General features: G+C 65.7%; 45 protein-coding genes, 2 tRNA genes and 2 pseudogenes (1 of these 49 cut by a window edge). 19 read left to right on the forward strand and 30 right to left on the reverse strand.

Translation table 11 applies throughout. The annotated features are described in order from the left end of the window. Positions 1 to 3,530, forward strand: the 3' end of a protein-coding gene (locus ACZI8W_RS22995; protein WP_463370832.1) for a fatty acid synthase subunit beta domain-containing protein. 5,752 nt of this gene lie to the left of the window's left edge; only the last 3,530 of its 9,282 coding nucleotides appear in the window; its start codon lies beyond the left edge, outside the window; its stop codon occupies positions 3,528 to 3,530. 15 nt (positions 3,531 to 3,545) lie between these two features. Next, the gene (gene acpS, locus ACZI8W_RS23000) at positions 3,546 to 3,971 is read left to right on the forward strand and encodes a holo-ACP synthase AcpS (RefSeq protein WP_463370833.1); all 426 of its coding nucleotides are present in this window, start codon (positions 3,546 to 3,548) and stop codon (positions 3,969 to 3,971) included. 20 nt (positions 3,972 to 3,991) lie between these two features. On the opposite strand, the gene ACZI8W_RS23005 is transcribed toward acpS, so the two are convergent. Both ACZI8W_RS23005 and ACZI8W_RS23010 read right to left on the reverse strand, forming a co-directional pair. After that, a complete protein-coding gene (locus ACZI8W_RS23005) occupies positions 3,992 to 4,792 on the reverse strand; it encodes a TetR family transcriptional regulator (protein ID WP_463370834.1) in 801 nt (266 codons plus the stop codon). A 56-nt stretch (positions 4,793 to 4,848) separates the two neighbouring features. After that, positions 4,849 to 5,499, reverse strand: a complete 651-nt coding sequence (locus ACZI8W_RS23010) for a GNAT family N-acetyltransferase (protein WP_463370835.1) — start codon at positions 5,497 to 5,499, stop codon at positions 4,849 to 4,851. Between the two features lie 94 nt (positions 5,500 to 5,593). On the opposite strand from ACZI8W_RS23010, the gene ACZI8W_RS23015 reads away from it, so the two are divergent. After that, positions 5,594 to 6,445 (forward strand): TetR/AcrR family transcriptional regulator, encoded by an 852-nt coding sequence (locus tag ACZI8W_RS23015; RefSeq protein ID WP_463370836.1) that lies wholly within the window; start codon positions 5,594 to 5,596, stop codon positions 6,443 to 6,445. Between the two features lie 95 nt (positions 6,446 to 6,540). On the opposite strand, the gene ACZI8W_RS23020 is transcribed toward ACZI8W_RS23015, so the two are convergent. Beyond that, entirely contained in the window at positions 6,541 to 7,341 is an 801-nt protein-coding gene (locus ACZI8W_RS23020; RefSeq protein ID WP_463370837.1) for an ABC transporter permease, read from the reverse strand. Further along, positions 7,338 to 8,285: an ATP-binding cassette domain-containing protein gene (locus ACZI8W_RS23025; RefSeq protein ID WP_463370838.1), complete on the reverse strand. Its 948-nt coding sequence runs from the start codon at positions 8,283 to 8,285 to the stop codon at positions 7,338 to 7,340. Before ACZI8W_RS23025 ends, ACZI8W_RS23020 begins: the two co-directional genes overlap by 4 nt. A gap of 87 nt (positions 8,286 to 8,372) precedes the next feature. On the opposite strand from ACZI8W_RS23025, the gene ACZI8W_RS23030 reads away from it, so the two are divergent. Together ACZI8W_RS23030 and ACZI8W_RS23035 are read left to right on the forward strand one after the other, a co-directional pair. Continuing rightward, the gene (locus ACZI8W_RS23030) at positions 8,373 to 9,131 is read left to right on the forward strand and encodes a TetR/AcrR family transcriptional regulator (protein WP_463370839.1); all 759 of its coding nucleotides are present in this window, start codon (positions 8,373 to 8,375) and stop codon (positions 9,129 to 9,131) included. Further along, positions 9,128 to 10,504: pseudogene (locus ACZI8W_RS23035) on the forward strand (M20/M25/M40 family metallo-hydrolase). Before ACZI8W_RS23030 ends, ACZI8W_RS23035 begins: the two are co-directional and overlap by 4 nt. Position 10,505: 1 nt before the next feature. On the opposite strand, the gene bcp reads toward ACZI8W_RS23035, so the two are convergent. Next, complete coding sequence (gene bcp, locus ACZI8W_RS23040) at positions 10,506 to 10,979, reverse strand: thioredoxin-dependent thiol peroxidase (protein ID WP_463370840.1); 474 nt, start codon at positions 10,977 to 10,979, stop codon at positions 10,506 to 10,508. Between the two features lie 73 nt (positions 10,980 to 11,052). Between bcp and ACZI8W_RS23045 the strand changes: the two genes are divergently transcribed. Together ACZI8W_RS23045 and ACZI8W_RS23050 are read left to right on the forward strand one after the other, a co-directional pair. Continuing rightward, positions 11,053 to 11,277 carry a DUF3618 domain-containing protein gene (locus tag ACZI8W_RS23045; RefSeq protein ID WP_463370841.1) on the forward strand — a complete coding sequence of 75 codons (225 nt, stop codon included), beginning with the start codon at positions 11,053 to 11,055 and terminating at the stop codon, positions 11,275 to 11,277. A 145-nt stretch (positions 11,278 to 11,422) separates the two neighbouring features. Then, positions 11,423 to 12,190: a L,D-transpeptidase gene (locus ACZI8W_RS23050; RefSeq protein WP_463370842.1), complete on the forward strand. Its 768-nt coding sequence runs from the start codon at positions 11,423 to 11,425 to the stop codon at positions 12,188 to 12,190. 78 nt (positions 12,191 to 12,268) lie between these two features. On the opposite strand, the gene ACZI8W_RS23055 is transcribed toward ACZI8W_RS23050, so the two are convergent. Continuing rightward, positions 12,269 to 12,341 (reverse strand) — tRNA-Lys (locus ACZI8W_RS23055). Between the two features lie 338 nt (positions 12,342 to 12,679). Here ACZI8W_RS23055 and ACZI8W_RS23060 point away from each other — a divergent pair. From ACZI8W_RS23060 to ACZI8W_RS23085, 6 genes are all read left to right on the forward strand, one after another. Then, on the forward strand, positions 12,680 to 13,816 hold the full coding sequence (locus ACZI8W_RS23060; RefSeq protein WP_463370879.1) for a L,D-transpeptidase: 1,137 nt from the start codon (positions 12,680 to 12,682) through the stop codon (positions 13,814 to 13,816). A 36-nt stretch (positions 13,817 to 13,852) separates the two neighbouring features. Then, positions 13,853 to 14,974, forward strand: a complete 1,122-nt coding sequence (locus tag ACZI8W_RS23065; protein WP_463370880.1) for an alpha/beta fold hydrolase — start codon at positions 13,853 to 13,855, stop codon at positions 14,972 to 14,974. A 76-nt stretch (positions 14,975 to 15,050) separates the two neighbouring features. Beyond that, positions 15,051 to 15,692: a TetR/AcrR family transcriptional regulator gene (locus tag ACZI8W_RS23070; protein WP_463370843.1), complete on the forward strand. Its 642-nt coding sequence runs from the start codon at positions 15,051 to 15,053 to the stop codon at positions 15,690 to 15,692. Next, positions 15,689 to 16,462 carry an SDR family NAD(P)-dependent oxidoreductase gene (locus ACZI8W_RS23075; RefSeq protein ID WP_463370844.1) on the forward strand — a complete coding sequence of 258 codons (774 nt, stop codon included), beginning with the start codon at positions 15,689 to 15,691 and terminating at the stop codon, positions 16,460 to 16,462. Before ACZI8W_RS23070 ends, ACZI8W_RS23075 begins: the two co-directional genes overlap by 4 nt. Continuing rightward, a complete protein-coding gene (locus ACZI8W_RS23080; RefSeq protein WP_463370845.1) occupies positions 16,459 to 17,337 on the forward strand; it encodes an ABC transporter ATP-binding protein in 879 nt (292 codons plus the stop codon). Before ACZI8W_RS23075 ends, ACZI8W_RS23080 begins: the two co-directional genes overlap by 4 nt. Positions 17,338 to 17,368: 31 nt before the next feature. Beyond that, positions 17,369 to 18,094 (forward strand): ABC transporter permease, encoded by a 726-nt coding sequence (locus ACZI8W_RS23085; RefSeq protein WP_463370846.1) that lies wholly within the window; start codon positions 17,369 to 17,371, stop codon positions 18,092 to 18,094. Here ACZI8W_RS23085 and ACZI8W_RS23090 read toward each other — a convergent pair. Further along, the gene (locus tag ACZI8W_RS23090; protein ID WP_463370847.1) at positions 18,073 to 19,725 is read right to left on the reverse strand and encodes a beta-N-acetylhexosaminidase; all 1,653 of its coding nucleotides are present in this window, start codon (positions 19,723 to 19,725) and stop codon (positions 18,073 to 18,075) included. The two genes, ACZI8W_RS23085 and ACZI8W_RS23090, sit on opposite strands and share 22 nt — an antisense overlap. A gap of 461 nt (positions 19,726 to 20,186) precedes the next feature. Between ACZI8W_RS23090 and ACZI8W_RS23095 the strand changes: the two are divergent. Next, positions 20,187 to 20,333 (forward strand): annotated as a pseudogene (locus ACZI8W_RS23095) (zinc ribbon domain-containing protein); the annotation flags it as partial. A 63-nt stretch (positions 20,334 to 20,396) separates the two neighbouring features. Here the strand turns inward: ACZI8W_RS23095 and ACZI8W_RS23100 are convergent. Both ACZI8W_RS23100 and orn read right to left on the reverse strand, forming a co-directional pair. Next, positions 20,397 to 20,472 (reverse strand) — tRNA-His (locus ACZI8W_RS23100). 85 nt (positions 20,473 to 20,557) lie between these two features. After that, entirely contained in the window at positions 20,558 to 21,157 is a 600-nt protein-coding gene (gene orn / locus ACZI8W_RS23105) for an oligoribonuclease (protein WP_463370848.1), read from the reverse strand. 85 nt (positions 21,158 to 21,242) lie between these two features. Between orn and ACZI8W_RS23110 the strand changes: the two genes are divergently transcribed. Next, positions 21,243 to 22,811: a helicase HerA-like domain-containing protein gene (locus tag ACZI8W_RS23110; RefSeq protein WP_463370849.1), complete on the forward strand. Its 1,569-nt coding sequence runs from the start codon at positions 21,243 to 21,245 to the stop codon at positions 22,809 to 22,811. Between the two features lie 3 nt (positions 22,812 to 22,814). Here ACZI8W_RS23110 and ACZI8W_RS23115 read toward each other — a convergent pair whose 3' ends face one another. Together ACZI8W_RS23115 and cmrA are read right to left on the reverse strand one after the other, a co-directional pair. Beyond that, complete coding sequence (locus tag ACZI8W_RS23115) at positions 22,815 to 24,275, reverse strand: flavin-containing monooxygenase (protein WP_463370850.1); 1,461 nt, start codon at positions 24,273 to 24,275, stop codon at positions 22,815 to 22,817. Positions 24,276 to 24,516: 241 nt separating this feature from the next. Continuing rightward, positions 24,517 to 25,317: a mycolate reductase gene (cmrA, locus tag ACZI8W_RS23120; RefSeq protein ID WP_463370851.1), complete on the reverse strand. Its 801-nt coding sequence runs from the start codon at positions 25,315 to 25,317 to the stop codon at positions 24,517 to 24,519. A 175-nt stretch (positions 25,318 to 25,492) separates the two neighbouring features. Between cmrA and ACZI8W_RS23125 the strand changes: the two genes are divergently transcribed. Continuing rightward, the gene (locus tag ACZI8W_RS23125; protein ID WP_463370852.1) at positions 25,493 to 26,824 is read left to right on the forward strand and encodes an MFS transporter; all 1,332 of its coding nucleotides are present in this window, start codon (positions 25,493 to 25,495) and stop codon (positions 26,822 to 26,824) included. Here the strand turns inward: ACZI8W_RS23125 and ACZI8W_RS23130 are convergent. The 5 genes from ACZI8W_RS23130 to ACZI8W_RS23150 form a co-directional block, all read right to left on the reverse strand. Next, complete coding sequence (locus ACZI8W_RS23130; protein WP_463370853.1) at positions 26,810 to 27,691, reverse strand: SGNH/GDSL hydrolase family protein; 882 nt, start codon at positions 27,689 to 27,691, stop codon at positions 26,810 to 26,812. The genes ACZI8W_RS23125 and ACZI8W_RS23130 overlap by 15 nt on opposite strands. A 66-nt stretch (positions 27,692 to 27,757) precedes the next feature. Next, complete coding sequence (locus tag ACZI8W_RS23135) at positions 27,758 to 28,579, reverse strand: acyl-CoA thioesterase (protein ID WP_463370854.1); 822 nt, start codon at positions 28,577 to 28,579, stop codon at positions 27,758 to 27,760. A gap of 70 nt (positions 28,580 to 28,649) precedes the next feature. Continuing rightward, entirely contained in the window at positions 28,650 to 29,090 is a 441-nt protein-coding gene (locus ACZI8W_RS23140) for a hypothetical protein (protein WP_463370855.1), read from the reverse strand. A gap of 13 nt (positions 29,091 to 29,103) precedes the next feature. Then, complete coding sequence (locus ACZI8W_RS23145) at positions 29,104 to 29,958, reverse strand: alpha/beta fold hydrolase (protein ID WP_463370856.1); 855 nt, start codon at positions 29,956 to 29,958, stop codon at positions 29,104 to 29,106. A gap of 22 nt (positions 29,959 to 29,980) precedes the next feature. Then, a complete protein-coding gene (locus ACZI8W_RS23150) occupies positions 29,981 to 30,619 on the reverse strand; it encodes a TetR family transcriptional regulator (protein WP_463370857.1) in 639 nt (212 codons plus the stop codon). Positions 30,620 to 30,784: 165 nt separating this feature from the next. Between ACZI8W_RS23150 and ACZI8W_RS23155 the strand changes: the two genes are divergently transcribed. The 3 genes from ACZI8W_RS23155 to ACZI8W_RS23165 are packed head-to-tail and all read left to right on the forward strand — an operon-like array spanning position 30,785 to position 33,333. Beyond that, on the forward strand, positions 30,785 to 31,891 hold the full coding sequence (locus tag ACZI8W_RS23155; RefSeq protein ID WP_463370858.1) for a ferredoxin reductase: 1,107 nt from the start codon (positions 30,785 to 30,787) through the stop codon (positions 31,889 to 31,891). A gap of 39 nt (positions 31,892 to 31,930) precedes the next feature. Then, complete coding sequence (locus ACZI8W_RS23160) at positions 31,931 to 33,115, forward strand: fatty acid desaturase family protein (RefSeq protein WP_463370859.1); 1,185 nt, start codon at positions 31,931 to 31,933, stop codon at positions 33,113 to 33,115. A gap of 11 nt (positions 33,116 to 33,126) precedes the next feature. Beyond that, positions 33,127 to 33,333 carry a hypothetical protein gene (locus ACZI8W_RS23165; RefSeq protein ID WP_463370860.1) on the forward strand — a complete coding sequence of 69 codons (207 nt, stop codon included), beginning with the start codon at positions 33,127 to 33,129 and terminating at the stop codon, positions 33,331 to 33,333. A 78-nt stretch (positions 33,334 to 33,411) separates the two neighbouring features. Here the strand turns inward: ACZI8W_RS23165 and gdhA are convergent, their stop codons facing one another. The 14 genes from gdhA to ACZI8W_RS23235 all read right to left on the reverse strand — a co-directional run bounded on the left by gdhA (position 33,412) and on the right by ACZI8W_RS23235 (position 42,325). Then, positions 33,412 to 34,755, reverse strand: coding sequence for an NADP-specific glutamate dehydrogenase (gdhA, locus tag ACZI8W_RS23170; RefSeq protein WP_463370881.1), 1,344 nt, complete (start codon positions 34,753 to 34,755; stop codon positions 33,412 to 33,414). A 926-nt stretch (positions 34,756 to 35,681) separates the two neighbouring features. Then, positions 35,682 to 36,578, reverse strand: coding sequence for a major capsid protein (locus ACZI8W_RS23175; RefSeq protein ID WP_463370861.1), 897 nt, complete (start codon positions 36,576 to 36,578; stop codon positions 35,682 to 35,684). A 27-nt stretch (positions 36,579 to 36,605) separates the two neighbouring features. Beyond that, entirely contained in the window at positions 36,606 to 36,983 is a 378-nt protein-coding gene (locus ACZI8W_RS23180) for a capsid cement protein (RefSeq protein ID WP_463370862.1), read from the reverse strand. Continuing rightward, the gene (locus ACZI8W_RS23185) at positions 36,980 to 37,387 is read right to left on the reverse strand and encodes a helix-turn-helix domain-containing protein (RefSeq protein ID WP_463370863.1); all 408 of its coding nucleotides are present in this window, start codon (positions 37,385 to 37,387) and stop codon (positions 36,980 to 36,982) included. Before ACZI8W_RS23185 ends, ACZI8W_RS23180 begins: the two co-directional genes overlap by 4 nt. Positions 37,388 to 37,389: 2 nt before the next feature. Further along, positions 37,390 to 37,683: a hypothetical protein gene (locus tag ACZI8W_RS23190; protein WP_463370864.1), complete on the reverse strand. Its 294-nt coding sequence runs from the start codon at positions 37,681 to 37,683 to the stop codon at positions 37,390 to 37,392. Next, positions 37,683 to 37,856, reverse strand: a complete 174-nt coding sequence (locus tag ACZI8W_RS23195; RefSeq protein ID WP_463370865.1) for a hypothetical protein — start codon at positions 37,854 to 37,856, stop codon at positions 37,683 to 37,685. The genes ACZI8W_RS23190 and ACZI8W_RS23195 overlap by 1 nt, the downstream gene beginning before the upstream one ends. Continuing rightward, entirely contained in the window at positions 37,853 to 38,203 is a 351-nt protein-coding gene (locus ACZI8W_RS23200; protein WP_463370866.1) for a hypothetical protein, read from the reverse strand. Before ACZI8W_RS23200 ends, ACZI8W_RS23195 begins: the two co-directional genes overlap by 4 nt. Further along, on the reverse strand, positions 38,190 to 38,405 hold the full coding sequence (locus tag ACZI8W_RS23205) for a hypothetical protein (protein ID WP_463370867.1): 216 nt from the start codon (positions 38,403 to 38,405) through the stop codon (positions 38,190 to 38,192). The genes ACZI8W_RS23200 and ACZI8W_RS23205 overlap by 14 nt, the downstream gene beginning before the upstream one ends. Beyond that, positions 38,402 to 38,728 carry a hypothetical protein gene (locus ACZI8W_RS23210; RefSeq protein ID WP_463370868.1) on the reverse strand — a complete coding sequence of 109 codons (327 nt, stop codon included), beginning with the start codon at positions 38,726 to 38,728 and terminating at the stop codon, positions 38,402 to 38,404. Before ACZI8W_RS23210 ends, ACZI8W_RS23205 begins: the two co-directional genes overlap by 4 nt. Positions 38,729 to 38,956: 228 nt before the next feature. Then, positions 38,957 to 39,967 (reverse strand): AAA family ATPase, encoded by a 1,011-nt coding sequence (locus ACZI8W_RS23215; protein ID WP_463370869.1) that lies wholly within the window; start codon positions 39,965 to 39,967, stop codon positions 38,957 to 38,959. Next, positions 39,964 to 40,695, reverse strand: coding sequence for a bifunctional DNA primase/polymerase (locus ACZI8W_RS23220; protein ID WP_463370870.1), 732 nt, complete (start codon positions 40,693 to 40,695; stop codon positions 39,964 to 39,966). Before ACZI8W_RS23220 ends, ACZI8W_RS23215 begins: the two co-directional genes overlap by 4 nt. Positions 40,696 to 40,773: 78 nt before the next feature. Then, entirely contained in the window at positions 40,774 to 41,643 is an 870-nt protein-coding gene (locus ACZI8W_RS23225) for a tyrosine-type recombinase/integrase (RefSeq protein WP_463370871.1), read from the reverse strand. Beyond that, on the reverse strand, positions 41,640 to 42,107 hold the full coding sequence (locus ACZI8W_RS23230) for a hypothetical protein (protein WP_463370872.1): 468 nt from the start codon (positions 42,105 to 42,107) through the stop codon (positions 41,640 to 41,642). Before ACZI8W_RS23230 ends, ACZI8W_RS23225 begins: the two co-directional genes overlap by 4 nt. Next, complete coding sequence (locus ACZI8W_RS23235; protein WP_463370873.1) at positions 42,104 to 42,325, reverse strand: helix-turn-helix transcriptional regulator; 222 nt, start codon at positions 42,323 to 42,325, stop codon at positions 42,104 to 42,106. The genes ACZI8W_RS23230 and ACZI8W_RS23235 overlap by 4 nt, the downstream gene beginning before the upstream one ends. Positions 42,326 to 42,417 lie beyond the last annotated feature (92 nt).

Here is a 42,417-nt window from a genome sequence, read left to right on the forward strand (position 1 = left end):
GGACCCAGCACGTGACCGCCGAGGTAGCCCTCGGCAGCCGCGACGGATCGTCCATCCGCGGTGGCGATCTGGGTGCTCTGTCGCAGGGCGCGCTCGCCGACACCGCCGCGGTCGACACCCTGATCGACGCCGCGGTGCAGGCGGTCGGCTCACGTCGTGGAATCACCGTGTCGATGCCGTCGGCCGGTGGTGGCGGGGGCGCGACCGTCGACGCCGCTGCTCTCGGTGAGTTCACCGAGCAGATCACCGGTCGCGACGGTGTGCTCGCCAGCGCTGCTCGACTGGTGCTCGAGCAGCTGGGCCTGCACGAGCAGGTGTCCGGTCTCGCGGACAAGGCCGACGACGAGCTCGTCGACCTGGTCTCGGCGGAGCTCGGCTCCGATTGGCCGCGCCTCGTCGCCCCGGCATTCGATGCACGCAAGGCTGTCCTGATCGACGATCGTTGGGCGACTGCCCGCGAGGATTTGGCCCGGTTGTGGCTGGACGAGCCGATCGAGGTCGAACGGTTCACCGGTGCCGGCCGCACTGTCGCCGCGCACGCCGCGTTCTGGCAGCGCAAGGCCGTCGACGCCGGCCGCGCACTGCTCGCCGAGACGTACGGACGTATCGTGGCCGCCGCCGAGAACACCGGCGACGCCGAGTATGCGGGCGAGGTCGCGGTGGTCACAGGTGCCAGCAAGGGCGGTATCGGTGCCGCGGTCGCAGGCAAGCTGCTCGCGGGCGGCGCGACGGTGATCGTCACCACGTCGCGTCTCGATTCGAAGCGCCTCGGGTTCTACAAGGACCTGTACGCGAGCCATGCCCGCGCCGGTGCGGCCCTGTGGGTGGTGCCCGCGAATATGGCGTCGTACTCCGACGTCGATGCCCTGATCGAGTGGCTCGGCACCGAGACCGTGGAGAACGCGGGCGGCGCCAAGAAGCTCATCAAGGATGCGCTGACCCCGACGCTGCTGTTCCCGTTCGCCGCACCCCGCGTGGCAGGCTCGCTCGCCGACGCCGGTGCGCGCGCCGAGATGGAGATGCGCGTTCTGCTGTGGTCGGTCGAGCGGCTGATCGCCGGGCTGTCCGGCATCGGCGCCGACAGCGACGTCGACACCCACCTGCACGTGGTGCTTCCGGGTTCGCCGAATCGCGGCATGTTCGGTGGCGACGGTGCATACGGCGAGGCGAAGGCCGCGCTCGACGCGATCGTCACCCGCTGGAGCGCCGAGCGCACGTGGGCTGAGCGCGTCACCCTCGCGCACGCGCTGATCGGCTGGGTGCGCGGTACGGGCCTGATGGGCGGCAACGATCCGCTGGTCGAGGCCGTCGAGGCCGCCGGTGTCCGTACATGGTCGACGCAGGAGGTGGCCACCGAGTTGCTGAAGCTGGTCAGTGTGGAGGCCAAGCGCCTGGCCGCCGACACGCCACTCGTCGCCGACCTGACCGGTGGGCTCGCCGACGCAGGACTCGATCTGCCGGCACTCGCGAAGCAGGCTCAGGACGCGGCGGAGGCCGTGGACGAGCAGGACGAGGACGATTCCGCCACCATCGCGGCGCTGCCCGCGGCACCGCGCCTCGACGCCACCCCGGCGCCGGAGTGGGGCCAGGTCACCGCGGATCCGGCCGACCTCGTGGTCATCGTCGGTGCCGGCGAGCTCGGCCCGTACGGTTCGTCACGTACCCGCTTCGAGATGGAGGTCGACGAGGAACTGTCGGCCGCCGGGGTGCTCGAACTGGCCTGGGTCACGGGTCTGATCGAGTGGGAGAACGAGCCGAAGCCGGGCTTCTACGACGCCGAGACCGGTGAACTGGTTCCCGAATCGGAGATCGCCGACCGCTACCACGACGAGGTGGTCGAGCGTTGCGGTATCCGCCGCTACGCCGACGACGGAGCGATGGTCGACAACACGGCTCCGCTGATGACCTCGGTGTTCCTCGATAAGGATCTGTCCTTCGTCGTCGGGTCCGAGGCGGAGGCCCGCGCGTTCGTGGACTCCGATCCGGAGAACACGGTCGCGGCGGTCGACGCAGAGTCCGGAGACTGGACGGTCACCCGCAAGGCGGGCACCGAGATTCGCGTACCCCGCAAGGCGAAGCTGACCCGTACGGTCGGGGGCCAGATCCCGACCGGGTTCGACGTCACCCGCTGGGGCATCCCCGCCGACATGGCGGATGCGGTGGACCGGGTCGGTCTGTGGAACATCGTGTCCACGGTCGATGCGTTCCTCACCGGTGGTTTCACGCCGTCCGAGCTGCTGCGCTGGGTGCACCCGTCGCTGGTGGCGAACACGCAGGGCACCGGCATGGGCGGCATGAGCTCGATGAGGTCGCTGTACATCGACACGCTGCTCGGCGAGAACCGCGCGAACGACATCCTGCAGGAAGCCCTGCCGAACGTCATCGCCGCGCACGTCGTCCAGTCGTATGTCGGTGGCTACGGTGCGATGGTGCACCCGGTTGCGGCGTGCGCCACGGCTGCGGTGTCGGTCGAAGAGGGCGTCGACAAGATCAAGCTGGGCAAAGCCGAGCTGGTCGTCGCCGGCGGCTTCGACGATCTCGGAATCGAGGGCATCGTCGGGTTCGGCGACATGTCGGCCACCGCGAAGTCCGACGAGATGACCGCCAAGGGAATCGACGATCGGCGCTTCTCGCGGGCCAACGATCGCCGACGCGGCGGGTTCGTCGAATCGGCCGGCGGCGGCACCATCCTGCTGGCGCGCGGTGACCTCGCCCTGGAGATGGGGCTTCCGGTTCTCGGTGTCGTGGCGTACGCCGGATCGTTCGCGGACGGTGTCCACACCTCGATCCCGGCTCCGGGCATCGGTGCGCTGGGTGCGGGTCGCGGTGGACGCGAATCCGGCCTGGCGAAGGAACTGCGCAAGCTCGGTGTCACGGCCGACGACATCGCGGTGGTGTCCAAGCACGACACCTCGACCGCGGCGAACGACCCGAACGAGTCGGAACTGCACGAGCGTCTGGCCGGGTCGCTGGGTCGCAGCGAGGGCAACCCGCTGTTCGTGGTGTCGCAGAAGTCGCTGACCGGGCACGCCAAGGGCGGTGCGGCCGCTTTCCAGCTGGTCGGTCTGTGCCAGGTGCTCAGCCAGGGTGTCATCCCGCCGAACCGCAGCCTCGACTGCGTCGACGAGAAGATGGCCGAGTACGAGCACCTCGTGTGGGCGCGCACGCCGATCCGTTTCGGCGAGCAGTACGCCCTCAAGGCGGGCCTGCTGACCAGCCTCGGTTTCGGTCACGTGTCCGGTTTGATCGCGGTGGTGCATCCGCAGGCGTTCGTCGAGGCTCTGCCGGCGGACCGTCGCGTGGCGTACGTCGAGCAAGCGTCGGCACGCACTGTCGCCGGTAAGCGGCGTCTCGCGTCGGCGATGACCGGCGGTGCGGCACTGTACGAGCGTCCGGCGGATCGCCGCTTCGGTGGGGACGCGGTTCCGGCCGCGGCCGCGCGGCAGCTGGAAGCGGATGTGCTGCTCAGCGACGGGGCGCGCCTCGGCGACGGCGACGTGTACAGCTCGGGTCTGCCCGGCTGCAAATAGGTAGGCAACAGCAGAATGGGAGTTGCGGGTATCGGGTTCGACCTCGTGTCGGTACCGGAGTTCGCTGAGCAGTTGCGCCGGCCGGGCACGACGATGCTGGCGAACTTCACCCCGGGTGAGCGGCGCGACGCGAATACCCGCAGCTCCGATCCTGCCCGGCATTTCGCCGCCCGGTGGGCAGCCAAGGAAGCCGTGATCAAGGCGTGGTCGGCGTCGTTGTTCGGGAGTCCTCCGGTGCTACCGGAGGCGATCCACCAGCAGATCGAGGTGGTGTCCGACGTGTGGGGCCGGCCGAGCATCCGGCTGCATCGTGACGTTGCCGAACATCTCGGCCGCCGGCCTATCCATGTGTCGCTGACGCACGACGGCGACATGGCCGGTGCGTTCGTGGTGCTGGAAGATGCCGCCGCGGAGTTCTCGTCCGGGGAGGACGACAGGTAGCGGTGGGGAGCTACACGAGATCAGGCCGAGGGAGCAGATGCTTCCTCGGCCTGGTTCGTTTCGGCACCGCCGGGGTCGGATGAGGCGGCACGTGCTCGTTCGGTGTCCTCGCGCCTCTTCTGACGTTTCGCCTGAGCTCGCGAGTCCTGTTCGGCAACCTGCAGATACGCGACCATGATCCGCTTGAGTTCGGCGACGGCATCGGCGTGGGTCTGATCGTCCTGCACCGAGAAGTTCAGCATCGAGTACACGATGTGCACGAGCACCTCGGCCATCAGTTTGCGGCGCGCCCGCGGGGTGTCCGGGGTGAGTGGCGCCAGCATCCGCGCCACTTGCTCGGCGAACTCTTTCTCGTGGATGGCCCCGGTGGCGCGCGTGGACGGGGTGGATTGCATCGCCAGCCATACTTCGCGCCGGGACGGATCGGTGGTCCACAGACCTGCCATGTGGTCGACGAAACTGTTCAGGAATCGCAGCCAGTCGACCGACGGGATCCGGCCGTTGAACGTGGCGAGTTCGTTCTGGACGCCGACGAGGTCCTGCCGATTGAGTTCGCAGACGATCACGTACTTGTTGGCGAAGAATTGGTAGAGGGTGCCGATGGGGACGTCGGCGCGGGACGCGACCTCTTCGCAGGTGAACGACTCGAACCCGACTTCGGTCAGCAGGTCGCGGGACGCTGCCAGCAGCGCGTCGAACTTGCGCCGACTGCGTTCCTGCGTCGGACGTCGTCTGGGCACGAGTTCCTGCGGCTCCGCCTGGACCTCGAGTGCGGGGTCGATCCGTTGCGGGGCGCGGCGGCCGTTCGTTGCTGACTCCACGCGCCCAGGCTAGCGGCACCGCGTACGAAAGCCGAACGTGACTGTGAAGTGGGGTGTCACCAACCGGGTGTCCGAGATGGGAGTTTTCCGGTCTCGAGCCACATCGGCTGCAATACCGGGCCGTTGTCGGGTAGGTGGATCGGCTCGCCGAGGTCGCGGAACCCGGATCGTTCGTACAGGCGACGGTTTTCGGATGTGGACGCTTCCAGGTAGACCGGCAGACCAAGTGTTCGGGCTCGCTCCAGGCCTGCGGCGAGCATGGCGGATCCCGCTCCCTGGCCGCGATGGTCCGGCAACGTTGCCATGGACGAGAGGTGGAGGTGGGCGACGTAGGGGCGTCGAGCTTCAGTGGCGCGGACCACCATTGCCATGCGTCGTGCTTGCTCGGTGTCGTCGGCGGTGAAGTGCTCCGGTTGTGGCGCAGGCTCCGGGCTCGCTCGGTCGGTGTCCTCTGCCAGGTGTGGCAACCAGATCGACGCGGCCACCGGTTCACCGGTCGGGGCGATGGCGAGAATCAGGGCTTCCGTGGTGATCGCCGCTTCCAGTGACGCGTTGAACATCTGACGCATGTGGGTCTGTCTCGTCGGCTGGTCGGGAATGACCCAGGCGGCTACGGCCTCGTCGGCGAACGCCGCCAGGCACAGGTTGGTGACGCTGTCGAGTTCGGTGCTCGTTGCGGTACGGGTGGTAATGGCGGATGTCGTCATGTGTCCTCCTTTTTCGGTGTAACAACAGACTCGCCTCTCGCCGGACTGACCTACAGTCGTTTCGTCACAGAATTTCCGAGACGAAAGGATGGGCATGGAGTGCGTGGAGTGCGGGCGCCGATGGGACGTAGCGCCACGCACCGGACGTCCTCGGCGGTACTGCTCCCGCGCGTGCCAGGGCCGGGCATACCGACGTCGTCGTGATCAGGGCCGTCTGAGCAGAGTCACGCCCTACGCGACCCCGATCGACGAGCGGTCGCTGACGACACTCCAGACCGCCATCGCCATAGCGGACGCGGAAGGGATCGCAGCCGTCACGCTGCGTTCGGTCGCGGTCCGCGCCGGGATTGCGGTTACGGAGATCCAGCGCGACTTCGGTAGTCGCGACCGGCTGGTGGCGACGATGGTGCAGCGCACCCTTTCTTCCCCTTCTCGGCCACCAGCGCGACGAAAGGAACCCGTTGCTGCCCTGACGCGATTGGCCGAGCACGAGTGGCGGGCCTACCGGGCCCACCCGTGGCTGGTCAGCGTGATGGCGAGCGCTCGCCCCCCATTGGTCCAGGCTGTCATCGAATCCTCGAGTATGGCTGTCGAACTGTTCGCGATGACCGGTCTCGACAACAACGCGGCGTTCGACAGGTATCTCGCGTTGAGTGCATACATCCAGGGAATGGGGATGCTGCTGATCACTGAGCAGCAGGAATCCTCACGCTCGGGAACGAGCAATCGCGCTTGGTGGTCGAACGAGATCCGCCGACTGAATCGCACCGGCACCACTGTTCGACACCCGTGGCTCGCTGACCTCGCCGACCGGCCGCGATCGGACGGTTTCGACGTGGACGTCTGCTTCCACGATGGCCTCGACCGCGTACTCGCCGGACTGATGCACCCGACCCCGCCGAGTCATCCCGGTTCGCACCCACCGGCACCGTCGGACGTGAGATAGCGCCACCGCGTCGCCTCACCGGAGAATGCTGTTGCCTACCCAGGAATGCTGTTGCCTACCCGGGAATGCTGTTGCTACCCGGGAATGCTTCGGACTCAGCGTGCGCTTCGACGCCGGAACAGCGCCGTCGCCGAGACCAGCCCGATCACGGTGAATGCCACACACCATCCGGCCGCGACCACGGCGGAATTGCCGATCGGGGTTCCGGTGAGCAGCCCGCGCACCGTCTCGATGACCGGCGTCACCGGCTGATGCTCGGCGAACCCACGCAACCACGCGGGCATCGTCTCCGGCGGAACGAACGCACTGCTCACGTAGGGCAGGAAGAGGAGGAAGAAGGTGAATCCGCTCGCGGCTTCCTCGTTGCCGGCGAGCATGCCCAGAGCTGCCGAGACCGCAGAGATCGCGAGGACGAACAGGGCGATCACGCCCACAGCCGCGACCCATTCGACGACGGTGGCGTCGGGCCGGAACCCCATCAGTGCGGCGACGGCAAACACCACGGCGGTGCTGGCGAGGTTGCGGGCCAGGCTCGCGACGACGTGGCCGGTGAGGACTGCCGACCGCGCTATGGGCATGGACCGGAACCGGTCGACGATGCCGCGGTGCATGTCGGAAGCCACGGACACGGCGGTCTGCGCGGCACCGAACGATGCCGACAGCAGCACGATGCCGGGGACGACGTAGTTGAGATAGTCGGTGCCCGTGTCGATGGCGCCGCCGAACACGTACACGAACAACACGAGCAGCAGGACCGGAAGTGCGAGACCCATGAGCAGCGCGTCGGGGCTACGAAGCATGCGGCGGAGGTTTCTGCCGGTCACGGCTGCGTAGTCGCGGGCGGTGTAGCCGATCGGGGTGGAGTGGGAGTCGTGGGAGATTTCGATGAGTGTCACGATGCGGCCTTCTGACGGTCGGTGGTGCCGGTGAGGGTGAGGAAGACGTCGTCGAGCGTGGGGGAGTGCAGTCCGAATTTCTCGACCGGCACCTGCGCGTCGGCGAGTCGAGCGAGCAGGGCCGCGACGTGCGGAAGATCGCCGTCGGTGGGGACTTCGAGCGTGAGGGTGGACGGATCGCTGTCGCCCGTGAGCGTCGCTGCAGCCTCGGCGAGATCGGATTCGGTGGCGAACCGCAGTTCCAGATGCCCCCCGGGGACGAGTGCCTTGAGTTCGTCGGGGCTGCCCTCGGCAACGATCCGACCGGCATCGAGGACCGCGACCCGGTCGGCGAGACGATCGGCTTCTTCGAGGTACTGCGTGGTGAGGAACACGGTGACGCCATCGGCGGCGAGTTCTTTGATCACGTCCCACATGACGAGGCGGCTGCGTGGATCCAGGCCGGTGGTGGGTTCGTCGAGGAACAGCAGTTGGGGGGACGCTACGAGGCTCATCGCAATATCGAGCCGGCGGGCGGTGCCGCCCGAGTAGGTACCGGAACGTCGTTCGGAAACGTGCCCGAGATCGAATCGGTCGATCAGTTCGCGGATGCGGCCGTCGATCGTCGCCGCTGGTAGGTGGGCCAGTCGCGCTGCGAGCCGCAGGTTTTCGGTGCCGGTGAGGACGTCGTCGAGTGCGGCGTACTGGCCGGTGAGGGCGATTCGCTCGCGGACCCTGCGCGAGTGGTCGGGTAGCGCAAGCCCGGTGACGTCGACGCTGCCGGAATCGAAGGGGAGCAGCGTCGTCAGGATGCGCACGGTGGTGGACTTCCCGGCGCCGTTCGCGCCCAGGAGGGCGAAGACGGTTCCGGCATCGACTCGTAGGTCGATGCCGTCGAGCACGGTGGTCGAGCCGAACGCTTTCCGGAGTTCTTGCACGTGGACCGCGGGTGCTGGGTCGGTCATGTCACGCTCCTTACTGTGTATGACGTATACGGACATGTATAGCGTACACAGTTTTAGGATGAGGGCAAGACCGACAGACGGAGCAACATGAGTAGTCCCGCGTCCGACCGCGCATTACCCCGCAGCGTGCAGCGGGCCTGGGGTCTGGATGATCCCGGCACCCGAGGTCCGCGTCGTGGCCTCACCCTCGATCAGGTTCTCGACGCGGCGATCGCCGTGGCGAATGCCGACGGATTCGACGCACTCTCGATGAGTCGCGTGGCGAAGAAACTCGGCTTCACCACGATGTCGCTGTACCGCTACGTCGACAACAAGGACCAACTCATCGATCTCGCGTGGGACCGCGCGCTCGGCGCTCCCCCCGAACTGCCCACGGACGGACCCTGGCGAGACCGGCTCGGCAGTTGGGCGATCGCCGAGTATCGCGGGTTGCGCGAACACCGATGGCTGACCGAGCATCCGATCAAATCGGCCCCGTACTGGCCGAACAGCATGGCCTGGCTCAATGCCGGTCTCGGCGCCCTCTCCGACACGCCCCTCGACGAGGGCACGAAAGCGCAGATAGCGATGACAATCTCGCTGTACGTCATCAGTCGCGCGCGATTCTCGTGGGAACTCGAATCGACCATGACGGACGACCAACTCGATTACCCCACCGTCATGCCGCGCATTCTCGACCCGGAGCGATTCCGGTGGGTGCTCGCCGCGGTCGCCGCCGGCGCATTCGATCCTGATCCGGCGGATTCGGACCCCGAGCAGTGGCACGAACACGATTTCCGTTTCGGACTCGAACGACTCCTCGACGGCATCGACATGTACATCCGAAACGTGGAGGACGAGAGATGAGATTGCCGGACCGAGAACAGGTGCAGCGCGTGCGTGATCGGGTCGGCGCGTCGATGCCGGCCGCCCGCGCCGAACTCGCGACGATGGTCGCCTTCCGCTCGGTCGCCGACCCACGACAGTTTCCCGTCGCCGAATGTGTCGGGGCCGCAACGTGGGTGCGCGACGCGTTCGCCGCAGCCGGACTGGACCACGTCGAACTCATCGAAACCTCCGACGGATCACTCGCCGTCGTCGGGCACACCCCCGCTCCGCCCGGAGCTCCCACCATCCTGCTCTACAGCCACTACGACGTGCAGCCCCCGGGCAACGAAGACCTTTGAGACAGCCCGCCGTTCACGCTCACGGAGCGCAACGGTCGTTGGTACGGGCGTGGCGCCGCCGACTGCAAGGGCAACATCATGATGCATCTGCTCGCGTTGCGTGCGGTGCTCGAGGACGGACCCCTACCGGTGGGCGTGCGGATCGTCATCGAGGGATCCGAGGAAATGGGAGGTGAGGGACTCGACCATCTGGTCGAGGAGCGACCGGAGCTGTTCCAGGCCGACCTCATCATCATCGGCGACAGCGGCAACACCGAGGTGGGAAAGCCGACTCTCACCACAACGCTGCGCGGCATCGCGAACGTCGACGTCCATATCGAGACGCTGAAGGGTGAAGTGCACTCCGGCATGTACGGCGGGGGAGCGCCCGACGCGCTCGCCGCACTGGTACACCTGCTGGGCACCCTCCGCGACGCCGACGGAAACACCGTCGTCGACGGCCTCGACGCCACCGCAACGTGGGACGGGGTGCCGTATCCCGAAGACCGGTTCCGCGCCGACGCCGGTGTCCTCGACGGGGTGTCGTTACCGACAACCGGGTCGATCGCCGACGCCGTCTGGGCCCGTCCAGCACTCACTGTGCTCGGAATCGATGCCCCGCCGGTCGTCGGCTCGGCCGCCGCGATCGTGCCCCGCGCGTCTGCGCGTCTGAACCTGCGGGTGCCGCCCGGGATCGACGCGACCACCGCGCAGAACTCGCTCGTCGCGCACCTCGAAGCGCAGGTGCCGTGGGGTGCACACCTGCGGATCGAGCGCGACGTCGTCGGCGAACCGTTCCGCGCCGTGACCGACGGACCCGGCTACACCGCGTTGCGCGCGGCGCTCGAAGCCGCGTACGGGTGTGAGGTAGGCACCGCAGGCCAAGGCGGGTCGATCCCGTTGTGCACTGCGCTGCAGCGTGCGGCGCCGACTGCGGAGATCGCGCTGATCGGGGTCGAGGAGCCTCGCTGCGTCATCCACGCCCCGAACGAGAGTGTCGATCCGTCCGAGATCGAGAATCTTGCGGTGGCGGAGGCGGTCTTGCTGCGTTCCCTGGCCGGCGGCGCCGAGTAGGTCAGACCGAGAGGTCGCGTCGCAGCTTGGCGACATGGCCTGTCGCGCGGACGTTGTATTGCGCGACCTCGATCTTGCCGTCCTCGTCGACGAGGAAGGTCGAGCGGATGACGCCTTGCACCGTCTTGCCGTACATCTTCTTCTCGCCGAACGCACCCCATGCGGTGAGCGTCGTCTTCTCGGGGTCCGACAACAGCGGGAAGTTGAGTTCCTGGTTGTCGCGGAACTTCGCGAGCTTCGCCGGCTTGTCGGGGGAGATGCCTACCACGTCGAGCCCGGCATCGCCCAGTTCGGCGAGGTTGTCGCGGAAATCGCAGGCCTGCTTCGTGCAGCCGGGCGTACTCGCGGCAGGGTAGAAGTACACGATGACTTTGCGGCCGCGGTAGTCGGACAGCGACACCTCGTTGCCGTCGGCGTCGGCAAGTGTGAAATCGGGGGCGGTGTCGCCGGGGGCGAGTCTGCTGGTTTCCGTCATGTCCGCGACAGTAGTAGACCGATCGTCCATTACCGTGGTCGCAGCACACTGCAGCGACTTTCTGGAGGATCACGTGGCTAGGGACACCGGCGACATCGAGCGGGACATCGAAAAGGCCCGCAACCAGCTCGCGAGCACGCTCGACGAACTGAGCCTCCGTGCAAATCCGAAGAACCTGGTGGAACACACCAAGCAGAGCCTTGCCGCGAAGGTGAACCAGCCTCAGGTGAAGAAGTACGCCGCTATTGCGGTGGGCGCGGTGGTGGGGCTGCTCGTGCTGCGCAAGATTCTGCGCTGATTCATGCGGTTCGGTGAGTGCCCGCGTCGTTCTCGACGCGGGCACTCACCGTGTGTACGACAATTCGCCATGTGCCGCGCCAGCAAGTATGACGTGATTCACTGGATGGGTCGGGGTCTGTCTTTGCGCGAAGGAGGCGACCGTCATGCGGGATCTTCGGTGGAACGCACGATTGTTCCTGGCCACTGTTCTCGCCACGGTGGTGTGGTTCGGATCCGGAGCTGCGGCCGCTGCGGGGACCGTCGCCGAGGCCCCGCCCGGCGGTGTCGGCATCTCGGCGGTCGAGCCCGCGGTAGGGGAGGTGGTCGGTGTCGCACATCCGGTGATCGTGCGATTCGCCGCACCGGTCACAGACCGGGCAACGGCCGAGAACGCCGTGCAGATCGTCACCGCCACACCCGTCGACGGACACTTCACCTGGGTGAGCGATCAGGAACTCCACTGGGTGCCGGACGGATTCTGGCCTGGAAACACCGACGTCACAGTCCTCGTCGGCGGGTCGCGGACTCATTTCCAGGTCGGTGACTCATTCATCGCGGTCGCGAATCGCTCGACCCACCAGTTCACGGTCAGCTTGAACGGTGAGGTCGTGCGGACGATGCCGACGTCGATGGGCAAGCCGGGATACGAAACGCCGGTCGGTACATTCACGGTGCTCGAGAAGTTTCGGCACCTGGTCATGGATTCGTCGACGTACGGTGTGCCGATCGACTCGCCCGAGGGCTACCGAATCGACACCGAATATGCGGTGAGGCTCACCTGGGGCGGTATTTTCGTGCATGCCGCACCGTGGTCGGTGGACTCTCAGGGATACGCGAACGTCAGTCACGGCTGTATCAACCTCAGCACCGAGAATGCCGGCTGGTACTACGGAAACGTCAAGCTCGGCGACCCGGTGATCGTGGAAGGATGATGCATTCTACTGTGCCGAGGGCAACAGTGCTGAAAGAGCCCCACACCGGTATCGTCCCCGGTGTGAGGCTTTTTGTTGTGCGCCATCAGGGACTCGAACCCCGAACCCGCTGATTAAGAGTCAGCTGCTCTGCCAATTGAGCTAATGGCGCTTGGTGTTGTGTCTTCGAGCCGTTGTCTCGGCGACGAAGAGAAGATTACACACCTTCGAAGATCGCGCCAAATCGCCTGGTCAGGGCGAATTCAGGTTCGAGTCGCTGTAACGCGCGACGCCGCGGCGGCGATTCGGTATTCGAACGTTATCGACGTTGCGGGGCGTCGAGAGGTCTGCGCGAAACGTGGGCTGGCAAGATCATTTTTACATGTGTTACCTGCAGTTTTGGTGCCTGCGGGGAGGCGGGAGCGGAGAGTGGCAGTGCAACAAGAACAAGTGAGGAGTCCGCGTCGGCGGCCTACCGGAGCCGTGTTGGGGCTGATGATCGTCGGGCTCATGGCCTTCGTCACGGCTTGCTCACCCGGTTCGAGTGCCGGGGCCGACGAGGTGCCGATCGACTCGAACCCGCTCGCGGCGCTCATCAAGCCGACGGTGTCGGCCAACGTGGAGGACGGAGGTGTCGGCTTCTCTCCGATCGAGCCCGTGACGGTCTCGGTGGTCAACGGCAAACTCGAATCGGTCACCCTGCTCAATCCCGACGGGGAGCCGGTCGCCGGCGCGATCGAGGACGACGCGACCTGGGTCAACACCGAACCGCTCGGGTACAACCGCCAGTACGCCCTCGAAGCCGTCGCCTACGGGCTCGGTGGTGCCACCACCTCGACGCTGTCGTTCACGACGTCGTCTCCGTCCAACCTCACTCAGCCGTACGTGATGCCCAGTGAAGGTTCGGTCGTCGGTATCGGTCAGCCGGTCGCGGTGCAGTTCGACGAGAACATCCCGAATCGCCTTGCCGCAGAAGAAGCGATCACGATCACGACGAACCCCCCGGTGGAAGGCGCATTCTATTGGGTCAACAACCGTGAGGTGCGCTGGCGGCCAGAGCAGTACTGGGCTCCTGGCACCACCGTCTCGGTCGATGTGAAGGCCTACGGTAAGGATCTGGGCGAGGGCCTGTTCGGCCAGTCCGATGTCAACACGGCGTTCACGATCGGCGACTCGGTGATCATCCGGGTCGACGACAACACCAAGCAGGTGGTCGTCAATCGCAACGGTGCCGACGTGATCACGATGCCGACGTCGATGGGTAAGGACGACACCCCCACACCCAACGGCATCTACACGATCGGCGACCGGTTCGATCACATGATCATGGACTCCTCGACGTACGGGGTGGCTGTGGACTCCACTGACGGCTACCGCACCCCGGTCGACTGGGCGACCCGCATGTCCTACAGCGGAATCTTCTTCCATTCGGCGCCGTGGTCGCTCGGCGACCAGGGCTACCGAAATACCAGTCACGGGTGCCTGAACCTGAGCCCCGCGAACGCCAAATGGATCTTCGACAACACCAAGCGCGGCGACATCGTGATCGTGAGCAACACGGTCGGCGGGACGCTGTCCGGCACCGATGGCCTCGGCGACTGGAACATTCCGTGGGAAACCTGGAAGGCCGGTAACGCGAATGCCTAGCCGGTGACCCGCACTCGAACGTGGCTCGGCGCCGTTGTGGCGCTGAGCCTCGTTGCTCCTCAACTGCTCGGGTCGCACATCGCGACTGCTGCGCCCGCATCGGGTGCCTCCGCGGGGGTGGACCCCGGCGCGCTTGTCTCGGTCGAACCACTTCCTCCCGAACTTTCCCTTCCCGGCGTCGCCGTAGCCGAGAAGATCGAATACGGCACGCAATGGCGATCTGGTGAGCCCACGGTCGCGACCGGTGCCTTGTTCGTGCCGGAAGGCGATGCACCCGATGGTGGCTGGCCTGTCGTTGCGTGGGCACACGGGACGACCGGTGTCGGCGACGACTGTTCGCTGACGACCCGCACCCCCCGATCCGATGTCGAGAAGATGTACCTCGGGCACTGGCTGGGGCAGGGATACGCGGTGGTGTCGGCCGACTACCCCGGGCTCGGTTCGGAGGGGCTCCACCGATACCTCGACGGTCAGAGCGCCGCGAACAGCGTCGTCGACAGCGTCCGTGCCGGTCGTGCAGTCGATCCGTCCCTGTCCGATCGCTGGGTGGTGATCGGGCACTCGCAGGGTGGCCACGCGGCTCTGCACACCGCCGACATCGCGACCTCCCGCGCCCCGGAACTCGATTTCCGGGGCACCGTTGCGACCGGGGCACCGGCCAACCTCGAGTCGGCATTCACGCTGGGCGTTCCCGGTCTCCCGGATCCGGGCCTGTGGGGCCTCGTGTCGTTCAGTGGGTATCTCTTCTCCGGAGTGCGTGATGCCTATCCCGAGGTCGACATCGACAGCTACTTCACGCCGGCCGGCCGGGAGATCCTCGATCAGGCGGAGGTGCTCTGCTACGACGAACTCGATGCTCTCGCCCGGGGTGTGAGCATCGGTGAGTTGCCGGCGCGTCCGATGTTCGAGGGCGAGCTGCCCGCCGTTCTCGCCGACTATTTGGCGGTCCCCACCAGTGGCTACGACCGTCCGATTTTCCTGGGGCACGGTGTGCACGACGTCATGGTGCCGATCCCGTTGTCGGCGAAACTGGCCGCCGACATGACGGCAGCGGGGACGGACGTGGACTATCGCGTCTATATGGCCGGGCACTTCACCGCCATCGAACGGTCGATGCCCGACACGACCCCGTTCGTGGCGCGGCTGCTCGCAGAGTAGTGCTGCGGCGCACACCTACGCTGCGGTGACTCCGGGTTCAGGCCAGCGGTTTGGCATTGTGTGCTAAATTTTGGCCATGCTGCCAAATACTGATCGTGTCGGCCAGTCTCGCTCGTTCATCGAAGAGGCGCGGCGGGGTCAGATAGTGGCCGCCGCGATCGAGACCATCGCCGAGGTCGGCTACCACCGCGCGTCGATGGGAAAGATCAGCGCTCGCGCGGGCATCAGTCGCGGGCTGATCTCCTACCACTTCGCAGGGAAGTCCGAGCTGTTCAGTCAGGTGATCACCACTGTCTACAGCGACGCGGCCGCTTTCATGACGCCGATGATCGAGGCCGAGACCACCCCCGCCGGGCAGCTACAGGCCTACATCCGCTCGAACCTGGAGTACATGCGCGCCTACCCGGCCCGGATGGTCGCGATCGTGGAGATAATTACCGGCGGCGGTCTGGCCGACCTACCCGAGGCCGACCCGAGCGAATTCGACCGGCAGATGCTGTTGCCGCTGGAACAGCTGTTCGCGGCGGGGCACGCATGCGGCGAGTTCCGGGCCTTCGATGGCACCGTCATGGCCCGGATCGTGCGCGGCGCGATCGACGCCGTTCCCACCGCGCTGTCCCACGAACCCGACCTCGACATCGACCGTTACCTGCAGGAGATCATCACTGCCATCGACCACGCCACCCGGCGGGTCCCGTCCACCTCGGAGCAGAAATGAACCCACTCGACGGCAAGGTCGTACTCGTGACCGGGGGAGCCAGTGGAATCGGTGCGGCCGTCGCCCGACGCTTCGCGTCCTGCAGCGCCCACGTGGTCATCGCCGACATCGATCCGGCTGGGGAGGCAATCGCCCGCGAGATCGGCGGGGTTTTCGTCCGCGCCGACGTCGCCCAGCGGGCCGACAACCTCGAGGCTGTCCGGGTCGCGACCGAGCGTTTCGGCGGGCTCGACGTCGCGGTCCTGAACGCTGGAATCGGTGAACAGGGCGGCTTCATCGAGGACTTCCGGCCTGAGCACTACCGCGACCTGGTCTCCGTCAACCTCGACGGGGTGGTCTACGGGCTGCATGCGGCCCTGGAGGCGTTCACCGAACGGGGCTCCGGCGCGATTCTGGCCACCTCCAGTCTGGCCGGTTTGAGTGAGAGCCCGATCAACCCCCTCTACGCGGCGACCAAACATGCCGTGATCGGGCTGGTCCGTTCGGTCGCGCCGATCGTGGCCGACCGGGGCGTCACCGTGAACGCGCTGTGTCCCACCTTCATCGACACCCCGATCCTCGGTGAGGCGATCCCGTACATCAACGATCTCGGGGTGGCCGTCCTGCCACCCGAACGAGTCGCCGAGGTTGCAGAGCTGGTGCTCGCCCGTGGCGGGAGCGGCGAGGCATGGCCCATCGTGCCGCACGGAGAACCCGGCCCCGTCGTCTTCCCCGAACTCCCGTCGATCATGATCGATCCGAACCGACAGCTTCCGGCGGCCGACGCATGACCATCCTCGCCCGAGCACTGGACCTCACCCGTCGTTACCGCGACGCGACCGCGCTGGACGGTGTGTCCCTGGAAGTTCGGGCCGGGCAGGTGCTCGGATTGCTGGGGCCCAACGGTGCCGGCAAGTCCACCCTGATCAACCTCATGACAGGGTTGCTGCGGCCGAGTTCCGGCAGTGTCGAGCTGTGCGGAGCCGACCCACGCAGCGAGGCGGCGCGACGTGTGATCGGTGTGACGCCGCAGCAGACCGGACTGCCGGAGACGTGGCGGGTCGCCGAACTGGTGGACTTCGTTGCGGCGCACTTCCCCGACCCGGTGGACCGAACCGAGCTGCTCGATCGCTTCGGCCTCGCCTCCCTCGCCGATCGGCAGGCCGGCGGATTGTCCGGCGGACAGCAACGACGGGTGGCCGTCGCACTGGCCTTCGCCGGGCGGCCTCGGTTGGTGTTTCTGGACGAACCCACCACCGGCCTCGACGTGGGCGCCCGGCGGGCATTGTGGGACGGCATCCGTTCCTTCCATGCGGACGGCGGAGCCGTCCTGCTGACCAGCCACTACATCGAGGAAGTAGAGGCGCTCGCCGACCGGGTCGTGGTGATGGACCGCGGCCGGATCATCGCCGACGGTGGCGTCGCCGAGATCCGCGGACGGGTCCGGCTCAAGCGGGTCACGCTGACCGACCCGGTGCTGCCGGAATTGATCGGGGTTGCCTCGATCGAACGAGACGCCGACCGCACCCATCTGCTCACCAACGACGCCGGTGCGCTGGTCCGAGAACTGGTGACCTCCGGCGCATCCTTCACCGACATCGAGATCGAGTCCGCCTCGCTGGAGGACGCCTTCCTGGCGATCACCGGTGATCGGCGGGCCACATGACCCGAGAGGCCCTTGTATGTCCTCTTTGACCATGACCTACACCCAGCGCAACCTCGCCGACAATATTCGCACGCCCACGATGTTCCTGACCGTGGCGCTGGTCCCGGTCGGCGTCATGGTGTTCTTCGTCGTGCCGTTCATCGGGCAGGATGCAGCGGCGATCACTTCGGCCACCGCAACCCTGGTGGTGTTCGGGGTGCTCATGGCCTGCGTCGGCCATTTCAGCGTCGCGATCGCGGCGCAACGGGAGTCCGCCTGGGGGAACTACCTGCGCACCCTCCCGGGTGGAATCGCGCCGCAGATGCTCGGCCATCTGCTGGTCGGGCTGGTCGTTGTCGGAGCGGCGATTATCCCGATCCTGCTGGTGGCCGGACTGTTCACCGCGGCCACGGCTCCGCCGCCGCGGGTACTGCTGGCGGCGGGAGCGCTGCTGATCGCGGTGGTGACCTTCACCCTGATGGGGCTGGCGATGGGTTACTTGATGTCGATGCGAGCGGCCGTCATCGCCAACAGCATCGGCTTCCTGCCGCTCGCGGTGGCGGGCGGGATGTTCTTCGACGAGGCGGACACGCCGGAAATCATCGAGCGGATCGCGCCCTACGTACCCACTCGGGGCGCGACCGATCTGGTGTTGGTCGCGCTCACCGGGGAGTCCGTCGGGCCGCTGTCGTTGGTGATGCTCGCGGTGTGGATCGTGGTTCTCGCCGGGCTCACCGTCTGGGGTCATCGTCGTGATCAGATCCGCCGGTTCGACTGAGGTCGCTCGGCGACAGGCCAGGCGACACTGTCGGCGCGGAACCAGGTCCATCCGCGGACGTCCCAGACGAGCGATTGTGCCGCGATCCGCTCGGCGTAGTCGTCCCACGCGGTGGTTCCACGGGGTCCCCAGGCCTTCTCGGCGAGTCCGCCCAGCCGTGGCAGGAGCATGAACTCGAGCTCTTCGCCGGTGGCGATCGTTTCGCACCAGATCGCAGCTTCGACACCGGCGACCTGATCATCCGAAGCGACCCCCGGGGTGTCGTCGACAGGGTCCCACTCCACACCGTGGCGCAGCGACATCGGAGCATAGACCGGCAGCCCTATGCGGCCACGCAGGTCTTCCTGCGTCGAATCGGCAGCGGAGTCCGCGTGTGGGCTGTCGAAGTACACGCGACTCATCGGCGAGATCAGGAGCTTGGTGCCGGCCTTCAGTGCTCGGGGTACATCCTCAGCGGCCTTGTTCAGCGTGTCGCGCAGCAGTGGCAGCATCTCGGCCGGCACCAGATCCTGCAGGACGTCGTTGTTCATCATGGCCTCGGTCGCACGCGAGTCCATCCAGTACTGAACAGTGACCTCCGAGTTCAGCGTCGCACGGGCGATCTCTTGCCATCCGACGGCGAGGCGGCGACGTTCCCGAACGAGTTCGATGGCCCGTTCCACGAACGCCGCATGCGCTTCGTCCGCCATCCCGAACGCCTCGTCGCCTCCGATATGCATGTAGGCGCTCTGCGGGAATTGAGGGATCACTGCGTCGAGGACGTCTTCGACGAACCGCCATGTCGCGTCCGATTCGGGATCGAGGGTGCCGACAGCCAAACCCTCGCGCACCTTTTCCGCGTTCGGCGGCGCCAGCTCAGGGTAGGCCTCGAAGATCGCACCGGTATGCCCGGGCATGTCGATCTCGGGCACGACAGTGACGAATCGGGCCGCCGCGTAGGAAACGAGCTCGGCCATCTCGGCGAGTGTGTAGTACCCGCCCGGACGGTCGCCGATGGCCCCGGTGCTGCCGATGCTGATCAGCTCCGGCCTGGTCGGCACTTCGATTCGCCAGCCTTGGTCGTCGGTGAGGTGTAGATGCAGCACGTTGAGCTTGTGCAGCGAACACATGTCGATGACGCGGCGAACCGTGTCCGGGCCGTGGAAGGTGCGGGCGACGTCGAACGACAACCCGCGCCAGGCGAAGCGGGGGCCGTCGATGATCGACAAAGCCTCGAGGTCGGTGCGACCCGCCAGGGTGCTGGCGGCGAAAAGTTGGCGCAGTGAGGTGAGGCCCCGGTGCACTCCTTCGGCAGTCGCGCCCCAGACGCGGATGCCGGCGGCGGAGATGCGGAGACCGTAGCGTTCGTCCGCTGCGCCGTGCACAGATTTGCCGTCGGCTCGGATCCCGCCCGCCGGGGCCACTGAGTCGAGTTCGTCGGTGGCCAACTCGACGGTGATGGCGGGTGTCTGCGTGCTTCGAGGAATCTGATCGAGGACGAGGCCGGAGTCGACGGTGACGTCCTCGATGAAGCGCAACACGGTGGCATCGAGCTCCGCCGCGGCCACGACGACCGGTACGCGGTCTGCGATCGTGAACGAGCCGGCGTGGGTGTCCAGGTGGGTGGGAGCGGGGACGAGCGGAACTGCCATTCTTGCCGCCTATCGTACGGAGTTGATCAGGATGGGTAGCCCACCTCACGATTAGGGTTTTCTGGGGTCTCGTCAGCGTACTGGTGGGCAGCCGGTGCTCCCGGTTGGCCAAGATGGCGAATAGGTCGCAGGCGGCGTCACTGTCGATGCCGACGGTGAGGAAGTCGTCGATGACCAGCAGGTCCGGGTTCGACAGGTCACTGAGCAGCGACGACGCCGCCCGGGGACACTTCACGGTGGTACGCGTGGTGTGGCGGGATCGACTCGGTTCGCAGGTGGTGTGGATCGAACGGTACCTGTCAGTGGTCGGAGTTACCGTCGAGGTGCTGCGTGAGCAGCGCGAGATATCGCTGGCGGAGGAACTGATGGACGACTTCATGGCACTGCTGGCGTCGTTTCGGGTCGGTCCTACCGGTTGCGGTCGAAGCAGAGTCAACATCGACTTCTCGAGGATGCGGGACCGCGGCGCGGTCGGCGTCAAGCGCGGCACGATCAACCGGGAACTCGCGTTCCATTTCGCGCGTCAGGTCGCCGACTACGCGGCCGCCGCCGACGCGACGGTGATCGCCGTCGAAGATCTCGCCACCCTCGAACCGCGTGGGCGTGGTTGCATGGAGGCATGAAGAAACCCCCTGTGTCCTGAATAATCTCGGGTCACAGAGGGTTTCTGTTGGGGTGAGTGACGGGACTCGAACCCGCGACAGCCAGGATCACAACCTGGTGCTCTACCAACTGAACTACACTCACCATCGCAATCGCCTACGGTCGTAATCCGCGTGCGCTTGCGGTACAGATACTAGCGTGACTTTGGCGAAAACGCCGAATCGCCTGGTCAGGCCGGTCCGAGGTCCTTCACTGCAGTGGCGATGTCGGCAGACGACGGTCCGGGCTCGGGGACGAACACCGTGCGTCGGTAGTAGCGCAATTCGCGGATCGACTCTTTGATATCGGCCAGCGCCCGATGCGACAGCCCTTTCTCCGGTTGACCGAAATAGATCCGTGGGTACCAGCGGCGGGTCAGTTCCTTGATCGAGCTGACGTCCACCATCCGGTAGTGAAGGAAGCCGTCCAACTCGGGCATGTCCCTGGCGATGAAGGTGCGATCGGTTCCGATCGAGTTGCCGGCAAGGGGGGCGGTGCCCGGTTCGGTGACGTGCTCACGGATGTAGTCGAGCACCAGCTTCTCGGCCTCGGCGAGGCTGACGGTGGAGCGGCGCACTTCCTCGGTGAGTCCGGACTTCGCGTGCATCTGCTGCACCACGTCCGGCATGGCGGCGAGTGCGGCATCGTCGGCGTGGATGACGATGTCCACTCCGTCGCCCAGCACATTGAGGTCGCTATCGGTGACCAGCGCCGCAATCTCGATCAGCTTGTCGCTGCCGATCTGCAGCCCGGTCATCTCACAATCGATCCATACGAGTTTGTCCTGCACAACTGACAGCGTAGCCAGATGCTGGAGCGGTTAAGGTCGTCGGTGGGTGCGCCGAGGCCTGTCACAGGTCGATTGGGGAGATCGAATGGCCGAAACTTCGCGACCGAGCATGACGATCGCCGACGGCTATGCCGTCATCGGCGGGGCGCTGGAATTGGGCGCTGTCGTGCACGACGGCGTGGTCGATCCGGCGGCCCACGTACGAATACCTCTGGCGACCCTGAACCGGCACGGGCTGGTGGCAGGCGCCACCGGCACCGGAAAGACCAAGACGCTGCAGCTGATCGCGGAGCAACTCTCCACCGCGGGAGTGCCCGTCGTCGTGGCCGACGTGAAGGGCGATCTGTCGGGGTTGTCGGCCGCAGGGGAGATGAACGATGCGCTCGCGGCCCGCGCGGTCGGCACAGGCGACGACGACTGGAACCCGACCGGCTTTCCCGTGCGGTTCTATTCACTGGGAACTGAGGGGGTGGGGATCCCCGTTCGCGCGACCGTCACCTCGTTCGGTCCGATCCTGCTGAGCAAGGTGCTCGAACTGAACGCGACCCAGGAATCCACGCTGGGGCTGATCTTCCACTGGGCAGACAAGAACGGTCTCGCACTGCTCGATCTGAAGGACCTGCGTCAGACCATCACGCACCTGACGAGCGACGAGGGGCAGGCCGAACTCCACGGCATGGGCGGGGTGTCCAAGGCGACGGCGGGGGTGATCCTCCGCGCAATCGTCAACTTGGAGGCCGCGGGCGGCGACACGTTCTTCGGGGAGCCCGAACTCGAAACAGAAGACCTGCTCGACGTCGTCGGTGGTCAGGGGACGCTCAATCTGATCGAGCTCGGCGATCAGGCGACGCGTCCGCAGTTGTTCTCCACATTCCTGATGTGGTTGCTGGCAGACCTGTTCCAGGCGCTCCCGGAAGTTGGTGACCTCGACGAACCGAAGCTCGTGTTCCTCTTCGACGAGGCGCACTTGTTGTTCGCGGATGCGTCCAAGGCGTTTCTGCAGCAGGTCGAGCAGACGGTCAAGCTGATCAGATCGAAAGGGGTCGGCATCATCTTCTGCACGCAGCTGCCGTCCGACATCCCGAACGTGGTGCTCTCCCAGCTCGGTGCGCGTGTGCAGCATGCCCTGCGCGCGTTCACCCCGGACGACCAGAAGGCGCTGGCGAAGGCGGTCCGCACCTACCCGACGACGGAGTTCTACGATCTCGAGGACGCCCTCACGACGCTGGGGACGGGTGAGGCGATCGTGACGGTGCTGTCCGAAATGGGTGCTCCGACGCCCGTCGCGTGGACGCGGATGCGCCCACCGAGATCGCTGATGGACACGGTTGGCGAGAACGCGATGCGGGCGGCAGCACAGGCGAGCCCGCTGTACGGAAAGTACGGCCGCACCATCGACCGGGAGTCGGCATACGAAAAGCTCACCGCCACGGTAGCGGGCGCACCGGACAACGACCCGGATTTCGAGGTGCCGCCACTGCCGGGGCGATCCGGAGAGCGCGCACCGGACGTAGGGCTCGACAGCGGATCATCCCTCGTCGAGCAGGTGCTCGGGAACAGTGCGGTGAAGGCGTTCCTGCGTTCGGCAGCGTCGACCGCCGGTCGCGAGATCTCGCGAAGCATCTTCGGGACCGGTCGGCGACGACGACGGTAGTTGCTATACCTGCGCGTCGACACGTGGTGCGACGGTGCGGGGCCTGCTCGAGGTTTGCGGATGTTCGGGTTGCGCATCGACGATCTTCTCGCCGGATGCAGACCCGATGCCGTACTCGAAATTGTGGTGCAGGAACGAATCCCGGGAGTCGTCCAGGATATCCATCCACGGCGCGGGGAGTGCTGGTGCGGCAGTGCCGGTGAGCGTCGACGTGTAGCTACGGTTGCGGTAGCCCATGATGTCGTCCTTCTTGTCCTTCTTCCACTGCTTGAACACCTCGCCTTGGCGCTCGACGTGGAACTCCGGGTAGTCCGTCGAATCGACGAGGTCGCGAATGTACGCGGCCTGGAAGTCGATGTCCTCGACCGGATTACGCAGCGTCTCTTCGCGGCTCCGCCACGACTCGATGTCTGCGGCACGTGCTGCGGGCCCGGGCAGTGCGATCCGGCCCAGCATCACGTCGCGCGCGTACCAGGCCTGTGCGTCGAACATGTTGAACGTGAAGTACTGGTCCTGCATACCGAGATACATCAGGCGCGGGTTGTCCTGGAAGAAGATGCCCTTGTAGATGTTTCGCGGGTACAGCCGGTTGTTGGTGCGCAGCCGAAGAGTGTCGGGCAGGAACGGGAAATGGTGCAGGTAGCCGGTACAGAGCACGATGGCGTCGACTTCGCGTGTGCTGCCGTCCTTGAAATGCGCGGTGTTGCCGTCCACGTGGGTGAGGAGTGGCACCTCGGAGAACGCCTCGGGCCAGTCGTGTCCCATCGGCGCCGAGCGGTAGCTGAAGGTGACTTCCTTCGCGCCGTACTTGTAGCACTGCGTGCCGATGTCCTCGGCCGAATAGCTGCTGCCGACGAGAAGCAGGCGCTTGCCGGCGAATTCTGCTGCATCGCGGAAATCGTGCGCGTGCAGGACGCGACCGGGGAATCGATCGAGGCCCTCGAATTCGGGCACGTTCGGAGTTGAGAAGTGTCCGGTCGCAACCACGACGTAGTCGAACTCGTCGGATTCGAGTTCGCCCTTGTCGTGATCCATCACGGTGACGGTGAACTTCTCGGTCTGCTCGGAGTAGTCGACCCACCGAACCGCGGTATTGAACCGGACGTACTTGCGCACATCGCTTTTCTCGACCCGGCCCATGATGTAGTCGAGAAGCACTGCGCGCGGCGGGTATGAGGGGATGGGTCGCCCGAAATGCTCCTCGAAGGAATAGTCGGCGAACTCGAGGCATTCCTTGGGGCCGTTGGACCACAGGTACCGATACATGCTCGTGTGCACGGGCTCGCCGTGGGCATCGAGGCCGGTGCGCCACGTGTAATTCCACATTCCGCCCCAGTCCGCCTGCTTCTCGAAGCAGACGATGTCGGGGATATCATCGAGACCGGCCTTCCGTGCTGCCTCGAAGGCGCGCAGCTGCGCGAGCCCGCTCGGTCCTGCTCCAAGAATTGCGATCTTCGCCGACAAGTTGTCTCTCCTGTGTTTGTGAAAAATTTCCCGTGAATCATTGCTAGCACAGGGAATAGGCAATGGGGAACTTCCGGCACGACGTGCCAGGCATCGAGAAGCAGCTGGAAAACCCCAGTTGGAAGCGGGTAGGCCGGAGGGATAACTGTGCCATTCCGCTGTGGCCGGGATCACGGTAATGCGACAAAACCGGCGACCGATGCACCCGCATCGATCGCCGGTCTCGCGTGGACGGGGGTTGTCAGCCGCCGAGCTTCCTGTAGAACGCGCCCGCGATCGGGGCGGAGATGGATCGGGGGGAGAACTGTCCCGCTGCCGACATCGCCTTGGATATCAGACCGGGAACGATGCGCATCCGGTTCTGTGCGAGCGCATCCAACGACACCTTTGCGGTGTGTTCGCTCGAGATCCACAGGAAGTCGGGAACGATCCGGTCGACGATCGACGCGTCGGACGGATCCGGAACCTCGGTGCGTACCGGCCCGGGGGCGAGCAGCGTGACATTCACGCCACTGCCCTTCAGCTCGCCGCGAAGCGACTCGGAGAAGGTATTGACGAAAGCCTTCGTGGCCGCATAGGTCGCGTTGTTGGGGATCGCCATGTTGCCCGCCGCCGACCCGACCATCAGGATCGCACCGGACTTGCGCTCGACCATCCCGGGCAGGACCGCCAGCGTCAGATCGTGCACCGCGACCGCATTGAGCTCCATCTGCGCCCGTTCGTAGGACGGATCCAGCTCGGCCACCGCACCGAACGTGGCGATACCGGCGTTGTTGCACAAGATGCTGATCCGCCGCGTGGACAATTCGTCGACGAGACCGGTCCGGGAATCGCGGTCGGACAGGTCGCATGCGCGCACGTCGACCTCGACGCCATGTGTGCGGAGCTTGGTCGCGAGCGTCTCCATCAGGTCGCCGCGCCGGGCGACGAGGATCAGCGAATGCCCGCGTGCAGCGAGCTCGGTGGCGAGGGCCTCACCGATACCGGAGGAAGCTCCGGTGACGACGGCGCGGGCATCGGGGTGGGGGTTCGGCAGAGTCACGGTGTGTCAGCGTAGTCGGCCACGTGAGCGCTCGTCGTCCGCGCGGTCGGCTGTGGTTGACAGGTGTCGCATTTCTGTCGAGTCGGCGCCATCTTCGGCTGTATAGCGACGGTATGAGAGATCGACTCCGGGTATGCAGTCGCACTGCTGACTGGTCGCTCATAAGCTGCGGGGCATGAACGCACACACGGACGTGAAGCTCGGCATGGGCGCTGACGCGACACGGCGGCAAGTCTTCGCGTGGGGGTTGTGGGACTGGGGTTCGGCAGCATTCAACGCGGTGATCCTCACCTTCGTGTTCTCGGTGTACCTCACCGACGCCGTCGGTGACGATCTTCCCGGGTCGATCTCCGCGAGTACATGGCTCGGTTGGGCACTCGGCATCGCAGGGTTCGCCATTGCCGTACTCGCGCCCGTGTCGGGGCAGAAGTACGACGCGACCGGCCGGCGGAAGCGTTCGTTGGGTGTTCTGACATTCGTGACAGTGGTGTTGATGGCCGGCATGTTCTTCGTCCGGGACGACTACCACTTCTTGTGGCTCGGGCTCGTACTCCTCGGCGCCGGCTCGGTGATCTTCGAACTTGCCAATGTCCCCTACAACGCGATGCTCAGTCAGGTCTCCACCGAGAAGAACATCGGTCGGGTATCCGGATTCGGCTGGTCCATGGGCTATTTCGGTGGCATCGTGCTGCTTCTGCTGTGCTACACGGGATTCATCGCGGGAGACGGCGACACTCGAGGATTTCTGTCGATCACCACCGACGACGGACTCAACATCCGGCTGGTGGCGCTGCTCGCCGCGGTGTGGTTCGCAGTGTTCGCCCTGCCCGTATTGTTCACGGTGCCCGAGAAGCCCCACCAACGCGCCGACGACGAACGGCGGGTGGGTTTCGTCGAGTCGTACCGTGTGCTGTGGCACGACCTGAAGGAACTGTGGACGGAAGACCGGCGCACTGTCGGCTTTCTCGGCGCGTCCGCATTGTTCCGCGACGGACTCGCCGGGGTGTTCACCTTCGGCGCTGTCCTCGCTGTCACTGTGTACGAGATCAGTGCCGCCGACGTGTTGTTGTTCGGTGTGGCCGCAAACGTGGTCTCGGCGCTCGGTGCCCTTGCCGCAGGACGCATCGACGACCGGGTCGGCCCCAAGGCCGTCATCGTTGTCTCGTTGGTGTCGATGATCGCGGTGGGCGTGGTGCTGTTGGTGGTGTCAGGGCCGCTGATGTTCTGGGTCTTCGGGCTTCTGCTGTGCCTGTTCGTCGGCCCTGCGCAGTCGTCGGCGCGTACCTTCCTGGCTCGTATCACGCCGGCCGGCCGCGAGGGACAGATGTTCGGTCTCTATGCGACTACGGGGAGGGCAGTGTCGTTTCTCGCGCCGACGCTGTTCGGATTCTTCGCCTGGTGGTTCGGTGCAGACCGGGCCGGCATCGTGGGTCTGCTCCTCGTGCTGGGGTTGGGCTTGGCCGCGTTGCTGGCGGTGCGTGCGCCGGAACGCTCAGTCGCGCGTTGAGAGTGCGCCGACCACCTGCTCCGCCGCGTTGCGGTGGCCCGCGGCGTTGGGGTGGAGCGGGATACCCGGCGAGGTCGGAACTATCCCTTCCATCCACCGCTGCTCGGGGGTGGCGCACGCGTCGTGTCCCGTCGTCGATGCGCGCAAGTCCACGAACTCGGCTCCCACCGCAACGACCTGCTGGGCCATCACCGCGTTGAGACGGTCGATCTTGGACTGCAGGTATGTGGCGTCCTGCGGCCAGATCTGTTGGTCGGGGAAACAGCCCCCATCGCGGATCCCCGTGGGGTAGCCGACGAACAGGATGTGTGCGTGCGGAGACCGCGTCCGGATCTCCTCGACGATCGCAGCGTACGTGGGTGTGAACGCATCGATCGCGGCATCGTAGGGATCGGGCTCCCCGGAATCACTCTCCGCGCAGGACGCACCTTGTGGGGGAGGGGTGAAATTGGTGCAGGAGATGGCCAACTGGACGAGGCCGACGTCGTTTCCTCCGATCCCGACCGTGACCAGGTCGGTATCGGGACGCAATGCGTCGTATTGCGGAGCCACGGGAGTTCGCGTAACGATAGCGAGCTGAGTGCCAGGTAGATCTTCCGAGACAGCCCCGCTGCACGACACATCGACGAAGTCGCGTACGCCGATCGCCTGCGCAACCAGGCTCGGATAGTTGACCGCGGCTCTGCCGCATTCGGGGCTCGAGCCCTGCGGTGGGATTCCCGGCCCGGCGACGAACGAATCACCCAGGGCGACATACGAGTGGTAGGGCGTCTGAGCGGACGCCGGCGTCGCAGTGCTCATCGCCGCCGCAGCAACTACCGCGACAGCAGCGGCCGCCACGCGACCCCCGAGTGACGACCAGCGCATACGACCCCCTTTGTCCGATTCTCCCATTGTGACGGGGTGCGCCGCATCTGTCAGGAAAACTGGATGTCAAGCCTTGAAGTACACGAGTTGGTGTGCGGTGGCGAGCAATGTGCTGCCCGAGCCCCACAGGTGTGCGGTCTGGTCGAAGTAGTTCTGCCCGAACCGGTTGCTGCGGGCTGTGGCGAGGATCCGTCGATCCGACTGGGCTTCGATCTCGGCGGCGTCTGCGTGGAAGTAGATCGTCAGAGTCACCGTACCGGCGGGGAGCGCATGGCCGCGACGCAGGAACGCGCGGGGGTAGAACACATCACACAGAGCAGTCAGTGAGGTGAAGTCGAGCGGACGCGGAGGTTCGTCGCGTACCCAGAGGGTCGAGGTGGAATCAGGGTGCGGGGAGGCGTCGGCGCCGGGAACGGCTCCCTCGACGAAGCGCATCTCGTAGTTCTTCACCCACTCCACGAAGTCGGGGAAAGGACTGACGGCCACCTCATCCTCGCGGGGCGCTACGGGTGCGACCAGTTCGGTCGACGCCCAGGTGTCTTTTCGCGTGCCGAACACCGCGGTCGCGGTGGTCGTGACAGATCCGTCCTGAGTCAGTTCGATCGTCCAGTGCTGGCTCGAACGATTGGTGCGGACCGGCCGCGCGACCACCTCGAACTCCCCGTACTGGATAGCGGCCGCGTAGTTGACGGTGAGCGAGAGCGGCGCTCCGAGGACTTCGGGATGCAGTTGGACGGCGCGCAGCATGGTGGCAGCCGTGACACCACCGAACGGGCCGACCATGTTCGCGTATGCCGGGTGGGTGGCTCCGGCGTACCGGCCCGCGTCGATGGAGGTGAGCGCTACCGCTGCATCGAAGACATGGACAGCATTCTCGGTTTCGGGCATGTGGCCATGAAACCAGACTCCGCGACGCGCTTCGATTACCGCCCGGGTAAGCGGGTCGGATACGAACGGACTACTGCCATGGCGTATTGCAGAGGTCTTGACGTGCCTTGGTCCAGAACGGGGTGAGTTCGACGGGTCCGGCGTCCGGGTGGTCGCGCTGGGCCAGGTCGATGAACTCGAGGACCGTCATGCCTGCTGTCCGTGAGTACACGCACGCTTGCAGAGCGAGTTCGGCCGCATCGGCGAAGGGCAGGGCGTTGCCCCACGGGCCGAGGTCGGTCGAGTCCACGAACGTATCGAGATCCGAGCCTCTGCGGTTGTACTCGAGTTGAAGTTCGTAACCGCAGGGTTCTCCGAACAACGCGGAGCAGGTAGTCGAATGCCCGTCGAGGATGAATGCGCTGTCGTCGAGGACATACCGGGTCGGATCCTTCGGGGTCTCCCACACGATGAAGAACGCCGCCACGGCGGCCGCGATCAACACGAACAGCAACAGCGCGCCGCGTTTCATGGGAACTGGCACCTCATCGACGTCGCCTCACATGTGCTCCGACGGCGGCCGCGACGGCGCCGGGTGCTTCGTCCGGGATCCAGTGCGATACCCCGTCGAGAACTTCGAAGCGGTAGTCGGAGTCGACGTAATCGCGGCAGAGCTCAGCGGCGAACCGGCCGACGGCAGCATCGCCGGTGCTCCAGATGTATGTGGTGGGGACTTTCACCGGCGGGATATTCCCGGTGTCGCGGGTCATCGCCCGATACCAGTTGAGCGCTGCAGTGAGTGCCCCGGGGTCGCGCAGTGCGGCAACATATTCGTCGATTGCGCCGGTCGATACTCCTTCGCCGTACGCGTCGCGGAGGCGGCGTGCGTCGTCGGCGAGGAGGTCGTGCTCTGCTGTGCCGGTTTCACGAAACTGGGAGAGGTAGGTCGAGCGGGATTTCTGGTCGTCGTCCTCACGCAACGCTCGACCGAGCGCAGCCAGGTGCGGGATCGACAGCGCCGTCAGTGATCGCACCCGCTCGGGGTGGTGTGCCGTCACGTGCCATGCGACGGACGCACCCCAGTCGTGTCCGACGATGTGTGCGTCGTCGACTCCGAATGCGTCGAGAATTCCCAGGATGTCCGCGCGGAGGTGCGCGATCCCGTAGTCCGCGACCGCATCCGGGCGGGCGCCGGGGGAATAGCCGCGTTGATCAGGTGCCAGCAGCCGTAGTCCGTCGCCGGCGAGCTTCGCAGACACCGCGTCCCAACAGCGTGAGGTCTGGGGGAATCCGTGTAGTAGGACGACCGGTGGTCCGTCGTCGGGCCCCGCGACCCGGACGTCGAATGTCAGATCGCCCAGCGTGACCGGGACCGTTTCGGAATCTGCAGATTCGAGCACCCCTCAACCGTACGTCCCGAAGTCAGTCGTGGAGCGGATTCCACGCGGACATGCCGAGCATGATCAGACGCAGCTGTTTCTCCCCGCGGGTGACGACTTCGGCTTCGGCGGTACGACCGGGTTCGACGGTGAGTAGGTCCAGCACCACTTCGAACATGGAGGTGACGAGTAGGCCAGCGGCCATCTCGAGGTCGTCGGCCTCCCAAGTGGCGAGGTGGGGGATGCGTGCGAGGTCGACCGCGAGTTCGCGGGTGAGAAGGCGGAGTTCGACGGCGAAGACCCGCACCACTTCCGGATGACCGCCATGACGTTCGCGTGCGAGGAATCGGAATGCGAGTTCGTGGTCGCGCACCTGCCGGAGCAGTGCGGTCAGTGATGCCTGGGCGTTCGAGGGGCTCGGATTGCGGCGTGCGTCGCGCAGGATCGAGCGGAGCAACCGCATCGTGTCGTCGGTGAGTGCGACGCCGAGTTCTTCCATCGACGCGAAATGCCGGTAGAACGCGGTGGGCACGATACCGACCGCTCGCGCGACCTCGCGCAGGCTCACGCTCGCGAAACCGCGATCCGAGGACAGTTCGAGTGCGGCATCGAGGATTGCCCGGCGGGTGCGTTCTTTGCGTTCGGCCCGGCTGCTCGGATCGGGTGCGGGGGCTACGGGCACGTCCCGAGTGTAGGCAGACGGTCCATCTCCTGGGCGCACCGCCCCCCACCGGGGGTGTTATCGCTGTCACATGCGGGTTGACAGTGTCCGACTCGGACCTGCCACACTGCTTCAGTGTACAAATGTGCACTGAAATGATGATTCCGAATCGGAAGGTTGGACATCATGACTGCGAGCCTCGCGCCGAGCCGTGCCCCACTTCGGATCGGACTCGGAAAACTGCTGTTGGGAGCGCTTGGTTCCCTCTCGGCACCACACCACCCGGACCGCTACCTCGAACTCGCCGACCCGCTACTCGCGACCATGGTCAACCGGGCCAGGATCGTCGATATCGACACAGGTGTGCACGGATCAACCACGCTCACCTTGCGCCCTTCGAGGGCATGCCGGTTCGAGCCGGGGCAGCACATCCAGCTCGCTGTGGTGATCGACGGCGTGCGGCATACGCGCACGTTCTCGCCGACCCCAGTGCCGGGATCGCGCGATCTGGTGCTCACCGTCGGGATGCGGCCCGGTGGGCTGGTATCGGGTCACTTCGCGGACCGCGCCCGGATGGGGGACGTCGTCGAGGTCGGTGACGGTACCGGGGATTTCGTGCTTCCCGAGTCGCGGCCGTCGCGTCTACTGATGATCAGCGGCGGTTCCGGTATCACACCTGTGCTGTCGATGCTGCGGTCGCTCGCTCTCGAAAGGAGTCCGAGTGCAGTGACGTTCGTGCACTACGCGCGCACCTCAGCGCACATCCCCCGTCGCACGGAACTCGATACATTGGCGTCATTGCCCAATGTCGAGGTCGTATTCGCGCACACCCGTGATGAGGGTGGACACCTCCGCGGGCGGTTCGAACGCGCACACCTCGACGCAGTTGCGCCGTGGTTCGCCGACACTCCCACCTACGTGTGCGGGCCGTCCGGCCTGGTCGAGAGTGTGCGCGACGTCTACGTCGAAGCCGGATGCTCGGACCTGCTGCGTACCGAAGAATTCGCGCCGCGGGCGTACGGCGTCGACCCCGACGACGCGTCGGGATCGGTGTTGTTCGCCGCGTCCGGAATCGTCGCTTCCAATAGCGGTGCGACGGTGCTCGAGCAGGCCGAGAAAGCCGGGCTCGCACCGGATTATGGATGCCGCATGGGGATCTGCCACACCTGCACCGCAGTCCGGTCTTCTGGAACTACACGCGATGTGCGCACGGGCGAGCCTGGCGCCGAACCGGGCGCGCGCATCCAGATCTGCGTCAGCGCGCCGGTTGGCAACGTCACCGTCGACCTCTGACCACACCGCACTTCCGACCCGAAGAAACTGGAGGACAGTATGTCCGGCAGCCAGGTGGCACGCGCCGCCGCGGAACCGATTGTGCTCGGCCGCGATCAGGTTGACGAGATCGGCGCTGAATTGGATGCGATCCGGGAACGCACCCTCGCCTCTCTCGGTGCCGAAGATCGCGACTACATCTACCGGATCATCAAGACCCAGAGAGGATTCGAGGTGGCCGGTCGCGGACTGCTGTTCCTCGGATTCTTCCCGCCGGCCTGGGTGGCTGGGGTGGTGTCGCTCAGTGTGTCGAAGATCCTGGACAATATGGAGATCGGCCACAATGTGATGCACGGACAGTACGATTGGATGCGCGAGCCGTCGCTCAACTCCCGATCCTTCGAATGGGACACGGTGTGCCCCTCGGATCAATGGCGGCACTCACACAACTACATGCACCACACCTACACCAATATCGTGGGAATGGATCGCGATATCGGGTACGGCATTCTCCGCATAGACCCTGCCCAGAAATGGCATCCGTACTATCTCGGCAACCCTGTCTACGCAACGGCTTTGATGCTGTTGTTCGAGTGGGGTGTCATGTTCCACGACGCGGAAGTCGAGCGGATCGTCAAGCGTGAACGGAGCTGGCGCGATGTACTCCCGCTGGCGAAGGGATGGTGGCGCAAGTCGCGGCGTCAAATCGTCAAAGATTACGTTGCGTTCCCGCTGCTGAGCGGTCCGATGTTCGTTGCGACACTGGTCGGTGACGCGACCGCGAATCTGGTCCGCAACGTGTGGACGTTCTCGATCATCTTCTGCGGGCATTTCCCGTCGGGTGTGCAGTCGTTCTCGATGGACGAGACCGCAAACGAGACGCGCGGCGAATGGTATGTGCGCCAGATGCTGGGGAGTGCGAACATCAGCGGCACACCACTGTTCCACATCATGTCGGGCAACCTGTCGCACCAGATCGAACACCACCTGTTCCCGGATCTGCCCGCGCATCGGTATCCGGAATTGGCGCCGCAGGTACAGGCACTCTGTGAGAGGTACGGGTTGCCCTACAACACGGGCGGTCTGTTCGCGCAGATCTCGTCCGTCTGGAGGAAGATCTTCCGGTTCGCGCTTCCACCGGCCCTGGTGTCACCGGAGCCGGCGACAACGGTACTCATCGAGCGGTCGCCGAGAGCCGAGCGCAGCACGGAGCCGGTGGGTACGCTCGCGCGGGACAACACGTGAGGGGATCCGGCATGGTGGGAAGATTCGAGCGGAACAAGGACGTCATCCAGGACGTGACCGAATCGGCGGCGACGCATGTCGGCGCGATCGCGAATATCATCACCGGCGCAGTCCGCGACGTGACCCGCGAGATCGGTGATCTGATCACCGAGGGCATCGAGATGCGGGAGGCCTCGCGTAAGGCGCGTTCCGATCATGAGGGGTCCGAAGAGAGGTAAGCAGGGCAAAGGTGAAGCTCGCAGACCCAGTGGATGGCCACTGGGTCTGCGAGCTTTACAACAGGTCTGCGAGCTTTGTCAGATCACGCCGAGCGCGAACATCGCGTCGGCAACCTTCACGAACCCGGCGATGTTGGCGCCGTGCACGTAGTCGCCCGGCTTGCCGTACTCGGCGGCGGTGTCGATGCAGCGACCGTGGATGTCGCGCATGATGCCCGCGAGACGCTCATCGGTGTAGTCGAAGTGCCACGAATCGCGTGACGCGTTCTGCTGCATCTCCAGGGCGGACGTGGCGACACCGCCGGCGTTCGCGGCCTTGCCGGGAGCGAAGCGGACGCCCGCCTCGCGGAATACGGAGGCGCCACCCGGGGTGGTCGGCATGTTCGCGCCCTCGGCGACCACTTTGACGCCGTTCGTGACGAGGATCTTGGCAGAGTCCTCATCGAGCTCGTTCTGAGTTGCGCAGGGGAGTGCGACGTCGCAGGGCACGGTCCAGATGTTGCCTTCGGGGAAGAACTCGGCGTCGGTGCGCTCCTCCGCGTACTCGCAGATGCGGCCGCGGCGGACTTCCTTGATCTCCCGTAGCAGATCAAGATCGATGCCGTTCTTGTCGTGGATGAAGCCCGACGAGTCCGAGCATGCGATGGCCGTGCCGCCGAGCTGATGCAGCTTCTCGATCGCGTAGATCGCGACGTTGCCCGAGCCCGACACCACAGCGGTCGTTCCCTCGAGAGAATAGCCGCGCGCTTTGGCCATCTCGGCGACGAAGTACGCGACTCCGTAGCCGGTGGCCTCCTTGCGGACCTGCGACCCGCCCCAGGTGAGGCCCTTACCCGTGAGTACACCGGACTCGTAGGAGTTCGTCAGGCGCTTGTACTGGCCGAACAGGTAGCCGATCTCACGGCCGCCGACGCCGATATCCCCGGCGGGGACGTCGGTGTACTCACCGATGTGGCGGTGCAGTTCGGTCATGAACGACTGGCAGAAGCGCATGATCTCCTGCTCGGAACGACCCTTCGGATCGAAGTCGGAGCCGCCCTTGCCGCCGCCGATGGGCAGGCCGGTGAGCGCGTTCTTGAAGATCTGCTCGAAGCCGAGGAACTTCACGATGCCGAGATTGACGCTCGGGTGGAAGCGTAGGCCGCCCTTGTAGGGGCCGAGCACGCTGTTGTACTGCACGCGGAAACCGCGATTGACGTGCACCTGGCCGGTGTCGTCGATCCACGGCACGCGGAAGATGATCTGCCGCTCGGGCTCGCAGAGACGCTCGATGAGCCCCGAATCGAAGTACGACGGATGCCGTTCCAGTACTACGTGCAGCGACTCGAACACCTCGGCCGCAGCCTGATGGAACTCGGGTTCGCCCGCGTTGCGGGCCTTGACCTGTTCATAGATCTCTGCGATGCGGTCCGAGGTCGACACGCCCACCTACCTGACTGTGAGAAGACTGTTACATCGTATTTACGACGAGAACTATAGGTGCCGACTAGTCACGTCTGGTAATCCGGTCGTCGGGTGCGAGGAGGAACGCGGCGATCGTGTCGTGTGGATCCGGTGGCTGCGCGGCACAGGTAACGGCAATCGGACTGCGGGTCGTCGAGAGCGCAGCGATGCTCGGGTTGTGCTCGCGAGTCTACCGGCGCGACCATGCGGGTGGGCCGTTTCCGGGAGGTCGAGACACCACTGTGGCCAGCGAGGACGTAGGGGGCGGCATCTCACGGTGCCCCCGGCAGGACTCGAACCTGCGACCTAGAGATTAGAAATCGGCACATACGGTTTCATCCGGACGAGTCTCGTTATCCACTGCGCCGCAGTGGGATGCATCGACTACAGGTCCCGATAGTTCTACGTTGATTCGTGACAGTTCTCACTCATAGACGATGAATATCCGATGGATCTGCATGTGAGCACGATCAAGACTGCTCCCTCCCCCCTCTCTGACCGCGGTCAGCCCGGGGTCAGAGAGGGGAGCAGTTGGTGGCGGCGCAGCTCCGGATGGTTCGCCTCGGCCAGCGGCGAGCACTGCCCAGACCATCCTGCGGCGCACTCCCACGGCTGCGTGGTGATCGGTCATTTCGGGGGTCTCCCGGAACGTTTTTCGGCCCGTATAAAAATTCCTGACTGGGGGCGCCGGGCAGTCAGGAAGGGGGGCACCCTCGACAATCCTCGCCGGCACCCACAGCGACGAGAGGCTCGGGTGCCCCCGCCCGCCATGCGGGGGGCACCCGAGCCTGACCCGGGGCGCGTGCCCTTCGATCCCGTAACCCCGTGGGACCTCGAGCTCGGAGCCGACACCCGGACGTCTCCGTCCGGGCCGAGGTGCCGGCCACCTCGTGCGCCCAGGACACTTATCCGTCGATACCGACGATGCGCATAACAGCGGACGGCTGTTCGACCGCGAACGCCGGCACGACGTACCCCTGCACGACGGTCGAGCGGTTCTCTCGCTTGTCGATCTTCTCAACCGTCAGCGGCGTCTCGAACCCGATGCGACCGACGTGCCCGGACTGCACGACGTACGCGGTACTTGGCGGCACATACGGCGAGACGGCCATCGACACGCCGAGTGCGTCCAGTGCTGCAGTCAATTCGCCGGCACCGTAGACGATCTGCAGATCCGCCGCCTGCTCCGGTCCGACGACGAGAGTGTCGAACTTGATCCCGAGGTCCGACTTGTCGGCGAGGCGCTGAGCATTGATCAGATCGGCAAGAGGGCGTTCCCGATTCGGGGTCAGCGACTCCGGGGGGCCGACGGTGACTGTGTCACTCCACGGGCGCGTTGCCACGATCTTGCCCTGCCCCGGCAAGGTGTCGAGGGCGGCGTCGACAGCGGCGAGTGTCATCCGATTGAGCTTGCGCGCGATGGTGTTTGACAGCTGCTGCACCTGCAGGCTCAGGTACGACAGGTTGTTGCGGGTGATCCGCTCGTCCTCGACGACGAACTTGCCGCCGAAGTCCTGCACCAGCGCGAGCCGCTGATCGGGGTCGACGGTCTCGACGAGCCGGTACTCATCGCCTGGTGCACGCTCGACGACATCGTCGGCGAGGTACTTATCCTCGGCACGTACGACGTGGTAGACGAGCCCGCCGCCGACGATAGGCCCCTGGGCCGGCGAGAAGAACGTATCGGCGATCACCTGGCTCTCGACCAGCTCGAGCACCCGGGTTGGCAGGAACCCGGGTGTCTGCATGATCACGGACACCGTGATGTTCTTTCCCTCTTGCTGCGGGGTGAGAATGCCCATGGCAGTCCCCCTTTCGTGTGGTAATGGTCAGGCGTACAGGCTCACGTAGGCGTCGCCGTCGAGATTGGCATCGGCGACGGCATACCCGACCGGCGTACCGCTCGTGTGCGGCACCACCTCGCCGTCGCCGTCGGCCTCGACCTCGTCGCCGGCGGCGATCGCCGCGCCCGCGGTGATCTTGACAATGCGGGATCCGCCGCGGGCGATCGACACGATCTCGCCGAGCACCGCGTCGTTGCGGGCGACACCGAACGCACGGGCGCCGGCGGTAGTGCGTTCGACGGAGATCAGATCATCGTCGAGATCGCCGGCCACCGACACGAGGCACTTGCGGGTGACGGGTCCGGCGGCGCGGCCGGTGATGTCGGTTGCGGGCTTGTACACGTCGACGTTGAGATCACTCATCGCTGTGTGCTCCTTCGTTCATGGACGGCGGCTGCGGAGATCAACCAGCGACCGCCGGCCTGTTGGGCGTCGAGCCGGCCACGCCTGCACAGTGCGCGCACGTTCTCCGGTGAGCATCCGAGAATCCTTGCGGCTGTGCCAGTGTCGACCAGTTCATACGTCGACACTGGCAGATTGGCGCCACCCGGCGGTTCCGCTGTCACGGCGCCGGAACTACCGGCGGAACTGAGCAGCCGGTGCAGCTCCCCGACACGGGGCACAGTGCGCTGCCCTCGCTCGCTCAGCATCCGTTGCAGCACTGTCAGGCACGAGGCCAGGAACTCAGCGTCGTCGGGACCTACGAGCAGGCCGGACACGATCATCGGCCGTGCCACGACGGTGGGATACCGCTCCGGTGTGGGCATCGCTAGTCGGTGTCCTCGGCGGCTGCAGCGAGCAACCACGCTTCGAGCGCTTCGATGCGGTTCGGCTGATCGGTCAGCTCGGGCACGATATCAAGCACCAGCTGGCACAACGCTGCCGGGAGATAGAGCAGCAGACCGTCGGCCATTGCCGCACCGGCGAGATGCCGAACCGACTCCGCCGAGTCGGCCCCGTCGTCAAGCGTGACCTTCCCATTGTTCTCGAGAGCCCGGTATGTGTCCTGCCGTCCACGTATAGCCAGGCGCAGGATCGCGGCCGCGTACTGTCGTTCGGTCATCACCGCGCGTACCCCTCGGCAATCTCGGCGACGTCGTGCAACCGATCGGCGAGGGCGCGCGCCTCGGCAATCGTCATCGCTACCCGGAGTCCTGCCAGCGACAGAGCCACGGGACAGGGCGCGTGCACGAACGCCTGCACCTGGTATTCGACAGCGAGCGCATGGAACTTCACTTCAACCTCCTCGCGTTCTCGTACGCGTCGGTGAGCTTGTCGCGGAACGCGAGCTGAGGAGCGAGCCGGTCGACAGTCTGCAACACTGGGTCGAGAATGTTGTGCGTCATCATCCGCAGCGCACCGGCCGCGACGTAGCCGAACGCGTCGACACCTACACGGTCCAACCACTTCGCTGAGATCGCGTCGAGGGCATCCTCGTCACCGCAGTGCATCGCCATCTCGTAGGCGAGCTCGATGCTGTCGGACTGCATCCGGTTGATGTCCATGATGCCGAGTGGTTGGCCGTTGTCGTCCACGAGCATGGCGTGTTCGGGTAGCTGGTTGGCGGTCTCATCGTTGGTCATCGGTGTCTCCTCGGTTGTAGTTGCCAGACACGCCGTACACGCGTCCTACCCACGTGAGCCGCACTGTGCGGCGCTCTGGCTTCTTGGCGTCGAACAGCAGCGACCGGCCAGCGCAGCGAGCGCCCGACAGTCGCGGATCGACGAGTGCGGCGATCGGTGCCGGGGGTGTTCGGCCCACACCGCCGGTGACGGGGCGGCTCACCGGCTCACCGGCGATCGATGCCAGCGGCAGGCGAGGCCGTGGCGACCCACCACGTTCTGACACGGCAGCCCGTCGGCGCGTGGGCGACCGCAGCGCGGCTGTGCCGGTCGTTCGAGCGCGGCGCGCATCCTCGGCGGGATCGGAAGGTCCGGATGCTCGTGCGGCGCGCAATGGGAGCAGTTGCATCCGTACTCGTCGCGCTCGTCGATGTAGCCGTCGTTGTCGATCAACCACAGCCGAGTTTCACCGGTCGGGGCGATGCACACCGAAGCGGCGTAGCCGTTGCCGAGCGCGATTGTGCGGAGCGGGTCGGGGTGGCTCATCGGGCCTCCTGGGTTCGAAATTCGAAGGATGGCGTTTCGGGGTCGGCGAGCGTTCCCGGGGAACACGGGGAACGTTCCCCGGGAACGCTTGTGGTGTTCCCCGGCCACCCCGGGAACGCACAGGTTCCGGGGAACGCTTTTCTGTGGCATATCCGCAGGTCGAGGGAGTTCCCGGGTGCATGTTCCCCGTTCCCCCGCCTAGGGGGTCGGGGAACGGGGAACACTGCCTCATTCGCCGTTCTCCGTACGCCACGCGCGTAGGGCGTTCCCCGCGCGGTCGGTACGCCAGCTCATGCGGTCCTTGACGTCGCGAACCGACCTCGGCGGCGGGTCGAGGGTGTCGATCGCATCGACGTCTTCGGCGAGCCGCTGCGGGTCGTCGGTGGCGATCCCGAAGTCGGCCGGTGCCGATTCGCCGGCCTGTGGCGCGCGGATCATCGCCTCGAGGATGTTCTCGGCGAACGGACGCAACTCGAACAGTCCCGCGAGTGGTTCCCGATCTCCAGACGGGGAATGCGCGCGCAATCCCCCGTGCCGGTCCTTGTTGATGGTCAGGTACGCCGAGCCACCCTTGCCCGGAGTGAACGCGTCCTTGACGCGCACGCGCAGCGATACGCCACCGATGGCGCGGCGCTTGGCGCTGGTACCGCCGGGCCCGAATGTTCGCGAGTCCGAACCCTTGGCGAGGTGATCGACCACGAGCACGCACGCGCCGGTCTTGGCGAGCGGTTTGAGCACTCGCGAGTGCACGGTGGTGAACTCGTCGGCGGAGTTGCTCGAGGATCCGAACAAGGGCAGTAGCTCACCCAGTGAGTCGACAACCACGATGTCGGGTTTCCACTCGTGCATGTCGGCTACGACCGTCAGCGCGTGCAGCCGGTCGTCGGGTTCGACGTACAGGAACCGTTCGGGGTCCGAGAGGACATCCCGGTCGGCGCCGAGTGCGAGCAATCGCGTCACGGTCGGGCCGGGACCGTTGTGGTCGAGGTCGATCACGATCACTCTGCCCGCGACGCCGGTCCGGAGCCGCTCAGTTGCCGCTGCGAGACACACCCAGGTCTTTCCGCCCTCGGGGTCACCGAACACGAGGTTGACCTGACCGTCGTAGAACAGCGCGTGCCCGTCGTCGCGGATGCCGTATCGCGGTACCGGGGCCGGTGGCAGGTCCCCTGCCAGCAATGCGGCCACGTCGAAATAGCGTCCGTAGTCGACGCCTGGCGGGTCTTCGACAGCAGTCACGCTGACCTCCCCGTTGTCCGCTGGGCGGATCTCAGGCATGTGTCGATCTCGTTCTCGCTCAAGCCTGTGGACAGAGCGGCATCGCGGATCTCGGGCACGAGACGACTGCTCCCCCGTTCGAGAGCCCGGCAGAATGCCCAGAACGTCACCGCGTTTCGGCCACCACCGACAGCCTCAGCAACTTTGCGCACCAGGCCGTCGGCGCGGCGCTGTGGGTCGGCCCGTGGCGATGTCGGCGGCGGCGTGAACGTGGGCGCGATGACAAGCGGGAGCAGCTGTTGCGGCAACGGTGCGATCGGTAGGTCCCGTTCGATCAGGTACAACTTCCCGGTGTCGGGGTGAACCGAGCCGGGCATCACGGTGTACCCGGTGCGCCACGTCTTGATGTCGATACCGTCGTGACCGTCGAGCTTGCCGCGCGTCTTGCCGAGATGCCGGAAATACACGTGCTGGCCACCGGAGCCGGTGCGCACAACGAGCGTGTCGAACAGCTCCGGGACCTCGAGCGCATCGAGGTCTCCACCGTTGCGTGGGTCCTCGTCGAGCACGATCACACCCTCTCGGGTGCCGCCCCAATTGCACCGTGGATACCGACGCGCAAGACGGGTGAGCGCGTCACGGTCGGTAGTGAAGCTGTGGAATCCGCCGGGCAGGAACGCCCTCTTGCCGTCGAGAGGACCCAGCGCGAACCCGATTTCTCGCATACGCTGAGTCTCGGGATGCACCATGATTCCATCCTTTCTGCGGCCCGGGGATGCTGGTCACTCCCCGGACCGCGACATTGAAAGTCGTTGGGGTGCTTACGGTCAGGTCAAGTCGAGTCGGGCTGCCGATGCCGCCATGCGTAGCGCCGCGTCGTCGGCTTTGGTGTAGATCGCCGTGGTGGTCGGCGACACGTGCCCCAGTAGGTCCTGGACGGCGCGAATGTCCTTCGAAGCTCGATACGCCAGGGTTCCGAACCGGTGTCGCAGGGTATGGGGTGTCCATCCGGCGGGTAGTGCCCGCGTAACGAGTTTGCCGAGATACTCGGGCGTCAGATGCTCCCCAGGCCGCTCCGGACTCGGGAACACGTGCCGCGTGCGCACGGCGAGAATCTCCTCAGCAAGGTCATCGGCGAGCGGGACCAGGCGCACATGCCCCCCTTTACCCTTGACTCGCAATGAGTACCGGCCTGGCACTCCCTCGGCATGATCGGGCCGTACTGCGGCGACCTCGGCGCGGCGCAGACCCGTTTCGGCGAGGATCCGCAGGGCGAGCCGCTGTGTGGGCGTCTCGGCGTTCGCGAGCGCTTCGGCGAGCACCGAATCCGGGCAGGGCCGGGGCACACCTCGAGGTGGACGGACCACCGGCAGGTTCTCGGCGGGATTGTCCGCTCGAATCCCGCGGTCGTGGAGCATCGAGAAGAAGCCGCGGAATGCGGTGCGTGCACTCTTGGCGGTGTTGTGTTTCCAATGCGCTTGCGCTGCAAAGTATTCGATCAGGTTCTCGTGGGTGATCGTCAACGGCGCCCACTCGGGATGCTCGACGGCGAGCTGGCGGATGTAGGACACCCGGAGCCTGATGGTCCCAGGAACAAACCGCGTGGCCTGCATCATCAGGACCCATAAGGTCACCAATTCCGTCCACGGGCCGGGGATCGGGTCGGGTGCCGGGCCGGACTTCCCTGGGCCGCTCACAGGTCCGCCTCGGTCTCGGCGATCACGTGCAGCCATTTTCGATAGAGCTCGGTGAGCTCGTCGATCAATGCAGGGATTTGCCCCGGGTGAATGACCGCGTCGCCCATCGCGTCGCGCGGGGCCTCGAGGTTCAGCGAGTCCTCGATCGGCTCGCCGGGGTAGTGGAATCGGTAGAGGGTCAGGCGTAGCCGCTCACCGATGTCGGCGGTGCCGAGATCCTCGAAACGGCCCGTGATGACGGGGCTTACCTGCGAGTTCGTGGTTTCAGTACTATGGGGCATGAATTCCTCGTTCTGAGATGCGGTGGATTCGTCACCCTCGGAAGCGGTAGCCGCCGCTCCGGGGGCATTTCTCTGTTCGATCTGGTCGGCGGTGTTTTCCCAGACGCGGGACATGTTCTCGTCGCCGAGCTTGCGGGCCGCGGCCGCGCCTCGACGCAGCTCCTCGGGTGTCATCTCGGTCATGCAGCGCCACCGCGTGTCTCCTGGGCGTTCTCCCAGGCGATGACGTCGCTCATCTTGTAGCGCGCGTACTTGCCGATCTTCGAGAAGCGTGGCCCCTTCCCTTGGCTGGCCCACTGAGCCAGCGTCTTGACCGGCAACTTGACTCGGCCCGCGACCTCTTCGCGGCTGAGCCAGTAGTCCTCACTAGTGCGGCGTGGGAAAAGTAGTTTGGCGGTCAAGTTTGAGATACTGCGGCATGCGAGTTGCTCCTTTGGTGTTGCGTGACGGGGATCGAGACGAGCTGGCTGCGTTGGTTCGGTCCAAGACCGTC

This window comes from Rhodococcus ruitaii, assembly GCF_055230935.1.

What these genes read in the sequence shown, in the direction of transcription:
- ACZI8W_RS23190 (WP_463370864.1), bottom strand. Translation starts at nt 37,683, where the DNA reads ATGACCGAACGACAGTACGCGGCCGCGATCCTGCGCCTGGCTATACGT.
- ACZI8W_RS23110 (WP_463370849.1), top strand. Translation starts at nt 21,243, where the DNA reads ATGGCCGAAACTTCGCGACCGAGCATGACGATCGCCGACGGCTATGCC.
- ACZI8W_RS23090 (WP_463370847.1), bottom strand. Translation starts at nt 19,725, where the DNA reads ATGGCAGTTCCGCTCGTCCCCGCTCCCACCCACCTGGACACCCACGCC.
- ACZI8W_RS23025 (WP_463370838.1), bottom strand. Translation starts at nt 8,285, where the DNA reads ATGACCGACCCAGCACCCGCGGTCCACGTGCAAGAACTCCGGAAAGCG.
- ACZI8W_RS23085 (WP_463370846.1), top strand. Translation starts at nt 17,369, where the DNA reads ATGACCTACACCCAGCGCAACCTCGCCGACAATATTCGCACGCCCACG.
- ACZI8W_RS23185 (WP_463370863.1), bottom strand. Translation starts at nt 37,387, where the DNA reads ATGCCCACACCGGAGCGGTATCCCACCGTCGTGGCACGGCCGATGATC.
- ACZI8W_RS23050 (WP_463370842.1), top strand. Translation starts at nt 11,423, where the DNA reads ATGCGGGATCTTCGGTGGAACGCACGATTGTTCCTGGCCACTGTTCTC.
- ACZI8W_RS23175 (WP_463370861.1), bottom strand. Translation starts at nt 36,578, where the DNA reads ATGGGCATTCTCACCCCGCAGCAAGAGGGAAAGAACATCACGGTGTCC.
- ACZI8W_RS23060 (WP_463370879.1), top strand. Translation starts at nt 12,680, where the DNA reads ATGGCCTTCGTCACGGCTTGCTCACCCGGTTCGAGTGCCGGGGCCGAC.
- ACZI8W_RS23230 (WP_463370872.1), bottom strand. Translation starts at nt 42,107, where the DNA reads ATGACCGAGATGACACCCGAGGAGCTGCGTCGAGGCGCGGCCGCGGCC.
- ACZI8W_RS23080 (WP_463370845.1), top strand. Translation starts at nt 16,459, where the DNA reads ATGACCATCCTCGCCCGAGCACTGGACCTCACCCGTCGTTACCGCGAC.
- ACZI8W_RS23210 (WP_463370868.1), bottom strand. Translation starts at nt 38,728, where the DNA reads ATGAGCCACCCCGACCCGCTCCGCACAATCGCGCTCGGCAACGGCTAC.
- ACZI8W_RS23010 (WP_463370835.1), bottom strand. Translation starts at nt 5,499, where the DNA reads ATGACGACATCCGCCATTACCACCCGTACCGCAACGAGCACCGAACTC.
- acpS (WP_463370833.1), top strand. Translation starts at nt 3,546, where the DNA reads ATGGGAGTTGCGGGTATCGGGTTCGACCTCGTGTCGGTACCGGAGTTC.
- ACZI8W_RS23140 (WP_463370855.1), bottom strand. Translation starts at nt 29,090, where the DNA reads ATGAAACGCGGCGCGCTGTTGCTGTTCGTGTTGATCGCGGCCGCCGTG.
- ACZI8W_RS23030 (WP_463370839.1), top strand. Translation starts at nt 8,373, where the DNA reads ATGAGTAGTCCCGCGTCCGACCGCGCATTACCCCGCAGCGTGCAGCGG.
- ACZI8W_RS23155 (WP_463370858.1), top strand. Translation starts at nt 30,785, where the DNA reads ATGACTGCGAGCCTCGCGCCGAGCCGTGCCCCACTTCGGATCGGACTC.
- ACZI8W_RS23180 (WP_463370862.1), bottom strand. Translation starts at nt 36,983, where the DNA reads ATGAGTGATCTCAACGTCGACGTGTACAAGCCCGCAACCGACATCACC.
- bcp (WP_463370840.1), bottom strand. Translation starts at nt 10,979, where the DNA reads ATGACGGAAACCAGCAGACTCGCCCCCGGCGACACCGCCCCCGATTTC.
- ACZI8W_RS23135 (WP_463370854.1), bottom strand. Translation starts at nt 28,579, where the DNA reads ATGCCCGAAACCGAGAATGCTGTCCATGTCTTCGATGCAGCGGTAGCG.
- ACZI8W_RS23130 (WP_463370853.1), bottom strand. Translation starts at nt 27,691, where the DNA reads ATGCGCTGGTCGTCACTCGGGGGTCGCGTGGCGGCCGCTGCTGTCGCG.
- ACZI8W_RS23075 (WP_463370844.1), top strand. Translation starts at nt 15,689, where the DNA reads ATGAACCCACTCGACGGCAAGGTCGTACTCGTGACCGGGGGAGCCAGT.
- ACZI8W_RS23220 (WP_463370870.1), bottom strand. Translation starts at nt 40,695, where the DNA reads ATGGTGCATCCCGAGACTCAGCGTATGCGAGAAATCGGGTTCGCGCTG.
- ACZI8W_RS23070 (WP_463370843.1), top strand. Translation starts at nt 15,051, where the DNA reads ATGCTGCCAAATACTGATCGTGTCGGCCAGTCTCGCTCGTTCATCGAA.
- ACZI8W_RS23165 (WP_463370860.1), top strand. Translation starts at nt 33,127, where the DNA reads ATGGTGGGAAGATTCGAGCGGAACAAGGACGTCATCCAGGACGTGACC.
- ACZI8W_RS23200 (WP_463370866.1), bottom strand. Translation starts at nt 38,203, where the DNA reads ATGACCAACGATGAGACCGCCAACCAGCTACCCGAACACGCCATGCTC.
- ACZI8W_RS23160 (WP_463370859.1), top strand. Translation starts at nt 31,931, where the DNA reads ATGTCCGGCAGCCAGGTGGCACGCGCCGCCGCGGAACCGATTGTGCTC.
- ACZI8W_RS23125 (WP_463370852.1), top strand. Translation starts at nt 25,493, where the DNA reads ATGAACGCACACACGGACGTGAAGCTCGGCATGGGCGCTGACGCGACA.
- ACZI8W_RS23015 (WP_463370836.1), top strand. Translation starts at nt 5,594, where the DNA reads ATGGAGTGCGTGGAGTGCGGGCGCCGATGGGACGTAGCGCCACGCACC.